The organism is Shewanella sp. SM23 (genome assembly GCF_025654295.1).
GTDB classification, from domain to species: domain Bacteria; phylum Pseudomonadota; class Gammaproteobacteria; order Enterobacterales; family Shewanellaceae; genus Shewanella; species Shewanella oncorhynchi.
The window spans coordinates 1-57,671 of record NZ_JAKKRM010000023.1 but is presented as its reverse complement, the minus strand read 5'-3'; the positions used below and the strand labels follow the sequence as shown (position 1 = coordinate 57,671).

Here is a 57,671-nt window from a genome sequence, read left to right as displayed (position 1 = left end):
AGCCTCATCCATAGCCGTGATTTGACGATACAAATAGCCTGAGGCAGCGTTGCTGGTCTGCTCAAGGTAGCCGTAATCGTTATAGCCATATTTAAGAGTCAAACCATTAGGGTATTCCAATGCCTTAGGACGACCATAAAAGCCATCGTACTGATGTTTAACTGTACGACTCACGCCATCAACGGCAATCGTGGTTTGCGCCAGTTGCAGTGCCGCCGTATAGCTATAGTTGCGGGTAACGCCATTTTCAGTTTCAGAGGTCAACATGCCTTGTTTGAGTGTATCCCACACAAAGGTAGCGGTGCCCGGGGCGCTGCCGTCTGTAGTGGTTTTGCTAGTGATACGACCCAGCACATCAAGCACATAAGTTTGCACCACACCGTTGGCATCGGTTTGCTTATCAAGCTCACCTAAGGTGTTATACCCAAAGACTGTGGTACCTTGGTTAGGGTCTATTACCTGCGTTTTATGTCCAAAACCGTTGTAGGTGGCGTTGATGTCCTTGCCTGTGACTGCATAGTTGGCATCTCGGATAACTAAAGGCCGACCCGCGCCATCATAAGCAAAACGGTTGGTACCATCTTGCGCATCCACCGTTTCATACAACCAACCTTGACTGCCATAGGTGCGCGACATAGTGCGACCTTCAACATTAATATTGGTTGTCAAGCCATTATAGGTATAAATCGACTCCAGCCCGCCAGAACGACCATTAGGAATCGTGCGTCTGATAGGTCTATCGAGCGCATCAAAGTCACTAAACTCGGTATAGTCGGCAGCGGTGCCATTACCGTAGAGCGTTGAATCTCGGGTCATGCGCCCTAACGCATCATAATGCTTGTCTTGGTATTGATAACCGCCATCAAAACCTTGCGTGGCGGTGCGCAGTAAGCGACCTTGTCCGTCAAAATACTGCTCAGTTTCAGGCATCCCCGCCCCACTCGTGCGGGTCATCACAACGGGAACGTGATCATTATCCTGTGGAGCGTTATTACCTTCATTCGCTAGTAAATAACGCAGATAACGTGTCGGACTGCCCGTCTGCTGCACTTGTACTGGACGACCGATACCGTCGTACTCGGTTTGGGTCACGATATTATTGGGCGCGACCACTTTAATGGGAAGTCCTAGCCCCATATCGTATTCGGTAGTGGTGATATGACCTTTAGCATTGGTGACTTTGTAAGGCAGATAGCCATCGTCAACTTGAGTTTTACCGTCTTTGGTGTAGGTAAAGTTGTTTTGTCTCGCCGTGATGGCAGTACACGCACTACTTTGCCCAGTGCTTTTAGTCCAGAGCGGTAAACCATAGCTGTTTAAGCCGGTTTGCTCGACGCGATTACAACTGGTGTTACTGGCAGTATAAGTCACTTGCGTGGGCAATTTATGCACATTGTCCCACGTATTCACCGTTTGGAGTTGCCATTGTGCTTTATCACTTGTGCCTACAGGATCATCTCCCCAAGCGCGCTGAACGGTATCGTGGCTGGTGCGTATCTCATTAAATTTGTTAAGCCACCAGTTGTTAGTATCAACGGCAAAACTGGTTTCAGTGGTATTGGTATAGGCGTTAGCTTGACCTTTAATGTAATCCGTAAGCTTTTGTGTGTGCTTCTTGATATTGCCCCACTCATCCACGTCGGCCGAGCCAGTTCCTACTGTCTGCTTTATCTCTGACATCAAGCCCCCATCCAGATCCCAGGACCTCTGCAGCGAGCTGGTCTGAATGTTATGGTACACCCCCTTACTGCGCACCAGGCTTGCCTTATGCTGTGGATTATCTACCCAAGTATTGTTGACTTGATTCACTGTGGTGGAACCCACTGTCACTGTCTGTGAGGTTAATAGCCCTACACGCGGAAACTTCTGCTCAAAAATGCTATGCACCGTCTTATCCCGCTGCATATCCTTTTCCCAGATTTGATTAAACCCGGTAAAGCCTCGCCCTTGCAGGTTATACATCGCGCCTTTATAAGCATACTGGGTTTCGTTGTCTCCATTCTGACCGTCGCTTTGCTTAAACGACTGCACCACATACATGCTGGAGGCGAAATGCACATAGCCGGAGCCGACTTCATTATGGTCTGTGGTATAGAGTTTATTTTGCCCGGCACTGCCTTCACCGGTTGACAGTGGGCGATAACGCCACTCACTTTTATTACCCAATCCATCCGTAACAGATTGTAGATAATCTACTGGTTGGTAATCGCTACCAGAAGCGCCTGAACCTGAGCCATAGTTACGATAGAAATACGCACCATAATCTTTGCCACTGAACGGTGTACCATTTGCAGCACCTGATGGATACCAATTATAAGTATTTTCTTTAGGGTTGCTATAACGGCTGCCATACATAAATAATAAGTCTTGCGTACCATTACCATGCACATCTACAACCGTAGCTTTGCGCGCGGAGGAAATAAAATCAGTATTCTCTTCGCTAATAACAATATCATCATTGTCTGTAAGTTTTAAATTTATCTTTTTTAAATAATATAAACTCTCATCTTTTATATCCCAAGGTATAGGAGATCGAACGTTGTAATCATAAGGATCAGACTTATAGGTTCCATAAATATCCCTACCACATAGAGTTTTAGGTGTCATAGTCTGATTAGGGTTACTTCCACCACCGTGCTTAAACTCCCATATTTTTGCACATGAAGCAACGGCTACTTTATCTGGCACTAAAAGATCTACAGAACCATCTGAATCTATATCATAAACTAACATAGCATCATTAAAATACAATTTATTCCCTTCAAGTAACTCATGACCATCAGGAGAATATTGCAACCACTCAACACTAGGCAGCTTAAAGCTTTTTTTTGGTTCAGAAAAAGAGCCACCTTTATTAACCCTAACAAATCCATTTGACAAATCTAATAAGTCAGGAAGCGAATCACCAGTAACATCAGCGAAAAATGAATAGCTGTGTTCATTATTTAATGAAGATACATTTAAGTTTGAAAACAAAACTGTCGACATTGACTGATTCAACTTTACAGAATCAACATATACTTCATCAATTTCTATAAATGAAGAATTCCCCTGTACAGTGCCGACCTCCAATTGATTCCAATGATTCATGACAGCGATATCAGGCAAGCCATTTCCATCTATATCACCTGGAAATTCTAATGTCGTAGTACCAATTTTACGGTTTCGCCCTCTGTTATCTTCAACTAAACACAGACCACAACCTAGATACACACCTGTGTCATCATAAGGTTGTTCAGGATTTTTATTGTGCAGATACAGATAGAAATTTCGTCTATTTAACTTATAATCAAATACCTTTGAGACAACTAAATCAATATAACCGTCACCGTTAAAATCGCCGGAATATCGAACAAAATCCACTTTATTTCCATAACTACCCTGAGTTGGATCACTTTGCTTTAATTTTATTTTTGTTCTGACAACCTTTCCATCCGCATAATTAACAACCAGTGTTTCATCATCAGCTACTGACAACCTATCAGTGCGTCCATCATTATCTATATCAGGGCTAACGCAATGAAACATTTGCAGACTAGTATCCAAAATACAAGAGTCAAGTCTATTGCTATTACCCTTAGTATATTCCCCTTCCGCATTTGTGTTGTACTCTGGAAAATCCAACGTACCATCACCATCAAAGTCACCACTAGGAATAATACTTTCAATAATTACTTTATCTTTATAAGTTCGTTGGAAATTACCATCTCTAGTAAAACCTGTTGGCTCAAGTTTAAATTTAGCTTTACCATCAAACCACCCAAAATGACTTCCACTTGAACAATTATCTTTGCGATCACAACTTTCAATAAACTCCAAGAAACTCCGATTACTATTATCGCTAACAATATAACGGACACCATAACTTACAACCAAATTCGAACTGTTATATGTTTTAATAAAAGCCAATCTATGTGAACTTGATATCTTTCCTCCGCCTAAATAAAGATGAGATTCATCTGGTCGCAGTTCGTATATAAATTCGACATTACGATCGCCTAGAATACCATTTCCACCCGTATAAAAAATCTGACTTAGAAGGTGCTCGCCTGCGACCGAGTCGTCATACTTATAATCTATTGTATTAGCACCATTTGAGTGCGACTCTTGGGTTACTTTCCAGCTTAATACAGTACTTAACCCACCCGGCACAAAGCGACTATTAGCATTTGCACCATAGGTTGCCGAATTTCCATCAGGTTTATAGACAGTAAAACTACTATTACTGTCATTGATATTGCCGTGCTGAACCACTTTAACGAAGGAGTCCATCTCAGTACGATATTCGGTATTACCTGTGCCATAGGTGCCTGTAATGGCAATCAAACGCTGACCATCGAGGCACAATCGATCAGTTGAGGCACTAAAGGTGACTGCACGAGTAAAACCATCTTGGGCAAAAGTTGCACCGCAGCGACTAATGCTTGACCCTGCATTGAGTGACCAACCCACACCTAAAATGCCATTACCCCCTTGGGAGTTATAGCTAAGCGATACAGATGGCTGAACGCCATTACGTCCTGGCGGTAAATCGATGGGAATTTGATAACTAGCTTGACCACCCGATACGCCAGCTTGCCCTTTAACCGATGCAGCATTGAGATCTACAGCATCAGAAGGTGCAGTGTCACTGCCGCCGGCATCTGCAACAGACACCCGAGATAAATTTTTCCAATCACTGCCAAGCAAGGGCAAAGTCACCTGCGTATTGCTCGATAACTTCCAAGCACTGCACGCTGTAGTGCAAGCACGCACTTGATACTGATAGGTGCCAGAAGTGAGCCCCGACAACGCATAATTTGTGGCCGTTCCTGAATACTTAGCGACCCAAGCGCCACCATTCACTCGTTGCTGTAACTCATAACGCGCAGCACCACTGACGCTCGACCAAGAAACACTAAAAGCCCCAGTTGCATTGGTTGCTGGTGCGGAGATCGAAGTTGGTATCGTTAGAGTTGTCGGCGCAGAAGGGCTGCCAACAAGAATAGAGGGGCTATAAGCGCTACACAATGAACCTTTACAAGCATTGATTCGGTAGTAATATCTAGAGAGAGTCTTGTTGGGCAACTGTAATATTCGTTTCCAAGACCAGCCACCAGAACAAACCGTGCCACCAACAGCAAACGATTTATAGGCTACAACACCATTATCAGCTTGGCCCAATCCACTGTATACATTCGTCCAAGCGCTGCCATCAAGTGACTCCTGGATATTAACGGCAGTGACGGAACAATCAATCCCCCAACGTAACTCTACAATTGACGTAAATCGACTGCCGGAAAGAGTCGGTGCATCCACAGGTAAAGGAATGTTTGGTAATACAGGGTCTATCTCAACCTTCGGTTTCGTCAACGCCGCATAACTCGGTGTTAGCCATACCAGTCCAAGCAATAACATAAAAGCGGCAAAAGATGATTTACGGCGCAGCGTCCACAGTGGCAACATGACATTCCCTTTAGTTCAAGATCCTTTTTTTGTCAAATCACAATACAAAAATAAACACCCCTTAGCAACAAAGTGAAAACACTTTATTTGGTTTTATTTTACTTTCAAAACAGTGCAGCTATGATGTTTTAATCATAATCACACTTGATAAGTTTATACTTCAATAGCTTCTGAAATCCGCAGTGCATCTTCAATTTCGACACCTAAATAGCGCACGGTGTTATCCAGCTTGACATGTCCAAGCAAGATTTGAATCGCCCGAATATCCTTGGTTCGACGATAAATTAATGTCGCCTTGGTTCTACGCAACGAGTGCGTGCCATACAATTCACTATTCTGCCCTAATTGACTCGCCCAGTTTTTTACCCTCGATCGGTAATAGCTATAACTCATCGGCTGATGAATACTCCTTGGGCTAGGAAATAGATAATCCTCAGCGGTTAATCCCTTTTCGAGCAACCAAGACGTCAGGCTGTGCTGAGTTTTTGGGGTAATTTCAAACTGAACGTCACGATGGGTTTTACGCTGTGTTAATCGCACTCGCGGATTGATGATGCCAGATGAGGTAATGTCTTGGACCTTCAAGTGTAATAAGTCACAGGCTCGCAATTTTGAATCAATCGCCAGATTAAGTAACGCTAACTCAGCAATATTATGTTCTAACTCCAAACGAGTACGAATGCGCCAAATCTCTTCCAATTTAAAAGGTCGTTTTTGTCCCATGGGATGACCTTTATTCCAAGCGTCCATATAAACCTCCTCAGGTTGTGATGAATAAACACTTAAATTTTAGGAAATGGTGCGCTTAATTGGACACATATGGATTATAAAATCTCATGTATAAATGAAATTAAAGCGGTGTCTAAACATGGAGTGCTAAATTGCTTTGGGGCATAAATTGCGTTTTGGACTTGCCAGTAGCTACATCCGTGTCAATTGGTATAAATGATGCTAAAGGAATTGGCTTTGTTGCGGTAGCAGTTTTTTATTCAGTTTGGTGGGTAACCCAAAGTTCATCCAAATTGGAACCGACCATATGGCGTCACTCTTGATTTTTATCCCAGATGGACCGGCGTGACAAGCTATGGTCAATGGCAATAGCTGCAGTAAGAGTATCCAGTTCATTGATATCATCATTGCACGGGGTTTGTATCTGTTTTGGGTTGTGCAGCGCGGTAAGCGTCCATGATTGGAGCCCAGGCCATGCCACTGGGTGTAGGGTACTGTTGATAGGCATCACGATATGCTTTATCAAAATCGTCGAACCACACTTTGTAGACTTTGGTGATGGGATTTTCCTTGTCTTGCGAGGTTTGCATTTCCTTAGCAATCCCCCTAGCCAGCAGGATATCAGGCTTCACTTTGGCATTGGTTAAAAACGCCTCGACATAACCTCCGGTCGCCATACCCAGCCCAATATTCCTACGACGCTCTTCACGCCACACATCCCTCACTTTGAAGCGATAAGGTTGCGCAATTATGCTTTCTAACTCTGCTGGCAACGTCAAACTTATGCGATAGCGCTTCTTGTCGTGAAATGAAATCCACTCTAGCTCCACCAGGTCCGGAATCGGCCGTGTGGTGTGACTTCCTTTAGAAATACTCCAGCGATAGTCTTTTTCTTTTAACCCTTCAGCCCCGAAAAATCCGGCAGAACCATTGGTTGAGGCATCCACCAACTTACCCTGACGATAAAAGAGTACCTCGGTTACCCAAAGTTCATCTGAGTTGGAACCCACCATATGGCGCCACTCTAGATTTTTTGGCTCAGTTGGAACAGTCTGACAAGCTGTGGTCAATGGCAACAGCAGCAATAATAGTATCCAGCGCATTAATAACCTCCCTTTTGGTTACCCGTCATCTTGCTAACCTCTTTTTCACCCATTCTATTGTGGATACTGACTAGCCCGGTATCCGCGCTGTAGCGCAAGTGTACTGAGATCACTAAATTAATACGCTTCGCCCCGTTTCATTTCATCTGCATCCTAGGGCCCTATATGCGGTGCGATTCTGCTATTTCTCTGCCCCATTTACGCACCTGTTCATAATCCGGCGCGGTGTCCGGATTTTCCCAATATACGAAAACCAAAACTCGATCTGGTAGATTTAAGTTGCCTGATTCGTACCACTCAATTTGAAGATTGTTAAATCCCCCATCGATCATGCCTCGTCGCATAGACTCAAAGTCATCTTCATTTAATGACTGAATAGAAGAGTCTCCTTCTCTCCATGTAACGATAATGTGGTACGTATTTCGATTCATATTTTCAGACACCTAACATTTAATTAGTGCAATGCTTCAGCCAGAGCGTTTCGACTTGTTAAGCGTTAGTGGTACGAGCCAGCCACTCGCTCATTGAATTTGATACCTTTTTAACATCACTACCATCATGATGGAATATCCATACTGAGAAGTTGTCTTCTGGGTCTAAGTACAATAGATCCCCGTTTTCTTCTGCAACAACAAACCCATTGGCTACTCTGTTTATAGGAAGCTTACCCTCTGATGAGTGAACAAACTCACTGTTCGAGAACTCTTGGTAGCATTTTAGATATAGTTCCAATTGTCGATGTGCTGGAGCATTGCCTACTCCTGACATTTTAATGTTTTCACAAAGTAACTCTTCGTCAAAAAATGCCCAGCACCTTCCCTTGAATTCAGGGTATTCATCTGGGTATTCGTTAAAACAGTAATCTTCGCCAGCGTCGATACCTGCGACAAACTCAAGATAATCGCTTGGCAGTTCTATGCCTCGTTCTATTTGTAATTCCAAGATTTTCACGATTCTTCCTTATTTGTTAGACGGCTGCGTATTGACCAGCTTCAAACTACAGACTGCAATGGTTAAGTAGCTTCTCAAAAGCTGCATATTCATAACCTACACGGCATGTTACAAGTTTATTGACTCTAGGCAAGTTCATGGAGGGAGGTTCTATCGATATTAGTTTTTGGAGCTTGAAGCAATTAGCTTCTTGTCCCAATTATAATGACACGCTGTGACTTTGCGTTTATTAATCTATGATTCAATGAACCAGACTTACTTCATCTGGTTCATGTGTTGAAATATCATTATTTGATATGGATGGCAGCTAATCTGCCACCTCTAATTTAGCTGTACTATATATTATTGAGCATTAAGCCATTCAGACGCTGGCAACGGCCTATCAACAATGCGGATCTCAGCAATATCACCTCGGAATAGGTCAGCGACTTCACCTTCCCAGCTAGAGGCTCCTACCATCCATTCACCTCCAGGGATACTCACTGTAATGGTATAGCGAGTCTGGCCACTCTATTAAAGCTAATATTAGATTATTGAGGGCAAATACAAATGGCTAAACCTCGATAGATATCCATTTCAAACACGCTTTGGGGCAATAGCTTTTTAGCTAATCGAACAGCGATAGGGTTAATTAAGATTGGCATTGTTGCAACTGTGACCGTTGGCGGCATGGATGCCGTCGTCGAGCCCTCAGGGACGAGTTTATGGCGAGTCACAGGGGAAACAATGACAATTTATGCTGCAAACTGACAACAAAGTTATCTTGCTTTGGGGCCATAGCTTTTTCGCAGAACGGGCAGCGAGAGGGTTGGTTAGGATTGGCATTATTACGGAAGTGACCGTAGGTGGCATGAATGCCACCGTTGAGCCCTCAGGGAAGCTTATTTTAAAAACAATAGGCGGCATGTCACTGGAGCAATATTGCCAATCGACACTGCACATGTTGTGAATCTTTTACGAAACTAACTTTGATGAATTAAATCTTCAACCTAATCCGGTTTAAACACGCCGATCACCGCGCCGGTGGCTTTTTCTGTCACCTTTTCATCGGTTTGCTGTTCACGGTAATCACACTCTGTGCATTCAACGGTTTCGATGCCGTTTTCCTTGTAGAGTAAAATGCTGTCTTTGGCGCTACATTTTGGGCACTTAGCACCGGCTACGAAACGCTTTTTGATTTTAGTGTTTGTCATAATAGATAAAGGACCAGATAGCAGGGCCAAGGGACTCGGCCGAAGAAATTGCCGCTATTTTGCCACACTGATGATTGAATGCCAGTGTTACCTGAAAGTATGAGGTCTTAGGTCGATGTGATGCGATTCGCTAAAGATCATCCTGAAAAGTCGAATAATTGTCCGAGTTATCGGGTCAGGCTGTGGTTTGAAACTGGGTTGTACGCTATTATCTGTGCCCTGACGAATTCACGTTCTAACCAAGTTGTAGTCAATGATCAGCATCAACCAAGCGCAATTAATCCGTGGCAGCAAAACCCTGCTAGATGAGACCTCTCTCACGATTTATCCCGGCCATAAGGTCGGTTTAGTCGGTGCTAACGGCACAGGCAAATCCTCACTGCTCGCATTAATTTTAGGTCACTTAAGCCTAGATAAAGGTGAATTTAGTCTGCCTTCTGGCTGGCAAATTGCCACTGTGGCCCAAGAAACCCCTGCGCTCGACGTCTCGGCACTGGAATATGTGATCGATGGCGATAGCGAATATCGTCAATTAGAAGCCTTATTACACAAGGCCCAAGAAGATAACGACGGCAATGCCATCGCACTCTTACACGGCAAAATCGACGCTATCGGTGGTTATGCGATTCATTCGCGCGCGGGTTCATTGTTAGCGGGTTTGGGCTTTAGTGAAGCCGAGCAAAGCAATCCAGTAAAAAGCTTTTCGGGTGGTTGGCGTATGCGCCTCAACTTAGCCCAAGCGCTGCTGTGCCGCTCTGACTTATTGCTCCTCGACGAACCAACCAACCACTTAGACTTAGATACCATGTACTGGCTCGAAGGTTGGATTAAGTCCTATCAAGGCACGCTGATTTTAATCAGCCATGATAGGGACTTTATCGATGAAATCGTTGATGAAATCGTCCACGTTGAAAATCAAAAACTCAATTTCTACAAAGGCAATTACAGTGCCTTTGAGCGCATTCGTGCCGAACGTATGTCGCAACAACAGGTTGCCTTCGAACGCCAACAAAAAGAACGTGCGCACATGCAGTCCTTCGTTGACCGTTTCCGTTACAAGGCAAGTAAAGCCAAACAAGCGCAGAGCCGCTTAAAGGCACTAGAGCGCATGACTGAGTTGTTGCCGTCTCAAGCCGATAGCCCCTTTTATATGGAGTTTCGTGCTCCAGAAGCCCTACCCAATCCGCTGATTAAGATGGAGCAAGTCGCTATCGGTTATAGCGATAAGCCAATCCTGAGCAAGGTGCATTTAAACTTAGTACCGGGTGCGCGCATTGGTTTACTCGGCCGTAACGGCGCGGGTAAATCGACATTAATTAAGCTGTTATCGGGTCAATTATCGCCAATGACAGGTTTGTATGAACCTAACCCTGGCGTCAATATCGGTTACTTTGCCCAGCATCAAATCGAATTTTTGCGCCTCGACGATACGCCGATGCAGCATTTAGTACGTCTGGCACCCAATGCCAGAGAGCAAGAGCTACGCAACTTCTTAGGCGGTTTTGGTTTTAACGGCGATATGGCGCTTTCACCTGTGCGCCCCTTTTCTGGCGGCGAGAAAGCCCGTTTAGTGTTAGCGCTATTAGTTTGGCAACGCCCTAACCTATTGCTGCTCGATGAACCCACCAACCATTTAGACTTAGAGATGCGCCACGCCCTGACAATGGCATTGCAAACCTTTGAAGGCGCTATGGTTGTCGTCTCGCATGATAGGCATTTACTGCGTTTAACCTGTAGTGATTATTATCTGGTCGATCAAGGTGAAGTACGTGCCTTCGACGGTGACTTAGACGATTATCACCAATGGTTGCTCGATGCGGCGAAAGCCAACTCGAATCAAAACAGCACCAGCGACGAGATCAAACCTGCCGCCGATAAAAAACAGCAAAAACGCCTCGAGGCCGAGATCCGCCAAAAGGTATCGCCGCTCAAGCGCAAACAAACTAAGTTAGAAACCGAGCAACAAAAGCTGAGCGAACGCCTCGCCGAGCTAGAGCACTTGCTGGCCGATAGCGAATTGTATGATCAAGATAACAAAGCCAAGCTAACCTCGGTATTAACCGAGCGAACGAGCTTGACGCAAACCTTAGAAGACAGTGAAATGCAATGGCTCGAGTTGCAAGAAGAGATAGATGCAATGGAGCAAGAGGTCATGGAGCAACAATAACTCCAGCGTTCTTTTACATAAAAGTCAGTAGCAGCGGCAATACAAGGAAATAGTATGGCGGTTTTAACCCAGTTCGACAGTCAACTCTGGCAATGGTGTGATATGAGCTATGCGCAAAACAAAGCGCTCTGTCTCGAATTGCAAAATAGCTGTCAGGTGAACGTCAATCTACTGCTACTGGCACAATATTTAGATATCACTATGGATGTGTCTGGGCCGCAGCAATACAGCACGGACCAATGGCAAGCACTGATGACTGCCGTAGGTGAATGGGATGAAAGGTTTCTCACGCCCTATCGCAAATTACGTAAACTCGCTAAATCCAGCCTGAATGAGCAAGAGTATCAGCAGATGCTCGCCGTTGAGCTGATGATGGAACGTAAAGCGCAGCGAACCATCTTAAATAAACTCAATGAACTCAGCCCAAACGGCCAAGCGACAAATCTAGTGAGCTACTTAAGCCTGTTTGGACTCAGTGACATTGACGCCAACGAAATCGGCCTCATTGCGCCCTGATCTAAGTTAATCAAGTTAAAACAAGCTCAACCATGTTAGCTCAAACTCAATCAAATTAACGCTATGATCATCTGAGCCGCTAACAGCTGCGGCCTTGCGGATAGCGTTCACAGTCATCCTCGATCACCAACCAGTTCAGCTGACTCTCAGTATAAATATGGTACTTAGGCTGAACTTGATTAGCATCGTCCAGACTCGCTATGCTCAAGGTCAAATAATCGGGATATTGAGTATGTCGGTAAGTTAACGATGTACCGCATTGGTCACAAAATCCACGGCGAATAAACTCAGACGATGCAAACTCAGTCACCTGACCTTTAAGCCAAATCACTTGGCTGAGTTTAAAATCCATCCAAGCCCCAAATGCAGAGCCCGTGCTTTTTTGGCACGAACGGCAGTGGCAATAATCCGCATCAAAGGGTTCACCTTCAATCTGATAACGAATCGCGCCGCATAAGCAACCACCTTCCCGTAATATGTTTTCAGACATTCACACCCCATCAAGCTTTATCAAGCTAAGCTGCATTTTGATAAGATAACATCAGGCTTTACCGTCAGTGAGCTTCTGTGCGAGTGCGGTGGCATTACGCGCCGTGATGCCATAAATCGACAGCTGCGGGTTAGCGCCAAGGCTGGTCGGGAAGATAGACCCATCCATTACAGATAAATTCTCTAAATAGTGCGACTGACCATAACTGTTGACCATAGAAAGCTTTTCATCTTCGCCGAAGGGACAACCGCCCATCACGTGCGCCGATGCGACGATAGTGCGCAGTGGCGCGAGTGACATCTGCGCAATGCTCTCTTTAGCGTCTTTCCACGAAGATAAGTAAGGCATACCATCGCTGATCGGCAACACTTTTAAGGCGCCCGCCGAGAATTGTAACTCCGCCATGCTGGCAAAAGCGCGTCTCGCGGCCCGCCAAAAGGCATCGGTCAGCGGATAATCTAAAGCAAAACCCTTATCCGTTAAGTGTACTTCACCGCCTTGACTGTCGGTATGATAGCCATCGCGAATCAAAGCGATAGTCACTTGTAACTGATTGAATTGTGACATTAATTCAGCATGGATCGTACCATAACCTAAAGTTTTAGAGGCAATTAAAATCGGGTGCACCGGCGGCACTTCGAGTTTATAACCCAGCTCACCATCGGCGCCATTGTTCCATACAAATTCATCGGAATAGATAGATTGCGGCGCACCGCTATGGCCATTGATCGAATCGGCAAATACGCCGCCAGATAACAAAGTAGGATGTAAAAAGGTGCGTTTACCCAAAAGTTGGTGGGGATCGGGCACTTGCGAACGCATCAAAATCGTCGGTGTATGGATAGCACCCGCACTCAAAATATAATGTTTAGCCTTAAATAACAGCTCAACGTCAGTGGGTCGTAAATTCACATCCAACGCCTGCGCCTTTAACGCAAACACTTGACCATTATGGTGCTCAATCTTAGTCACTTTAGCGCGACTGATCAGCTGCGCACCTTTCTCAAGTGCCGCGGGAATCGTGGTGACTAGCATAGATTGCTTCGCATTGACCGGACAACCCATGCCGCAATAGCCGGTATTCCAACAACCCGCCACATTGCGTTTAATCACTGTGTATTCCCAGCCAAGATTGATACAACCTTGCTTCAGGGCGGCATTATTGCGATTAGGCTCATAATTCCATTCATGAATGTTGAGCCGTTGTTCCATTTGCTCAAACCAAGGATCTAAACTCTCGCGATTAAGCCCAACAACCGATTTATGTTGCGCCCAAAAGGCTAACGCCTCGGTCGGAGTGCGAATAGAAGTGGTCCAGTTAACTGTGGTTGAGCCACCGACTGCGCGGCCTTGAAAAATGCCAATCGCCTTATCGGCGGTTTTCATCGCCGCAGCTTGTTGATACAAGTTGGGGTAAGCGACCCGCTCTTCCATATTAAAATCGCTGGAGGATTTTAGCGGTCCCGCCTCAATCATGATCACGCTCAGCCCTGCTTGGGTAAGGATTTCAGCCGCCACACCGCCGCCAGCACCTGTGCCGACAATAATCACATCGGCTTCAAACTGCTGGTTTTCTTGCAATTGGCTCGCATCAGTGTGCAACCAACCAGAGTTTAAACCATTCACTATAGGATCTATGATTGCCAACTTGAGTGCTCCACTGTCGCGGGTAAGATGCTTATTATTCGGCGTTTGATTAGGTTAAAAATGGACTCGCTATTTGAACAGTTCAGGCTTGGCATAATGCAGGCGGCTCCAGTGCTCAGGACAAGCGTAGTAACTTGCCATTACTAATTCCCGCAATCCAAGATAAGCCGTTTGTAACAAAGCAAAATAACTGTGGCGCCAGGTTTCTAACATATCAGTTAACTCGGCGGGAGAGCGCATCAATAGCGGCGTCATGCTCGAGGTGAGTACCAGTAAACCAAGACGATTTTCGAGCATATCGAGCAGTTCAAATAACTCGGTTTGCTGCTCCTCGGGTAGCACAGAAATGGACTGTTTGATGGCATCTAAAGTGCGATTTTGCGCCGCAAGCTTATGGGTTGCCACATCCGGCAAAGCACCGTCGAGCATCACAGGTAAAAGCACGCTAAACAACAAACGATAATCTTTGCCTTCGCTATCTTCGGGCAAACTAAACTCAGGAGAATAGAGATTGACCCCTAAGGCTAACGCCGCCGTACCGGCAAACGCGCCCATAAAAAAGGTTCGTCGCTTCATCTCTATCTCCTAAATATCAATCTAAATGTCGGCCTAAATATCAGCATAAAAAACAATTGTGCTACACTGCCCACGAGTTTATATCCAAGCGACCTCAAAATAAGAATTTCAGCATTTTGAAGTCGCTTGGATATAAATTAAACACACGTTTTAATTTTCAGCAATAGCCGATACCAAGATAAACACCCATGCCAAATTCCTTTATGCCGCCTTGGTGGGCCAAGAGTCCCCATGTACAAACGATTTTACCCGTATTCACTAAAGTGGCCAAACCAGCATTACAGCGGCAGCGCTTAGAGTTGCCCGATGGCGATTTTGTCGATTTAGATTGGCAGGATTTTCCGCAGTCTGGCAAACCGATCGTGGTGATCATCCACGGCTTAGAAGGAAGTGGTCAGTCCCATTATGCGCGGCGGATACTGCAAGCCTGTAAAGAACAGCAACTCGCAGCCGTCGTGCACCATCACAGAAGTTGCTCGGGTGAGGCCAATCGCCTTGCGCGCAGTTATCACAGTGGTGACACGGACGATTTACAGTTTAGTCTATCGACACTGAAAAGCGCGTATCCGCAATCGCCCTTATTAGCCGTAGGTTACAGCTTAGGCGGCAATGTACTGACTAAGTATCAGGGCGAATATCAGGATGACAGTTTATTAGCTCGCGCAGTGGTTGTCTCGGCGCCGCTGCAATTGTCCGCCTGCGCAAAACGTTTAGAAAATGGTTTTTCGAAAGTATATCAAAGCTATTTAATCAAACAGTTGCAGCAAAAAATCAGCCATAAGCTGAACGATCCCGACTTAGCCATCTCTATGCCGCTGAGCCAGTTGCAGGTCGACCGTTTAAATACCTTCTATGATTTTGACGATAAAGTCACAGCACCATTACACGGCTTTGACGGCGTCGACGATTACTATACGCGTGCCAGTGGCTTACCCTTTGTTAGCCGTATAACTAAACCGACGCTCATCATACATGCTAAGGACGATCCCTTTATGACCGATGAAGTGATCCCCCAGCCAAACCAATTATCGGGTTATGTAGAATACGAACTGCATCCCTATGGCGGTCATGTTGGCTTTATCGAAGGCGGTACACCTTGGAAACCGCGCTTCTACCTTGAGCGACGGATTTTACATTTTTTATTAGGCGATCAAAGTGTTGACTCACTTAGCGCAGACCCAATCAACGGCGACAATATCACCCAAGGAAACACCGATGCTCATTCCCTATGAAACCCTGTTACAACTCCCCAAGGAAACGCTCGCCAATGTGATCCGCGAATATCTCTTCGGTCAAGTGGAGGATGGCAGCTTTGCCAGTCTCGATGAGCAGGAGCTTGCTCAAGCTATAATCCAATGTCAACAAGCACTTAAGCAAGGCAAGCTGAAATTAGAGTACAGTGAAGACGATGAATCCTTCGCCATACGTTCAGCGGATCAAATAGCACAGCAGCAAGATTGACCAGTCCTACCTCTGTACCGTATAAATAGTACTCGCGTTTTTATCGCTTACCCATAAGCGGCTCTTTTGGTTCCTAGCTAGGTAGAAAAAATGTCAGCAAAACATCCCATTATTGCAGTTACAGGCTCATCAGGCGCGGGAACCACCACGACTACTACCGCCTTTAGCCATATTTTTCGCCAACTCGGGATCAACGCCGCCTTTGTCGAAGGCGACAGTTTTCATCATTTTACCCGCGCCGAAATGGAAGTCATGATCCGCAAATCCCAAGCTGAAAACCGCAATCTTAGCTATTTTGGCCCAGAGGCTAATAACTTTGCTCGTTTAGAACAATGCTTTCGCGATTACAGCACCACAGGCCAAGGTGAAACCCGCAGCTATTTACACACCTTCGATGAGGCAGTGCCTTTTAACCAGATGCCCGGCACTTTTACTCAATGGCGACCACTACCTGAAAATACCGATATGCTCTACTACGAAGGCTTACATGGCGGCGTAGTTACTGGTGATGCCAATGTCGCCCAGCATGTGGACTTGCTGATCGGCATGGTCCCCATAGTCAACTTAGAGTGGATCCAAAAAATTATCCGCGATACTTCGGAGCGTGGTCACAGCCGTGAAAAAGTCATGGGCTCGATTGTGCGCAGTATGGATGATTATATTAAGCACATGACGCCGCAGTTCTCCCGCACTCACATTAACTTTCAACGAGTACCGACGGTCGATACCTCTAACCCATTTAGTGCCAAAGATATTCCGAGCTTAGATGAGAGCTTTGTGGTGATCCGCTTCCGCGGTATCAATAATGTCGACTTCCCCTATTACCTCAATATGATCCAAGGTTCATTTATGTCACGGGTCAACACACTCGTCGTCCCCGGCGGCAAAATGTCGCTGGCGATGGAGCTGATCCTCACGCCTTTGATTAAAGATTTGATGGAAAAACGTCAACAACTTAATACCCCAGAGGCGAACTGAAACCTTGAGGATTTACGGGTAAGTTTGACTAAAGGCTAAGGAAATAAAGTCTTTTTTTGCAATGGATTAAGTTTTATTTAAGCCACTAGCGCTAATCTTGTCGGCATCGGGATTTCAGGCGAAAGAACGATAGTTGGCATACTCTTGGGAGTTAATTCCCCCATCTTGATCTGTTGATTTCCTTGAGTATGTCAGCAACCTTTTTAACGAAACTATAAGTTAATTCCACATCCATACTTGATTTGTCGATTTCCTTGAGTATGTCAGCAACCTTATATGAAGAATGAATTCCACATCTATGCTTGATCTCTTGATTCCCTTGAGTATGTCAGCAACCTTTTAACGTAACTTTAAGTCTTCAGAGTTAATTCCACATCCATACTTGATCTGTTGATTTCCTTGAGTATGTCAGCAACCTTTTATGAAGAATGAATTCCACATCTATGCTTGATCTGTTGATTCCCTCGAATATGTCAGCAACCTTATCTTAAACTCTAAATCTTCAAAGTTAATTCCACATCCATACTTGATCTGTCGATTTCCTTGAGTATGTCAGCAACCTTTTTAACGAAACTATATAAGTTAATTCCGCATTCATGCTTGATTTCCTTGAGTATGCCAGCAACCTCTCAGAAAATAGGTTCTAGGCTCTAGATTCTAGGAAAACAGAACGTTCGTAAACTCACTCACAGAACGCTGCGCTCACCGTAAGAGCAAAGCCTGTTGCATAAATCGTGAGTCAAAAAGTGACGTTCTGTAGCAGTTTGCTGCGTGCCGTTATCCGTAGCCGCAACGCGGCGTTCTAGCAGCAGCGTTTTTTACTGCGCCCTAACAGGCCAAAGACCGCCCTAGATTTTTATACATCACCATGCACTCTAAGGCTATTCCTCTGGGCGAACAGTAGATAGATTCCTCCTCTAAGCCTTCACCACCAAAACCACAGTGGCGATAGAAATCCACCGCATTTAAAGTTGATTCTAATCTGAGTTGGGCAATCCCCTGATTAAAAGCCATAGTTTCAATAAATTGCAGCAGCACTTTACCGACACCTAACCCCATAGCATCGGGGGAAACAAACAAGGCTTCTAACTGGGCATAGGGTTCATCCAACATGGCAGTGCCGACCACAGTCTTAAGCTGCGACTCGTCAGAGGACAACTCTGCCACATAAAAATGTGCATCGACGATACGGCTAAATTGCTCGGTCAGTTCGCCCTCGGTCCAAATCACCAGATCGCCCGCATCATAAAATCCAGCGCAGCCCTTATTGATAGCCGCATTGCGGATATCCCAGCAGGCCTGAGCATCCGCTTTCGTTGCTTTTCGTATAGTTATCATCATGTTTTCCAATTAAAAATGCTCAGCCATAACATGCCATGAAGCCGCTAAAACGCCAAGTAAACGAGTGTTCTAATCTTTCAACCAATAAAAAACCGCCCGTAGGCGGTTTTAATCAAAGCTACAGAATCTTAATGGATCTTAGCTAACATATCTGACTTAGTCTTAGCGCTAGGCTTAGCCTTTAACCAATTCACTAGCTAGGCTTAGCCTTTAATCAATTCACTAATAGTCAATACGCCGTGGGTCGTTGCACCCGCGCCCCACATGGCAGAAGCTGAATCTTCAAAAGCGCCCGCTAAATCAACGTGTAACCATTTAGCTTCGGGTGACACGAAACGCCATAAGAAACCAGCGGCATTAGAAGCACCACCTGCACCACCGCCTTTCATTGCGCGGCTGTTTGCGGTGTCAGCATAGGCAGATGGACACATTTCTTTGTGCCAAGGATCCAGCGGCAGCGGCCATACGCGCTCGGCAACGCTAGTGGCTTTTTGCTGGGCCAGTTGCAACACATCCGCCTGTGGCGAGAAAATCGCGTTGTAGTTAGAACCCACCGCCATCACAGCGGCGCCTGTAAGGGTCGCTGCATCGATAATAAAAGGTGCGCCTGTAGCAGAAGCGGCTTGTAGGCCATCGGCCAACACTAGACGCCCTTCCGCATCTGTGTTCACCACTTCAACTGTTACACCATTTTTGTAGGTCAGAATATCACCTAACTTATAGGCGCGACCGCTGATCAAGTTTTCAGCACAACATAAGAAGAGTTTAACGCGTTTGTTGAGGCCAGACTTGATCGCTAAACCAAGTGCTGCAGTCACAGTCGCCGCGCCGCCCATATCGCATTTCATGCCTAACATGCCTTCAGAAGCTTTGATACTGTAGCCGCCAGAATCAAAGGTAATCCCTTTACCCACAAGCGCCACAGACACAGGTGCATCGGCGGCTAATGGGTTGAAGTCTAACTCTAACATTGCCGGTGGACGCTCACTGCCGCGACCGACGGCATGGATACCAATCCACTGTTCTTCAAGCAGCGCTTCACCTTCGATAATCCGATAACTCACCTTGTCGCCACCAACGTCAGCCAACCATTTTGCGGCTTGCTGGGCGAGTTTCACTGGCGACAGGTTCTCAGGCGTATCGTTGATCAGTTGACGGGCAAAAGTCGCCACATCGAGTCGACGTTGCAATTCTGCTTGCACAGACTCATCACCACACCAATGGATTTGATAGCCTGGTTTTGCCGTCGCGAAACCTTGGGCAAATACCCATTGGCTATTGAGATCCCAAAACTGCCCAGCTAATTCCACACTGCTAATGCCTTGACTGCGCAGTTTACGGGCCGCCATTTGAATTTGACGTAGCTCATCGCCACCCGCTAAATGAATTTGCGCACCGTCGGCAGTATAAGTCACATCAGCCTTGCCCCAGTGCGCGGCGGGTGCTTCTTTGGTTAATTGCACTTTCATCAATTCAGTTACTTTTAGTTCACTCATTAGGGATCCTTATTTTTCGATTCGTTTTAGAACAATCAATCAGAACAATCAATCAGCAATCAGAACAAACTTTATGGCGGCAGTTTACTGCTAGCAGGCGATGACGCAAAGCGATTGGCTGAAGTTACTCAAGTAAAATCTGTAAACATTTGCGAAATTTGCTAGGCTTTGCGACCTAGAACAGCCGAGATAGGTCTACCTATGGAATTTACACCGCCGCTACAACAGGGCATTTTATTGCGCCGCTATAAGCGTTTTCTGGCAGATGTGCAGCTAAGCGATGGCAGTGAGATCACCCTACATTGCCCCAATACCGGCTCTATGCGTAATTGCCTGTATCCCGGTGAAACCGTGTGGTTTTCTACCTCTGATAACCCTAAACGTAAATATGCCTATACGTGGGAACTAATGACCACGCCAGATGCAGGCTTAATCGGTATCCACTCGGGTCAGGCGAATACCTTAGCCGAAGAAGCCATCAATAAAGGTATCATCAAGGAACTCACGGGTTATGATAGCCTAAGCCGTGAAGTCAAATACGGTGATGAAAATAGTCGCATCGATATCCTGCTACAGGGTGCTCAAAAACCCGCCTGTTATATAGAAGTCAAAAGTTGTACTTTGCTCGAAGATGGCCAAGGTTATTTTCCCGATGCTGTGAGCCTACGCGGTCAAAAACATTTACGTGAATTGATGCACATGGTGAGCCAAGGCCATAGAGCCGTATTGCTATTTGTGGTGCAGCACAGTGAAATATTCAGTGTTGCCCCCGCAGCACATATCGACCCTGAATATGCTAAGTTACTGAAAATGGCTGTGTTAGCCGGCGTTGAAGTGCTAGCCTATCGCTGTAAAATCTCCCCTACAGAGATTCACCTAGCCCAAGCCTGCGATGTACGAGTATGATGTTAAGGCTGAGTTAAATTTGATTTCATTTGAATTAGCGAACATAGTCAAAAAATTCAATCAAAGCAGAATGAAAAGTTTGCCTCGATGTGAAGATTCTGCTATAGATAGCGGCCGTTCTTAAGGACGCCCTACAAACGCAAATGATTACAGGAGATGCGTTATGCCTGAAGGCACCAAAAAACTTGGCGTACTCGCTATCGCAGGTGTAAATCCTTACCAGGAAAAGCCGGGTGAGGAGTATATGAACGCTAAGCAACTGGGTCACTTCAAGACAATTCTTGAAGCTTGGCGCAATCAGTTGCGTGAAGAGGTCGACCGTACTCTTAGCCACATGCAGGACGAAGCCGCAAACTTTCCCGATCCTGTTGACCGTGCAGCACAAGAAGAAGAGTTCAGCCTCGAACTTCGTGCTCGCGATAGAGAACGTAAGCTGATCAAAAAAATCGAAAAAACACTGCAAAAAATTGAAGAAGACGATTTCGGCTTCTGTGATTCTTGCGGTATCGAAATCGGCATCCGCCGTCTCGAAGCGCGTCCAACAGCAGATCAATGCATCGACTGTAAAACGCTTGCAGAGATCAAAGAGAAACAAATGGCTGGTTAATCAAGCATACTGGGCGGGGATTTCCCCGCCTATTTGTTTCTAGCAACTCGTAAACTCGACGAGCTAAAGCCGAGCTCACTCCAATTTACCCCGATTCGCTTTTCTCTTGGCATCCCTCTAAAATACATCCACTTTTACCGTCGCGACTTTAAAACGCCATCTAGTTGTTATGTCAAAGCCATTACATTCCGATTTATCCAGCCAGCCCTATGTCGGCCGCTTTGCGCCTTCGCCTTCGGGTGCCTTGCACTTTGGTTCGCTTATCGCCGCCCTTGGCAGTTATCTGCGCGCCCGCTCACAACAGGGTAAATGGCTAATTCGCATCGAAGATATAGACCCACCGCGGGAAGTCAAAGGCGCCGCCGATGATATCTTACGCACCTTAGAAGCCTATGGATTTGAGTGGGATGATGTGCCTCTGTATCAAAGCCAGCGCACAGCGGCTTATCAAGCGCAAATTGACTCGCTGCTCGCCCAAGATAAAGCCTATTTTTGCCAATGTAGTCGCAAGCAAATTCAAGCCATGGGCGGCGTCTACGATGGCCGCTGCCACCGATTGCCACAAACCCAGTCTGCAAATCTTGTTAGGTCGGGTGCGGTGCGAATCGTCAACACGGCGCAAGTGCAAGAATTTGATGACAATCTAATGGGCCATATTTGCGTTGATAGCCATTTTGCCGCAGAGGATTTCATCATCAAACGCAGTGATGATCTGTACGCCTATCAACTGGCCGTGGTACTCGACGATGCTTATCAAGGGATCACCGAAGTGGTTCGAGGCTGCGACTTAATCGAGGCCAGTTGTCGCCAACTGAGTTTGTATCAAAGCTTTGGTTTAGCCACACCGCAATGGCTGCACTTGCCACTCGCCTGCATAAGTAAAGGCTTTAAGCTCTCAAAACAGAATCATGCACAGGCAATTGATACACTTAATCCACAGGCGAGCCTCAATGCGGCACTGACATTTTTAGGCCAACCCCCCGTCGAAACCCGCGGCTCTGTGGCGCAAATGCTCGCTCAAGCCGTGGATCAGTTTCAATTATCCACTATACCGCAACAATCTGAGATACTGATCGAGCCCTGATATACTCATTAGGCCGCATTTGGTATATGATAGCCGCCAGATTTTTAATCAAATAACAGATCATATTTCGAGGTGTCCCATTTTTCGCCGTATCAGCCAATTCTGCAAACAGCTATTTGAAGACGCGCCTAAAACGACCGCTCCGACTCCAGCTCAGATTGAACCAACAACACCTGAACAAAGTTCCGGTGCTTTGAGTTTAGAGTTAGTACCAAGAGATGCCCATACCATCTCGCGCAAACAAATCAGCGAGAATGCCCTTAAGGTATTATACAGACTGAATAAATCTGGCTTTAAAGCCTATTTAGTCGGCGGCGGTGTACGCGATTTACTCTTAGGGATTGAACCGAAAGATTTCGACATAGTGACCAATGCAACACCGGAAGAAATCAAAAAACTATTCCGTAATTGCCGTGTTGTCGGTCGCCGTTTCCGCTTAGCGCACATTGTTTTCGGTCGCGATGTGATTGAAGTCGCCACCTTCCGCGGTCACCACGGCGAGAGTAATGAGAAAGTCTCTAAAGCCAATGCCGAAGGGCGTTTGCTGCGCGATAACGTCTATGGCGAAATCGATGAAGATGCCGAGCGCCGCGACTTTACCGTCAATGCCCTCTATTACGATATCAGCGATTACTCGATCCGCAGCTACGGCGGCGGTATGGCCGATCTCAAAGCGGGCACCCTAAGATTAATCGGCGATCCTGAAACCCGTTACCGCGAAGATCCCGTGCGTATGTTAAGGGCGGTGCGTTTCGCCACTAAGCTCAACATGGGTATCGAAACCGTCACAGCCGCACCGATTAAACAATTAGCGCCGCTGCTCAAAGATATTCCGGCAGCACGCATGTACGAAGAAGTGTTAAAACTCTTCTTTGCAGGCAAAGCCTTAGCCAACTTCGAATTAATGCAAGAATACAAGCTATTTGCACCGCTGTTTCCGCAAGTGGCCGCTCTGCTAAAAGATGATCCTAAAGGTACGACCATGAAAATGGTGCAAGCCATCATGAAGAGCACAGATCAAAGAGTTAACGAAGATAAGCCGGTCACACCTTCATTCTTCTATGCTGCGCTTCTCTGGTATCCACTGCGTCAACGCGCCGAAGATATTGCCGTTGAAAGTGGCCTGACGTTATATGATGCCTTCTTTGCCGCTATGGGCGATGTGATGGAGCAGCAATGCCAAACCATTAGTATTCCACGCCGTTTTAGTACGCCAGCAAAAGACATTTGGCAGTTACAGTTACGCTTTGATCGTAGCCAAGGCACCCGCGCCTTTAAACTAATGGAACACCCTAAGTTTAGAGCTGCATACGATTTACTCTTACTCAGGGGCGAAGTCGAAGCGGGTAATGTCGCTAAAAGTGCCGCTTGGTGGCAACAATTTGTCGAAGCCGATGAAACAGAACGTTTAGCTATAGCGCGTAGCGGCAGTAAATCGCCAAACCGCAACCGTAATGCCACCCAACGTCGTCGCCGTCCTCGTGCACCGAATGCCGATGGTTCAGCGCCGACGAGCGCACCTAAAGCGAGTGGCACACCTAAAGTTAAAACGGCTGAATAATGCCCCGCGTCTACGTCGCATTAGGCGCAAATCTTGAAGATCCCAAGGCGCAATTGGACAATGCCGTGACGGCATTGTCCACCTTAGCCTTAGGCAATAGTCTCGTCGTTTCTCCCTATTACCATTCGACGCCCATGGGCGATGTCGTGCAACCCGATTATATTAACGCGGTGGCGAGTTTCGATACTGCTCTCATGCCATTAGCCTTACTCGATGCACTGCAGCATATTGAAAACACCCAAGGACGAGTCCGTCTAGAGCGTTGGGGGCCGAGAACCTTAGATCTCGATTTACTCTTGTATGGTAATGATAACATTGACATTCCTAGACTCAAAGTGCCCCACTACGGCATGAAAACGCGCGGCTTTGTGCTCGTGCCTTTAGCCGCAATTGCACCGGATCTGATTCTGCCGTGCAACACTGCCATCGACAGTCTTATCGATACAAAAATGTTGGCCGAGTTACTACAACTGGGCATTGATCATTGAAGTCCGTCCTCAGTTAGCTTATAACACCACTTCTATTTGGTTTGAAGATCATCCATATGTCTAAAATTACTAGCTCAACCCTGTTGAAATACAAACAGGAAGGTAGAAAATTCACGGCACTGACAGCCTATGATGCCAGTTTTGCCAGCGCGTTCGATAGCGAAGGTGTCGATGTGCTGCTGGTCGGCGATTCTTTGGGAATGGTTCTCCAAGGCCATGACGATACCCTGCCCGTCACTACAGCAGAAATCGCTTACCATACTCGCTGTGTTCGTCGCGGTATTGAACGTGCCCTGCTGATCGCCGATATGCCCTTTATGAGTTACGCCACGCCAGAACAAGCTATGGTCAACGCCACTGAGTTAATGCAAGCTGGCGCGAACATGGTCAAAGTCGAAGGCGGACACTGGTTACTCGAAACCGTCACTAAGCTCACCGAACGCGGTATTCCTGTATGTGCCCACTTAGGCTTAACGCCTCAGTCGGTTCATGTGTTTGGTGGTTTTAAAGTGCAAGGCCGCGATGCCGAAAATGCCCAGCGCATCCTCGACGAAGCTAAGGCTTTAGAAGCCGCGGGAGCTCAACTACTCGTAGTGGAATGTATCCCTGCACCACTCGCTGCGGCGATCACTCAAGCCTTAACGATTCCAGTCATTGGAATTGGCGCAGGTGCATCGACTGATGGACAAATCTTGGTGATGCATGATGTGTTAGGTATTTCAAGTGGTTACATTCCACGTTTCTCGAAAAACTACCTAAAACAAACCGGTGAAATTCGTTCTGCGGTACGTGCTTATATCGACGAAGTTGCCCAAGGAACTTTTCCTGGCGAAGAACACACTTTTAACAAATAACAGATTTATGCAAGGTAAGGCTCAATGATCACTAGCGCCCATATTGATGATATTCGCACTCAAGTGCGTGCATGGCGTGCCAAGGGCGAAACTGTCGCCTTTGTGCCGACCATGGGCAATCTCCATCGGGGACACATCACCTTAGTGAAAGAAGCGGCTAAACGTTGTGATCATGTGGTGGTATCGATTTTCGTCAATCCAATGCAGTTTGGCCAGAACGAAGATCTCGATGCCTACCCACGCACACTCGCCGCCGACAGTGAAGCCCTCACCGCCGCTGGCGCTGAGTTGCTGTTTACCCCAACGCCAGCCGTGATGTATCCCAAGGGCTTAGCGCAACAAACCTATGTTGAAGTGCCAGGTATTTCAGATCTGCTCTGCGGCGCTAGCCGTCCGGGGCATTTTCGAGGCGTTGCGACTATCGTCTGTAAACTATTCAACATAGTACAGCCCGATGTGGCACTCTTTGGCAATAAAGACTATCAACAGCTATTAGTCATTGAAACTATGGTTGAAGACTTGTCATTACCAATTGAGATTATCGGTGTTGATACCATACGTGAGGACTCAGGTTTAGCCATGAGTTCGCGCAATGGTTATCTCACCGCCGCAGAAAAAGCCGCTGCACCAGCGTTAAAACAGGCAATAGATGCTATGGCTGCAGGGATCAAACAAGGTCAGAGTGTTTATGCTGTCACCGAGCAAGCGAAAATCAGTTTAGTGGCGGCGGGCTTTACGCCGGATTATCTGGAAATTCGTCATGCCCACACGCTTGAGAAAGCGCAGAGCCAAGACCAAACCTTAGTCATTTTGGCCGCCGCCTATATAGGTAAAGCGCGACTTATCGACAACTTAAGGTTCGATCGCTAATCTCTTAAGCGTTATCAATAAATAAAAAGGAGCAGTCGCTCCTTTTTATTTACCTAATGACCGACCAGAAGCTATTTTCTTCTTTAGAATCAATCCAAGCGCCAAAAATTTGAAGCGTCAAAAAACTGGTTTTATCTCTAAATTTACGCCATAGTATGATGCATATGTTAATTTAAGGTAAATGATTAGCGGCAGACATTGACGAGTGAATTTGACCTTATAATGATGTATGGCTAATCCTTTAATTTATTGGGCTTAACAGCCCGTCGACCTAACAATAAACGGTTAAAAAGGCATAATAATATAAACGTCATAATCACTATTTATCATGCTTAATCAAACAATTAAATCATAATAGCTATGCAAGTGTACAAAGGATTTGTGGCCTCATGGCAAGACTGATACTCACCCTAATTTGTGTTATTTTGCCCACTGCAATACAGGCAAATACCATTTATAAATGCCGTAAAGATGACAAAATTGTCTTTAGCCAAACCGCTTGCCCGCAGGAATTTAGCCAACATAAAATCGAATACCAGTTAGGGATAACGACTGAAGTAGACTCTGATAAAAGGGATATTCCTGTCGATCCCTTACACACTCTACTGAATAGCCGAACCATTTCTAAAGAAAAATTATTGCAGTTACTCGACGGCGAGATATATCGTCTTAAGCAGGAAAATAGCTATTTTGAAATCCTGCGCGCCAGTGAATTGCAGAAATTAGAACGTAAGCGTTATTGGCAAAATAAAGAGAAAACCGATCCTGAATACATTAACGAAATGGACGATATCAATACTCGCTTCAATGCGTTAACTGTGAGTAATAACAGCGCGATGCAACAACTGGAAGACCGTAAAAGCCAAATCAGTACCGAAGCATTCCATGAAGAGTTAAAAGAACCAGAAAAGCACTGATATCGTATAAAACAGTAGTATTAATCTTTTCTCTACCCCATTAAGAAATTCAATCATAATAATGGTTAATCTTTCGCTCACAGTAATGTCCCTTTGTTTAACCTAAGATTCATTACCGCAAGGGCAAGAAGCCTGTTGTTACAAACAGGGTAAATGACATAGGTTGCTACAATTAATTAAACCCCACAGCAGTTTCTCACTGGCACAAACGCGTGCTTTTTTATCAAGAAAATGCGAACGCGATAGTCGATGTATTTCCCTTCACTTGTTATTGCATTGTTTAAAAATTAAATACTCTCTTCACAACAAATACGACTTAACTACTAGGACAACTAGACTAGACCCCTTAAATAAAAACACGTCAATAAACATATAAAATCTATTTAATCAATACGATATTAATACAGCCATCATTTACCTTCCGTTAATCCTTTCTAGAATAAATACCCGTTTGGCCAATTGCGACATATTAACGGGACTCGTATCTTCAGGTCTGAATTTGGGATGCAAGTTGCTTTAAGCAGCCCAAGATATTTGATGCAAGGAGTCACCCGTGCCAAATACCTCTATACGCTTTTTGGTGCCGCTGATCTTGCTCTGTAGTTGTATGACTTCAGCACAAGAGCTGAATGTCAACGAGTTACCCGTAACCCTTCAGGCATTACTGGAACGTTCCGGTCGCGATAACCTTATCGAGCTGGTTCAACAAGGCACTGCCAACCAAGGATTACTGTTCCAGTCAGGCAGCGATAACAAGGCCGATGTAACACAAGTGGGCAATGATAACGATGCGCTAATCACACAGATTGGTTCAAACAATGAAGTCCAGCTACTGCAAGTCGGCGGTCAAAATACGGCTTCAGTGACACAAATTGGCAATGACAATCTCGTGCAACTGAACCAACTAGGAAGCGGCAACTTTTCGATTCAACAGATTGCGGACGGTGCTGCAATCTCAATAACTCAATATTAAACAGGGAGCGTCACATGAAATCACAAGCTAAAAAATCACTTATTGCTTTGGCCATTGCAACAGGTTTAAGCGGTCAAGCTTTTGCTGCCAGTACAGTGAGCGAAATTAGCGTAGTACAGTCAGGCCAAGCCCAAGACACTTTAGTCTCACAAACGGGTGGCCTTAACGCTGCTGCGGTTGTGCAAACAGGTACAGATCAAACCGCAACTGTCATCCAAGACGGTGTGTGGCATGAAGCGGCTATTAATTCAACGGGTGATGATAACAAGGTCCAAATAACGCAACAAGTTGACTGGCATGTGGCAAGTGCAAATGTTGTAGGTGACAACAACAATGTAAATGTGTCGCAAGATGGTTTCTTTAACCAAAGCAGTAGCGATGTTACTGGCAACGATAACACGGTATTCGTTAACCAATTAGGCGAAGTCAACGAAAGCCAAGTTGAAATCTCTGGCGCTGAAAACAGCGTGTTTGTTGAGCAAGAAGGCGACGCAAACTTTGCAGTTTTTCGCGTTGAAGGCAGCAACAACGACGGTAAAATCACACAAATCGGTGACAACAACCAAGCAGGTTTAATCGCTCTCGACTTAACCGCTAACGTGGGTAACAACAACGACGTTTCTGTTAATCAAGCGGGTAACAATAACTTTGGCGCAGCGAAAGGTATTGCAGGTAATGACAACACAGTAGACATGGTCCAAAAAGGTGATAACCATGTTGGCTTCGTTTACGCACTGGCCGGCAGCGACAACGATATTTCAATGGATCAAAAAGGTAACGGCAACACGGCTTATCTTGCGATGACTACGGGTGATGACAACAGTGTCGATATTACCCAAAATGGCAGCGGCAACACTATCGGTGATACTTTAGTGGCAGATATCCAAGGTGATGATAACGATATTACTATCACTCAAAAAGGCGATGTCAACGGTGCGGAGTTCCAAGTATGGGGCGATAGCAACGATGTTGACTTGAAACAAAAAGGCGATGCGAACTTCGCGACCTTTGGTGCATACGGCACAGATAACGACTTCGATTTATCTTCTAAAGGCGATAACAATGAAATCATTGCCTTCGCTGATGGTGAAGATAACAGTATTGAAGTTAGCCAAGAAGGCGATGAGAACTTTGCTTATGTAGATGCCGTGGGTAGCGATAACGAAGTTGATGTTGAGCAAGATGGCGCTGAGAACGAAACATTGATTTCTGTTGCTGGCAACAACAATGCCGATGTCAGCGCACTTCAAAGTGGCGATCTTAACGTTATTGACCTGATTATTGAAGGTGATGAAAACACCGCGCAAATTACTCAATCAGGTAACGGTAACTGGGTAGGCGGCGATAGCGACACTTCATTTGCTTCAAATTCATTTGGCGTTAGCGGTGACAATAACAGCCTGTCAATCACTCAAACGGGTAATGACAACTTAGTGTTAGGTTCTCAAGCGGGCACTAACAACAGCATCAACGTGAACCAATCAGGCAATATGAACGTTGCCACTGTAGTGCAATACTAGTCAATACTGTTAAACCACCACAGCTAAACTCTTTGGTGGTTTATAAAAAGGGTGTTAAACAAAAAGCGGGAATGTTTAAATAAACATTCCCGCTTTTCTATGTTGATATGCAAGTAATCATTAACATTAACCACTCAAAGCGAAAAGCTAACGACCAATATCTTTAACTGACTAACTGCACAGCTCAAAGTGAGTTTGATAGGTTTGCGCCCAACGTAAAAGCTCAACCCGATTACGAGACTGTGTCTTGCGGAAAATAGAAGAAATATGTGCCTTCACTGTATGTTCGCTGATACATAACCTATGAGCGATTTCTTTATTTCTCGCACCACTCGATACGAATTGAATGATAGTGCGTTCACGGGATGTCAGCATCTGCAGCATAGCCACAGTATCAGAGGGCATTTCATTATTACCTTCTAACTTTTGTACGACACGGCGGAACATTTTGCTTAGCAAAGTTCTATCGTACCAAAGTTCCTCTGCCACCATTTTACGTAAACCCGTTAACATCAGATCCATACGTTGATCGGCAAATAAAATACCTCGAATGCCGAGTAACATTGCAGATTCTTGGTCTAAGGAGTCTCGCTCAACTTGATACAGCGCCACAGGAAAATGTGACACTAATCGCGAAGCTAACAGAGGTATCCCTTTGTTATCTAATGCTGAACCTTTTTGGGTGATCAGATAAAAACTACGGCGACTCTTGTCTAAATCCAGTTCAGCCGCATGCTTTACTATACGCGTTTTCAAACCTATGGATTCAGCGAGTAACGCTAAATGACATGGCGCGGCCATTTGGTGTAAAAAAACCAATTCATTAATTGTGCTCAATGACTCTCCTCCCTGAAAAGTATTCTCTATTGCAAAATGGTATGTTTGACTCGTCTTTTTAGTTAGATTTTTCAACATTCCATTAACCTAGTTAATTCTGACTAGTTAACGATTGAAAAACATCACCCAAATGTACTATTCCCTGTTTAATGCTAGTAGGTTCGACTAACTCACCACAATAAAATGGAATAACAGTCAAAAATACCGTTTTACTTGGCCAACGCCCAGCACCTAATACTTTCCAACTATGACGTTATCAACCCAAAGTTGCAACACAAAGAAAACACAATAACAACACTAAAGTATGACAACTCAATGTCATCACACTCACACCATACATTTCAGGGAAGAAAGTCTTACAACTCAAACAGAGAGCATCACCCACTTTTAGCCGCTAAATCCTCTGCTTGAGTCTCGCGATTTGTTTATCTTGAAAACGAGACAGTAAAGCTAACGCGACAATTGCGCCAATGAGGGCAAGAAACATGTCGGATTGGGTATCCCATACATAGCCTTGAGTACCTAAAAAGGCTTCAGCCCCTTCGCCAGTCGCCACGGCAACCCACCATTCGATCAGTTCATAAAACGCCGAAAAAGCGAGCACAAAACAAGTGGCAAGAAACGCACACCAAGCCCCAGGTTTGACAGCTTGATTACGCAACATAATTTCACGGGCGAGCATGGCTGGGATAAAACCTTGCGCAAAATGACCCACTTTATCGTAATTATTACGTTCTGAACCCATCCAATCGGCAATCGTGTCGAATAACGGCACTTCAGCGTAAGTATAATGAGCACCTACAAACAACACACAGCAGTGTATTAAGACGAGAAAATACACTAGAGGTGTTAGTGGAAAACGTTTGCGAGTAAGGAATAAAATCGGTACAGCAATCAATGCAGGTAAGGCTTCGAGCCACCATGTGAAAGGATCTGCGGGTTTTATCGCCGACCACACCAAAACTGAGAGGTAAATACCGCACCATGCGATTTTGTTATTCAATGTTTCTTCCTCTTATGCGATATTGTTCTAAATTTAGAATATTAACTTTAGCCATCTAGCCCTCCACACTGAGCAAAAAAAGTGCTACTTTGGTGGGTGAAGGTTGTGAGCATATCATAAGAAACATTTCTATTAATTAGAGGGTACCCATATCATGGCGAAACATTCGCTGGACAAGGATAAGATCAAGATCCTGCTGTTGGAAGGCGTCCACCAATCTGCGGTCGATGTATTTGAACGTGCGGGATACACCAATATCGAATACCACAAAGCTTCCTTAAGCGATGAAGCCTTACTTGAGTCCATTAAAGATGCGCATTTTGTGGGACTTCGTTCGCGTACCCAATTAACTGCTGAGGTGCTGAAACGTGCCGAGAAGTTAATCGCGATTGGATGTTTCTGTATTGGAACCAACCAAGTTGACCTTGCCACCGCCGAATCCCTTGGTATCCCAGTATTTAACGCACCCTTCTCAAACACGCGCAGTGTTGCAGAACTCGTGATTGGCGAAATCATTATGTTGATGCGGGGTATCCCTGAACGCAACGCTATCGCTCACCGTGGCGGCTGGATGAAAACCGCAGCGGGCAGCTATGAAGTGCGTGGTAAAACCTTAGGTGTGATTGGTTACGGCCATATTGGTACTCAGCTTGGCATTCTGGCGGAAACCTTAGGTATGCGCGTCGTGTTCTTCGATATCGAAGACAAACTGCCACTAGGTAACGCACAACAAGTCCATTCGTTGGAACTCCTATTAGCACAAGCTGATGTAGTAAGCTTACATGTCCCTGAAACTCCACAAACAAAAGACATGATAGGCGCTGCCGAGTTTGCAGCAATGAAAAAGGGCAGCATCTTTATCAACGCATCACGCGGTACTGTAGTCGATATTGAAGCTTTAACCGTTGCGTTAAAAGAACGTCACCTCGCAGGTGCCGCAATCGATGTATTCCCCGTTGAACCACAATCGAATGACGATGAATTTATCAGTCCTCTACGCGGTTTAGACAATGTTCTCCTCACGCCGCACGTCGGCGGTAGCACGGCCGAAGCCCAAGAAAACATTGGTATTGAAGTCGCGGGTAAGCTCGCTAAATACTCAGACAACGGCTCAACCGTTTCTGCGGTTAACTTCCCTGAAGTGTCATTACCAACGCATAAAGGCACCTCGCGCTTGCTGCATATTCACCAAAACCGTCCGGGCGTGTTGATCAAGATCAACCAAGCCTTCTCGGAAAAAGGCATCAACATCGCCGCCCAATATTTGCAGACCACCGCAGAAATTGGTTATGTCGTGATGGAAGTCGACACAACTCAAGCGGAAGAAGCCTTAGTTGAACTCAAAGCCATTGAAGGTACATTGCGTACCCGCGTGCTGTTTTAAACTTTAAACTCCACTCGCTTTAAGCCTATCGACTAAAGCACACATAATAAGGCGCACAGATCATTCACAGATATGTGCGCCTTATGCTTTTGAGCCAACTGGAATTCCGTTACAATCTAGCCTCTCACATCGTCTTCATTTTCAGGATCTCGCTATGACTATTTCAGTTTCTACGCCCCATTGGGATCTGGACGCTACCTTGCCTCCACTTATGCTTGCCAACTTATCTCATTTGGGCCTCATCAAAGTCGTTGGAGAACAAGGCCGCAGTTTTATCCATGGCCAAGTGACCACAGACATCAGCTCATTGGCCACGGATCAATGGCGCTGGGGCGCCCATTGCGATCCTAAAGGTAAAATGCTGGCCAGTTTCAGAACCTTTGCCATTCAAGATGCACTCTTTATGTTGATGCCAAAGGATGCCATCGAAGTCGATTTACCCCAGTTACAAAAATATGCCGTGTTTAGTAAAGCCACCTTAAGCAATGCATCCACTGAATGGACTCTGCTCGGGGTTGCCGGTGAACAGGCAAGCCAATTCGTGAACAAACATTTTGGTGACATTCAGCAAGAGCTCACACTCATTGAAAATGGTGCGATTTTAAAAGACGCTGAACGTTTTATTTTAGTATTAACACCAGATGCCGCAGCAGCTTTAGTTGCGCAATCGGAACTGAGTGTATTTGACGCCAGTGCATGGCAAGCGTTAGAGATTGCAGCAGGTTACCCCAACCTTGCCGCCAGCCATGCCAGTCAGTACGTACCGCAGATGTGTAATCTACAAGCGGTTAACGGTATCAGCTTCAATAAGGGCTGTTACATGGGACAAGAAACCATAGCGCGAATGAAATATCGCGGTGGTAATAAACGCGCCCTGTATATTTTGCGCGGTCACACTAGTCTTCAAATCACCCTAGCATCAGGCCTCGAAATCGCGATGGAAGACAGTTTTCGCCGTGGCGGTCAAATCATTGAGTTTGTGCAGCGTGGCAATCAAGTCTTGTTAACCGCCGTACTTCCTAATGACACGACTAATGATACTCAGCTACGTTTTGCCGACGATGAACAATCACATTTAACGCTCCAAGCCCTGCCCTACTCATTAGATGAAGCGTAATGCTTTGATTTAATATGATTAGTATAAAATATTGAAGCAGAATAAAGGCGCCAATGGCGCCTTTACCTTAGTCAATGCACTTCGAGTATCAATTTTCTAAATAAGTATCTCTAATGGCAATTGCTTCTGGCAGGATTTGCTTGAACTCCTCCACCAGCTTAGGATCGAAATGTTTTCCCGCTTGATTTTCAAATAGCTCCATAGTTGCTTCAATCGTCCAAGCCTGCTTGTAAGGCCGTTGCGAAGTCAGCGCATCGAACACATCCGCAATCGCGGTGATACGCCCTTCAAGGGGAATTTCTTCGCCAACCAAGCCATTGGGGTAACCTGAACCATCCCACTTCTCATGGTGAGTTAAGGCGATACGACGGGCCATTTGCAATAACGGATCGCTATGTTCACCAATAATCTCTGCACCTATGGCAGCGTGCTGCTGCATAATTTCCCATTCCTGCGCATCAAGTTTCCCTGGCTTTTTCAGCACTGCATCGGGCGTACCGATTTTACCAATATCGTGCATAGGCGCCGCATTAAAAATCAAGTCACAAAAGGTCGTCGGTAAGCCGAGCTTTATCGCTAATATGCGGGCGTAATGGCTCATACGCACAACATGTAGACCCGTCTCGTTGTCCTTGTATTCAGCAGCACGGCCAAGACGACGGATAATCTCGAAACGGGTTTCTTCTAATTCGTGGGTACGAACTTTAACTTGTTGTTCGAGTAGACGTTTTTGATCATAGAGCGCAAGATGCGTTTTAACCCGCGCTTTAACGACAGGCGCACTGACAGGCTTAGTAATGTAATCCACCGCGCCCAATGCAAAACCTTGGGCTTCATCAGCAATTTCAGATAAGGCGGTCACGAAGATCACCGGAATATGGCTGGTCAGCGGCTCTTGCTTTAGCACCTTGCAGACTTCATAGCCATTCATACCTGGCATCATGACATCGAGCAGAATCAAGTCAGGCCGCGATTTTGTCACTAACGCTAACGCCCTCGGGCCATCGATCGCCACTTTGACTTTGTAATCATCACCTAAAATACCAATCAAAATATCGATATTCTCAGGTGTGTCATCGACGACTAATATTGTTGCTTTTTCCATTAACAACTCCACTCAATGTCACGCATTATAAATTCGCGCTACCGCTTTCTATCCTAACTGTGTAATCACATCGTCAATTAAGTCGATTGCCTCATCAAACTGATACTGGTTAATCATAGATAAAGCGGGGCTTAATGTTTGCCACATCGCACTACTCACCTTCGGCTTTAACGCATCAATTTTTGCCACTGCGCTGGCATCGGCTTCATCTAGATTCTGACGTAAGACCCGTAATGCGGCTCTCAAGTCCTCATCTGATAGCAAGTCCACCGCTTGAGGCTCGGCTTGATTCACTATCACAGGCTTAGCCTGTTCAATCGCATCGCAGATAGAGGCCACTAGCGGTTGAATTTGAACTAACTCATCTTCATAGGGCGCTTTCTCTGTTAAATGCAACTCAAGCAAACGCGCTAATTCCACCAATTTTGCCGAACTTAAATTACCCGCTAAGCCTTTAAGGGTGTGGGCGATACGCACCGCATCTTCGACTTGATTCGCCGCGATGGCTTTGCGAACCTGCTCCACGACATTACGTTGACTGCTCACAAAACGATCAAAGATTCGTTGATAAAGACGCGTCGAATGCTGCACCAGTTGCAAACCTCTATCGATATCCAGCTCAGGGTGTTCTGGCCATTTGAGCAATACCGTTTGATCAGCGCCATTGCTGACTTCACCCTGTGCGCTGGACGAAGTTAACCGAGTTGAGGCTTCCGCCCTTATCGCAGCAGAAATTCCAGAAGAAGATCCGAGGTATTTCAATAGGGTTTGATAGAGCACATTCACTTCTATGGGCTTGGCAATATGGTCATTCATCCCAGCCCGAAGACACATATCTCTATCACCAGCCATCGCATTCGCAGTCATAGCGACGACAGGTAAATTTGCCAACTCAGGCCTTTTCCTTATCGCTTTAGTGGCTTGATAACCATCCATCACCGGCATTTGACAGTCCATTAACACTAGATCGAAATGCTGTTGGGATAGCTTATCTAAGGCAATTTGGCCATTGGTCGCTATGGATAAAATAATCCCCACTTGCTCTAAAAACTCGCTGGCGACTTCGAGATTCATCTCGTTATCTTCCACTAATAAGATACGCTTCCCTTGAAGTGGTAATAATAACTGCGGCGCCAGGTCTTCGGTACGGCGTCTGACTGGCAATATGCCTTCACGGCCAATCGCATTCATTATGCCATCGAGCATGCGTGAGGCGCTGATGGGTTTACTGATGTACCCCGCCAGTGCTAATTGCTCAATTTGAGTGATAAATTCATGATTCGCATGGGCGGATACCATCAAGATCTTAGGCTGAGACTTAGCCTGTAGTTGGATCTGACGGGCGGTTTCTAACCCGTCCATACTGGGCATTTTCCAATCGATTAATGCCACTTCATAGGTCTGCAGTAAACAGCGGCTTATTGCTTCTTCACCTGAACGAACCGTATCGACTCTAAAGCCCATACTTTCGAGCGTTGTACGCATTATGTCCCTAGCGGTCGCGTTATCATCTACCACCAGCACAGACATGCCCTCAAGCTCTTGCTCAAGCACTAATTTTTGGCCCTCGGAAATTTGTAACTTCACAGTGAAATAGAAGGTGCTGCCATGACCAAATTGACTTTCGACACCAATATTGCCCCCCATGAGTTCAACGAGTTGCTTACAAATAGCCAAACCTAAGCCTGTACCACCGTATTTACGGGTGGTTGAAGTATCCGCTTGGGTAAAGGATTTAAATAATTTTGCTTGCTGCTGCTCAGTTAAGCCTATGCCGCTGTCACGCACACTAAAACGCAGCACGACATCATCATCTTGCTGTTCAACAAGATTTAACGACAGTAATACTTCACCCCGCTCGGTGAACTTAATGGCGTTATTCATCAAGTTAATCAACACTTGACCTAAGCGTAGCGAATCACCATATAAATAACGCGGCACGTTAGGGGCGACTGCAAATAACAATTCAATCTGCTTGTGGGCGGCTTTCTCAGAGAACATATCGCTGAGATCTTCTAGCATAGTATCGAGCTGAAATGGCACTGAATCTATGTCGAGCTTACCCGCTTCGATCTTAGAGAAATCCAGAATGTCATTGATAATAGACAGTAAAGACTGCGATGCCCGCTCAATCTTCTCCACATAGTTTTTCTGTTTTTTATCTAATTCGGTCTGTAAGCACAGCTGGGACATGCCGATAATGGCATTCATTGGGGTGCGTATTTCGTGGGACATATTCGCCAAGAAGTCACCCTTGGCTTTACTGGCGGCATCGGCTTGCTCTTTGGCAAGTAACAGTTCATCGGAAAGCAATTTAAGCTCTGTCATATCGACCATGCTGATCACAGCCGATTCAAATTGTCCTTGGGCATCTAACAATGCCGACACATTGACCGTCATCCATAAAGGCGCACCGGAAGGACGAATAAAACTTCTCTCGCCACGATAATGGTCAATTTTGCCACCGACCAATTCCTTAAATTGCGCCTTGGCGATATGCTTATCTTGTGCGCTAAGGACCTCAAAAATTGCGGTATTGCGTAAACTCTCCCGAGACCGCGCCATATCAGCACAGAATTGGTCATTACAATCTAAGATAACGCCTTTAACATCCACATTGACGATACCAATGGTCGCACCATCGAACAGTGCCTTAAAGTGCGCTTCACTGAGGGCTAACTCTTGTTCTATGCTCTTGCGTTGGGTGATGTCCATTACATACCCATTCCAAGTAATGGCGCCATCCTCTTCAACATGGCCGCTCGCACCCGCCTCCATCCAACGTATGCTGCCATTGGGATGGCGATAACGAAACTCGCGGATCCATTGAAACCTATCTTCACTCTTACCCGAAAGTGCCCGCACGACGTCCGGCCTTTCTTCATCAAAAATTCGCTCCGCTATGATGTCAAAATTACTAATAAGATCATCACGATGTAGCCCCAGCATTTTCATTGCCGCACCAGAGAGAAAGGTAAATCTGCGATCAGTAGGCGAGTGCCACAACAATTGGTACACGGTACAAGGAATAGACTCTGTAATATTGGTCAATTGCAGGCGCGAAGCCTCTAGCTGTCCTATAGCAAGCTTACTCTCTGTGATGTCATCAATACTGCCGTCGAACCAAAGTGGAACGCCCTCTTCGGTATAACTTGCCTTACCTTTCTCATGCACCCAGCGCACACTGCCATCGCGATGGCGGATACGATATTCCACTTCAAAGGTTTCTTGCTGCGCGAGTGCTCTATCAATATGCAAATGACATGTAGGCCGATCCTCTTCTAAAATCAGCGAAGCAAAAGTACGTTGGCGATTTTCAATAAACTGACTCGCTGCATAACCCGTAATCTCAGCAATATTGTCACTGATATATTCCATGAACCATACATCCCCGATACGAGTCCGATAAACGGCGCCGGGAATATTAGTCACTAAGCCACGAAAACGCTGTTCGCTATCACGGATCTTCTGCTCAACGGCCAATTTTTGTGTCATATCGCGTATTGAAGCCGCCACTTGCCTTTGTCCATCAAAGGCAGAGGGAAGAATACTCAGCGCTATTTCCGCAATAAATTCATTACCATCAGCTTTTAACGCCCGTACATGACGGGCATTTGCCATGCCTCTATCGCGGCCTTCGCGCAGGAATGTTTGCCGCTCAAGTACATGCCCGTTTCCTAACTCTTGCGGCAATAACGCCTCAACCTGCAAACCCAGCATAGCGCCCGTTTCGTATCCAAAGAGCTGCTGACAGCGACTGTTAGTAAAGACGATTTTCCCAAGTTCGTCGACAATGAGCATGGCCTCGGGAGCGGCTTCTAGTACGGCATTTGACCAAACTGCTGCTGAAAACTGCTCAGTAACATCGGTAAATAACATCTCCACCGACATTAACTCACCCGTATCTGATAATAACGGCTGCATAAATACATCGAGCCTTCTTAAATGCCCTTTTTCATCCAGCATTTCCACTTGATGCGAAGGGACATTTTGGCCCTTTAAGGCCAAATCGGTATATTCCCAGTTTTTCTCATTAAGGGGATTAGCCGAGAAGAGCCTTTGATATTTGCGCTTGAGCAAATCAGGTGAGATCCCCAACACCTTAGTTACCCCCTCACTGACTTGGGCGAGTTGACCATTAGGTTCTAGGGAACAATAGAAAGATTTATCGCTCATACCATCAATTAGGCGCGCAAAGCGGTTGCCACGGGAATCAAGAATGGCTTGTTCACGTTCTGCGAGTAATTCCGCCATTTGATTGAAGGTAGTACTCAGCGTCACTATTTCACTCACGGCACCTTTAGGTACAATGAGCTGCTGAGTTTTACCCTGTCCAAAGGACAAGATACCCGACTCGAGTAGCTCTAACGGCCGAGTTAATCGTTTCGCCGCCAGATAACAAGTCAGCAATAATAAGAGGGTTAATAAACTTAAATTGAGGATAATAGATGCTAGATCATCAAGTAGGGAGTTGAATAAATCTTGTTCTGGCGCGAATACAATCACACGCCACTTTAATTGAGGGACAGTCGCAATACTCGCAAGATAAACAACATCTTGGTTATCAACAAACCTTGCTTGACCATCAAGCCTTTTATCCTGTAGCGTCCAAAAATCGGCATTTTTATCTTTATTCTTATCGAGCCACTGGGCTGAAGTCGTTGCCAGCACTTTTTCTTTATCTATATGATAAATAAGCCGCCCTTGGTCGTCTAAAACCACCAGACGATTTGGTGCAATCCCCAATTGTTTTGGCAATCCATCTAAGGCTAAATCAACCGTCGCAACCCCAAAATAATTACCTACCGCACCAAAAGGAGCCGAATAGGTCAACATCAGAATATTCCCCGCCCCCTCATCAAAGTATGCCTTTGACCAATAACCGTTCGCTTGATTGATAGCCTTGCTCCACCAATCCCAAGTGCCATCGGTATAGTCGTAGCCTTCAGCGCCAATATCGAGGTAGTGTAAATCGTTACCACCACTTGTATCGCGGTAAACATAGGGAGAAAAGAGCTTTCGATTGGGGAAGGTATTAGGTTTAAACGCGACTGCGGAGCCAAAAAAGTCAGGATGACGTTTGACTCGATTCATCAAGACACTTTTAACACTCTCAGTGTCATTCATGTCTTCTTTACTTGACAAAAAACCAATAAAATCAGCAAGACCTTGGGTGTTGGCCTGCGCATGTTCGAGCAGAAACTGCAGACGAGAAGCCGAATGACTCGCCTCTTGTGTCAGGCTATGGTAAAGCCGATTCTCTGTGGAGATATAACTAAACCAAGCGTTTACACCATAGACACTCGCCATAATTAAAATGAGAGGCAAGGCTATGTGGGATAAAATCCTACTGCGAAAAGTACGAAGTTTACTTTTTTCCATGGCGTCGCCCTAAAGCCCTCGATTTTATAAGCACTGCATTTAAAAATAGCACTTATAAAGTAAACGAAGAATTTAGTGGCGACAATGTCAAAGTTAAAATAATGTGAAGTAATTTATTGTTTTAAAAACACTAATAAGCCGTCTCTAAGGTTTGATTAGGTAAGATACGAGCAAAATAGCTTTGGGTTTCGGCGATAATGATATGCCTCAAGCCCACAATGGCGATCAAGTTAGGGATAGCCATCAAACCATTAACCGTATCGGCCAACAACCAAATCACATCCAGTTTGATAAAAGCACCACCCGCAATCAGCACCAAAAACACCACTTGATACATGCGTAACCCGCGCTCACCAACTAAGTAATACCAACAGCGTTCACCATAATAATGCCAGCCCAAAATCGTTGTAAACGCAAAACACACTAGCGCAATCGTCACCAAATACTGACCCACAAGCGCTGAGCCTCCCAGAGCAAAAGCTGCACTCGTCATCGCGGCACCCGCCGTCTCACCACTCCATACCCCAGTGATGATCAGCACTAAGCCCGTCATAGTGCAAATGATAATAGTATCGAAGAAGGTACCCGTCATGCTAACGAGACCTTGCTCAACGGGTTCATTGGTTTTAGCGGCAGCGGCGGCAATGGGTGCACTACCTAATCCAGATTCGTTCGAGAACACACCTCGGGCAATACCGATTTGAATCGCCTGCGCGACTGTCGCCCCTAAAAAGCCCCCCGCAGCTGAGAGTGGCGTAAAGGCAGATTCAATCACTAAAGCTAAGGCGGGTAAAATCTGCTCGGAGAAACCGACTAAGATCCACACGCAGGCCAGCACATAACCAATCGACATCGCAGGCACAAGTTTTTGCGCCACATTTGAAATGCGCTTTACGCCACCCAAAGTGACTGCGGCAACTAACACAGTCAACACAGTTGCAGTCAACCAAGTCGGCACCTCAAAGGCAATCGTCAGTGCATCGCTGATGGCGTTAACCTGTGCAAAAGTACCGATACCGAAAAAGGCCACACCAACCCCAAAGAGAGCGAACAATTTCGCCATCCAAGGCAGACCAAGGCCGCGCTCGATATAATACATAGGGCCACCCGCAATCTGCCCACGAGCATCGGTGGTACGGTACTTTACCGCCAACATACATTCAGCATATTTAGTCGCCATGCCGAAAAATGCCGCCAGCCACATCCAAAATAACGCCCCAGGGCCACCCATTTTTATTGCCGTCGCCACGCCAACAATATTACCGGTACCGATAGTGGCGGACAGCGCAGTACAAAGCGCAGCAAAGGAAGATAAATCCCCATGACCTTTGGCGGGTTTAAACAACAATCCCATCGCCATCGGCAGACGAAATACTTGGATAAGCTTGAGACGCACAGTGAGGTAAACCCCTGTACCCACCAGCAAACAAAGGGTAATTGGGCCCCAGACGATGCCATTAATACTGGCAAGTAAAGCTTGAAAACTCATGATATTCCTCGAATATTAAACAACAAAATTAATAAACGGAGGAGGAAAAGAAATGGCTGTGACGCGCCGCAGTCGGACGCTATAGCGAACTATTTTGACCTAATCTCGGCCGAGAATCGCCTAAGCTGAACGCTAAAAGCGTAGCAAGCGAGAGCTCTACACAAGTGCTTTCAATAAGAGCAAAAGTGCTCCATCTCAAGCAAAAGAGTAAAAATAGCCCACGACGACAAACGACAGGGACTGTGCAGTCATCCTCTCCTCTGTCCTTTTGCCTGAGCGTTTCGCGTCGCAGGTTATACAATAACACCACGACACTTTCGCCTTCGGCGCCACCTGATTGCACAATGAGTGCAACTGGTAGTCTCTCCAGAGGCTCGTCCAGTAACAGTCCACGCCTATCGGCACCTGAAAGAGTGCTTTGTTTTTATAAGAAGACTCGCTTCTGTAAAACCAAAGTTGCCTCGTCGGTGTGGGGTCAATTCCCCACTCTCCTGCTACCTTCATCCGAACGGATTGCTAGATTGAGATTTACTCCCAAGCTAACAGGACGCACAGAATGCAACAAATGCGGCGTCAGCTCAAGCCGTTTACTCACAGTTCGCGGAGGATTTAATCCAGTTGACTATTTTTACACCAAATGACGATTTATGTTTTGTTACTCAGTAGATGATCCTATTACAAGAAAAATCAGTATCTATCTGAATAGAAAATGCTTTATCTTGAACATAGAATGGCAATGCTAAATTGCGGCCACTAAGTAAGTTGCCGCCGCAATTTGAAACACTGCTTACCACACCCGCCGCCAATGGATATAAAGGAGTTGCTCAATGGCCGACGTCGCTAAGCTTAACCAAGTCACCAAAGGCTTTCGCGATGGTGAGCAATATCATCAAGTACTGCAAGCGGTTAATCTACAGATCCACAGAGGTGAAACCGTGGCGCTTACAGGTCCCAGCGGCAGCGGCAAAAGCACCTTACTCAACCTGATCGCCGGCTTTGAAACGCCAGACTCGGGTGAAATCTTGCTAGAACAAGCGTCCACCTCAACTTGGCAAGACAAAGATTGGAGCCGTTTCAGACGTAATTCCTTAGGTGTCGTGTTTCAGCAATTTAACTTACTCACGCCACTCAACGTGAAAGACAATATCGCCTTCTCCTTAAGTTTAACCGCGCAGCCATGGTCGCCTTGGTGTGACTATCTGGTTGAAAAACTTGGGCTGATGCCACTACTTCATCGGCAAGTTGAAGCCCTGTCAGGCGGTCAACAACAGCGTGTCGCCATCGCCCGCGCCTTAGCCCATAAACCGACCTTGCTACTGGCCGACGAACCCACAGGTAACTTAGATGATGTATCGGGTAAGCAAGTCATGGCATTACTGTGTGAACTGGCACGGGAAAGCCAAACCAGTATCTTAATGGTCACTCACAGCGAAGAGTGCGCCGCCTTTATGCAAAAACGTTGGCACTTATCCCAAGGTGCAGTCGCTATCTATGAACAATAAACCGCTCACTAAGGCGACTCCCACAGCGCTTAAGCAAACAGAACTTAAACAGACTGGACTTAAGCAAACAAGGCTAAAGTTAACTTGGCTGAGGCTGACGTGGCTCAGCCTAAAGGTTTTTATCGCCCATTATCGCCATGCGCCTATACAAGCAGGTGCCATTCTGCTCGGTATCGCCTTAGCTGTGACTCTGCTGATTGGGGTTAAAGCAACCAACGACAATGCAGTGCGCAGTTATAGCGATGCGACTGAGTTACTGAGTCAACGCGCCGATGTGCTACTCACTCCGCCCCTTGGACAAAACACCTTAGATGAATCTGTCTATTTCGCCTTGAGACGGGCCGGATTAAGTCAGAGTCTCGCCGTCGTAAGTGGCAAAATCTCCGGTAAAAACGGTCAGTTCTGGCAACTGGAAGGCAGCGATTTGGTCGCCGCATTAACACTACAAAAATCGAGAAGTAACGCCTCGACCAACACACAATCAGCCACCTCGCCACAGATGAATGACTTACCGCTTGCCGATCTCCTCAGCGGCGCAGCCACAGTAATCATGAGCCGCAGCCTAGCAGCCAAAGTGGCACCAGAAGGTAAACTTGTTTTAGAAAATAGCACCTTAGATGTCATTGCAATTGATGACAGTTTTAGTCTCGGCAGCGCCATCTTGGCCGATATGTCCCTCGCCCAGCGATTACTAAACATGCAAGGCAGATTGAGCTATATCGCCATGTTCAGTGAGCGAGAAAACCTACCTAAACTAAAATCCCAACTCGACACTCTTGGCATTACGCCGCAAAAGGCCAGCTTTAGCCAGCAGGATCAAGGCCAAGCCTTGATTGCGCTGACCCGCAGTTTTCACCTTAATCTTAATGCCATGAGCATGTTAGCCTTCGTTGTCGGCCTCTTTATCGCCTATAACGGTGTGCGCTACAGCCTAATGAAACGGCAAAAACTGTTAGTGCAGTTATTGCAACAGGGAATAGAGCGCAGCGCCTTGATGACGGCACTGATGTTCGAATTAATTTTGTTAGTTGTCATAGGTTCAAGTCTGGGCTTTATCAGTGGTTTGCAACTCAGCCACTGGCTGCAACCTATGGTCGCCATGACCTTAGAGCAAATGTATGGCGCCCACTTGCTCCCCGGTATTTGGCAATGGACTTGGCTTTTTGAGGCAATTGTCCTCACCTTAATTGCCGCGCTCGCCGCTTGCTTGCCCTTGTATTTAGATCTTACCCGCCAAGCACTTGCACAAGGGGCGAATCGTTATCAGCAAATGCAGGCACACCGCAAAACCCATAGTATTCAATTTGCCTTAGCCTGTGGCTTATTGACCTTAGCGGCTCTGCTGTTTCCCTTCAGCCAAAGCTATAACATCAGCTTAGTGTTGCTCGGTATCGTCGCAATCGCTATCCCCTTATTGTTGCCGCAATTATTACATTGGGGCGTCAGTGCATTAATGCCCTTGGCACGTCCTGGATTATGGCAATATCTGCTCGCCGAAACCCGTGAGCTTATTGCACCGCTTTCCTTGGCTATGATGGCAATCTTACTGGCGCTCAGTGCCAATATATCGATGAACACCCTCGTTGGAAGCTTCGAGCAAACCCTGCGAACTTGGCTAGAAACTCGCCTGCATGCCGATCTCTATATCCGCCCACCGAGCCAGCGTATCGACACGATTCAAACCCAATTGATGCACGATCCTAGAGTCAGCGGTCTTTATCAGCAGTGGCAAATTGAAGCCCTGCTTTCACTGCCAGTTTCGACGGATAATCCGAGCGAGCAGACGATTCCGGTGAGCCTACTCAGCCGCGATGAATTTTCGACTCGGCACACCAGTGCGCTTAAAGAAAGCCTGCCCACATTGTGGCAATCCTACTTTAATGCACCCGTTATATTGGTGAGCGAACCCCTTGCCATCAAATACCAATTACAGCTTGGTGATACTGTGTCATTAGATGTGCTCGAGAAAACAGGTAACAGCAAAGCCATTATTGGCGGCATTTATTATGACCACGGCAATACCCGAAACGAGGTCATTATCAGCCAGCCACTTTGGCAACGGGCCCAGTTACCTGTACTGCCAGTCAGTTTAGCGGCAAGTTTTCACGGTAAAGAGCAAGGCAGTAGGATAAGTGAAGCGCAGCTTGATCAACTACAAGTCCAACTGGCGACTGAGTTAGGTTTATCCCAAGCACAAATCTACAGCCAAACTAAGATTAAAACCCAAGCTATCGCTATGTTTAAACGCACTTTTTCCATTACCTTAGTGCTGAATAGTTTAACCTTGATTGTCGCTGCGATCGGCCTCTTTAGTGCCTGCTTAATGTTGACTCAGGCAAGGCAAGCGCCACTGGCACGGCTGTATTCCCTCGGCGTCAGTCGTAATGCTCTGCGCGGTATGGTGTTTATGCAAATGCTGATAGTGGTGCTGATCACTTGCCTGCTCGCTATGCCAACGGGAGCGCTGCTAGGTTACCTGCTTATTAATAAGATCACCTTGCAAGCCTTTGGCTGGACGATAAAAATGATTTGGGATTGGCAAGCTTACGGCCATGCAATACTGATTGCCTTAACCACCTGCACCTTAGCCGTACTCTTACCGCTGTATTGGCAAACCCGCAAGCCACTGGTCGCCAGTCTGCAACAGGAGACACTGTGATGAAAACACTCAATCTAAACAGTATTGCATGGGCAGTGGTTGGGTTAATGCTGATCGGCGGCTGCGATAAAACGCCATCAACGCAAAACACTCAGTCCAAATCCATGGCCAATGTGGTGGGGAAAACCTCTACTAATCAAGATGATTTAGCTTTTACGCCTGTTGTTCCCGGCTATAGATTTGAATTTCCGCGGGATCACTTGGCACATAACAGTTTTCGCCAAGAATGGTGGTATCTAACCGCGAATTTAACGACAGAAACAGGTGAGCAACTCGGCGCCCAGTGGACGCAGTTTAGAGTCGCCCTGAAACCCACAACTCTGCAAACAATCGCTCCACAAACAACAGTTCCGCAAGGAACAGATGTGATAGCTAAAAGTGAATCCACTTGGGCGACTCAGCAACTTTACTTAGCCCACAGTGCATTAACCTCGAATAATGCTCACCTCGCCCACGAAAAGTGGTCACGCCGTCATAGCGAGTTTGCCGAGGTGAAATTAGATCCCTATCAAATACGCCTCGACAACTGGCAATGGCAGAGCGAAACCAATGCACTCTTTCCCGCCACCTTAACGGTGGAGAATCCTGATTTCAGCTACCGACTTAAGCTGAATAGCCAAGCGCCACTGCAATACCAAGGCGTTAACGGCTATAGCCTTAAAAGCCGCGACGGCCAAGTAGCCTCTTACTACTACAGCCAACCCTTTATTGAAATTTCAGGTGAAATCAACCGCAATGGCAAAGTGGAGCAAGTCACAGGCCAAGGTTGGCTCGACAGGGAATGGAGCTCGCAATTTCTCACTAAAACGCAACAGGGCTGGGATTGGTTCGCGCTGAGGTTAAATGATGGCTCGACGCTAATGTTGTTTCAGCTACGGGATCAGTCTCCGGCAGAGTCCGCAAAGAATGCACCTATCTCAGCATTTTATAGCGCCAGAAGAATGTTTGCCGATGGCACTGGGCGCAACATCAATTCCACTGACAATCCCAATGACATTCAGATAACGCCTCTTAAATGGCAACACACAGTCAATGGCGACTATCCCGTTAGCTGGCAAGCCAAAATCCCCAGCGAAAATATCGATCTCACTATCACCCCGCTCAATCCCAATAGCGCTATGCCATTATCAACGCCCTACTGGGAAGGCCCAGTGCAACTCTCTGGCAGCCATACAGGTACGGGTTATATGGAGCTGACGGGATATTAACGTCTATGCATACTAAACAATGTGAATATAACTAATTGTTTCTAAATATGTTCTATCGCAGGATTTCGCAAGCATGCACGTCAGCTATTGCTCTTACCCAGAAATTTTATATACACCTGTAATTGGTAAAAAAGTATTGGATTCCCATCTACACACTTGTGCTTCCGTTAATGTTCACGGGTTCCAGATATGCACAATAGTATTCTCCATAAATGTACTCCTCACTATGTCCTAGTGAGGACAGTGCTAACCGCTTAAATATCAAACTGGGAGTTAGATCACTCGCAAAACTTTGATCCGGATCGACTATCGCTTTCAATACCTCTTGTGAGGTATACCCACATTTTTTATCAGGTCTAGACTCGCCAGTATCAGCACTCGGTTACCCTCCTTTTTAATCTTAAGTAACCGAGTTTACGCTACTACAGGTCATCCAATATGAGTCAGGAATACCACGTCACCAGCCTTGTGGTGCATGCCACGCCTAAAACCTTACAGCAGGTTGAAGCCAATATCCGCGCATTAGTGGGTACTGATATTTATGCAATTACACCCGAAGGAAAATTGGTCGTTACCCTAGAAGGGAGTAGCCAAAGAGCGATTCTTGACAATATTGAAGCCATCAATGCCCTGTCCGGCGTGTTATCTGCCAGCTTGATTTACCACCAAGTAGAACCCTTAGTACAAGAGAGTGAGGAAATATTATGAGCATAAGCCGCCGCGAGTTTCTCAAGGCCAACGCAGCGGTTGCCGCTGCGACGGCCGTTGGCGTCACACTTCCCATTAAGATGGTCGAAGCCGCCGAACAAGCTGACAGTATCAAGTGGGATAAAGCTCCCTGCCGTTTCTGCGGTGTGGGGTGTAGCGTATTAGTGGGCACCCAAGCGGGCAAAGTGGTCGCCACTAAGGGCGATCCTGAAAGTCCAGTCAACCGTGGCCTTAACTGTATTAAAGGTTATTTCCTATCAAAAATCATGTACGGCAAGGACAGATTAACCACGCCATTGCTGCGGATGAAAGACGGCAAATACCATAAAGAAGGTGAGTTCACCCCAGTCAGCTGGGATGTGGCCTTCGATACTATGGCCGCGAAATGGAAACACAGTCTCGCCACCAAAGGCCCGACGTCGGTAGGTATGTTTGGCTCTGGTCAATGGACTATTTGGGAAGGTTATGCCGCCTCTAAACTTCATAAAGCAGGCTTCCTTACCAACAATATAGATCCTAATGCGCGCCACTGCATGGCCTCAGCCGTAGGCGGCTTTATGCGCACCTTCGGTATCGATGAGCCCATGGGTTGTTATGACGATTTAGAAGCCGCCGATCAGTTTGTGCTCTGGGGCGCAAACATGGCTGAGATGCACCCAATTCTGTGGGCAAGAATATCCGATAGACGTTTAAGCAGTCCAACGTGCCGAGTGCATGTGCTGTCAACCTTTGAGAATCGCAGCTTCGATTTGGCCGATAACCCTATGGTGTTCCGCCCACAGTCGGACTTAGTGATCCTCAACTATATCGCCAATTACATTATTGAAAATAAAGCAGTTAATACCGACTTTGTTACCAAACACACTAAGTTTGCCCTTGGGGTAGATGATATCGGCTATGGCCTGCGTCCAGACCATCCATTAGAGAAAAAAGCTAAAAATCCAGGCAATGGTAAATCAACGCCCATTAGCTTTGACGAGTATGCCAAGTTTGTCAGCACTTATACGCTGGAATATGCCGCCAAGATGAGTGGCGTCGAGCCAGAGAAGCTGGAGATTTTAGCCAAAGCCTATGCCGACCCTAAGGTTAAAGTCATGAGTCTGTGGACCATGGGCATTAACCAACACGTTCGCGGCGTGTGGGCGAACAACATGCTTTACAACATCCATTTGCTCACGGGCAAAATTGCCACACCGGGTAACAGTCCTTTCTCATTAACAGGTCAACCTTCGGCTTGCGGTACTGCACGTGAAGTCGGTACTTTCGCCCACCGTTTACCCGCCGATATGGAGGTCACTAACGACAAACACCGCGCCATTACCGAAAAACTATGGCAGGTGCCTGAAGGGACCATTCCCGCCAAACCTGGCTACCATGCCGTACTCCAGAGCCGTATGCTAAAAGATGGCAAGCTCAACTGTTACTGGACCATGTGTACCAACAATATGCAGGCAGGCCCTAACATCAACGATGAGATTTACCCTGGCTTTCGTAACCCAGAAAACTTTATCGTGGTTTCAGATCCTTATCCAACCATCACAGCCATGGCGGCAGATTTAATTTTGCCAACGGCAATGTGGGTCGAGAAAGAAGGAGCTTACGGCAACGCCGAGCGCCGTACTCATATGTGGCATCAGCAAGTAAAAGCCCCAGAAGGCGCAACCTCAGATCTGTGGCAACTAGTCGAATTTTCGAAACGATTCAAAGTCTCCGAAGTCTGGCCAGCCGAACTGATAGCCAAACAACCGGAATACGCGGATAAAACCTTATATGAAGTGCTATTTGCCAATGGCGTGATCGACAAGTTCCCAATTTCCGATTGCAAAGCCGAATTAAACGATGAGAGCGAACACTTCGGTTTCTACCTGCAAAAAGGTATTTTCGAAGAATATGCAGCTTTCGGTCGTGGCCATGGCCATGATTTAGCCGACTTTGACCGTTACCATGAAACCCGCGGCCTACGCTGGCCAGTCGTTAATGGCAAAGAAACGCTGCGTCGTTTCGTTGAGGGGAGCGATCCTTATGTCAAAGCGGGTGAAGGCTTTAAATTCTATGGCAAGCCAGATGGCAAAGCGGTGATTTTCGCCCTGCCCTATGAGCCCGCCGCCGAAGAGCCGAATGAAGAATACGATTTATGGATGTCGACTGGCCGCGTGCTGGAGCATTGGCACACAGGCTCGATGACAGCCCGCGTACCAGAGCTTTACCGTGCCTACCCCGACGCGCAGATTTTTATGCATCCAGAAGATGCGAAAGCTCGCGGCGTACAACGTGGTGACGAAGTCATAGTGGCCTCACCGCGCGGTGAAGTGAAAACCCGAGTTGAAACCAAAGGCCGTAACAAACCGCCACGCGGCGTAGTATTTATGCCTTTCTTCGATGCGCGCCAGTTAGTCAACAAACTGATATTGGATGCGACCGATCCCCTGTCAAAAGAAACTGACTTTAAAAAATGCCCAGTGAAAGTCTTCAAGGCGGAGAATAACCAATGAGAAAAATACTCACCTTAACTGCGTTACTCGTCGCCATTACCGGCTGTTCAGGTCAGCAAACCGACACCAACGTAGCACCAGTTAATATTCAATCCCTCGCAGGAAACATGGCGATCACCGACATTCGCCCAGCCGATGCCATGGCGATTTATCCTAGTCGCGGCACCGCCATTGAGCGCAGTTTTAGCGAGCAACCCCCGCTCATCCCACATAAGGACGATTACAAGATCACCTTAGATAAAAATGGCTGTTTAAGCTGCCATAGTTGGGACAAGGCAAAACGCATGAAAGCCACGCCAGTAGCTAAGTCCCACGTGATTGATGATAAAGGCACAGTTAACGGACATAACTATGCCTGTACTCAATGCCATGTCGCTCAGGCCGAAAACAAGCAACCACTCGTCGAGAATCAATTCTCCGTCCAGTAAACCACACTCCCCTGCAGAGCAAAGCCACCCGAGTTTATGAGGATGGCTTTTTTGCTATTTAAGCATCCAATCCTAATGAGTTAGCTTAGAGCCAGTAATGAGTATTCAAGTAAATATAAGACTAAACGTCTATCGCTGGTTCAGCGTCCGTTGCTGAACAGTACTTTCACCAAGGAAGGGATTGAGCAGAAGTTAAAAAGGCAAAGTGAGAATCGAGGGAAATAAAAATAAGAGCAGAATCTAAAACACAGAAAAGTAAAAACCCAGCCTAGGCTGGGTTTACTTGTTGTTTTGCTTTATGCAAATTACCCGCTGGAGCCGTTTTAGTTACTTGCGCCGCTTTAGCGTTTTGCACATCTTTTGCCACAGGCATAGCCGCCTGCCACAAAGCACCTACCCACAGACTTGAACTTGATTTCATCGGTATTCCCCTGTTTTGTTAACAAGGTCAAAGTAATACTTAGGCTATCATTAGTAAAATGAATAAATTCCATAATATGGATTCCATTTGAGCATGAACATCCCAATCAAGACCTTACAGTGTTTTCTAACCTTAGTGGAAACTGAAAACTTTACCCGCGCCGCGCAGAAATGTTTTATCACCCAGCCGACACTAAGCAAAATAATACAGAGACTTGAAGAAAGCCTTGGTGAAACCTTGCTGATCCGAAATAACCAAAAGGTTGAGTTAACTCAAGCTGGTCAGCTCTTTGAGCACAGTGCACGGGAAATCCTCGGCCAATGGCATAGACTGCAGGAGGACATGAGTAACCTTAGCGGTCTTAAATCGGGGCGGTTGCGACTGGGTGTATGTCCTATGATGAGCAGTCTTATTATTGGTTTGCTCACTAGCTATCGTAAGCGTTATCCGGGAGTTGAACTACACATGTATGAGTACGGTGGATTCGGCTGCGAACAAGCATTGCTCAATAACAGTCTCGATATCGCCTTTACTGCGCTACCCACGACCCATGAGACAGAACTCGTCAACCAACCCCTGACTAAGTACCCTTTACTCGCATGCCTGCCTGAAGGACATCCCTTAGCCGAGAAAGACCACTTAAAATGGCAGGACTTCCAACCCTATCCTTTTATCCTCTACAACGAAGACTTCTCCCTTGCTAAACTGATTAATCGCCTCAGTCGCAAAGCAGGTGTTCAACTCAATATTGCCTTTCGCAGCGGTCAGTGGGATTTCCTTGCCGCCATGGTCGAAGCCGATATGGGCGTCGCTATTTTACCTGAGCCTATCTGCAATCGATTAAGCACCAGTAAACTGGTCTTTAAACCTATGCAGCCCGCAATGACATGGGATCTGGCGCTTATTTGGCGCCAAAGTTTACCTTTAACACCAGCAGCCAAGGCCTTGCTCGAATTGAGTAAACAAAAAACTGAAGGCTGAGAAAATAAAGCGAGAACTAATATTATTTTAAACAACGAGATACGAAACTTCGTCAGCCGTAGCGGGTGATTACAGTTGGATCTCTCCCATAAAAAAACCGCTGCGAGCCTAGAGGCCGACAGCGGTTTTTAAGGTAAGTTAAGAATTACTTCTTAGCTTCAGCAGCCTTACGTTCTTTAACTTGAGCAACAACTTTCTCAGCTACGCTAGCTGGACATTGGCTGTAGTGTGAGAACTCCATAGAGAACTGACCACGACCAGAAGTCATTGTACGTAAAGTACCGATATAACCGAACATTTCTGATAACGGTACGTCAGCTTTAACGCGAACACCTGTTACACCAGCAACTTGGTCTTTGATCATGCCGCGACGACGGTTTAAGTCACCGATCACATCACCCACGTTGTCATCAGGGCTGAACACGTCAACTTTCATGATTGGCTCAAGAAGTTGTGGTTTAGCTTTAGCGATAGACTGACGGAAAGCGCCTTTAGCAGCGATTTCGAACGCGATTGCTGATGAGTCAACTGCGTGGAATGCACCGTCAGTTAATTCGAACTCAACGTCTAACACTGGGAAGCCAGCGATAGTACCTGTGTTCATCATGCTCGCGAAACCTTTCTCAACTGCTGGCCAGAATTCCTTCGGAACGCTACCACCAACAACTGAAGATTTGAACACGAAACCAGTGTTTGGCTCACCTGGGCGGATGATATATTCGATCTTACCGAATTGACCAGAACCACCTGATTGTTTCTTGTGAGTGTATTGATCTTCAACCATTTGAGTAATGGTTTCACGGTAAGCAACTTGTGGCTCACCTACGATCAATTCAACACCATAAGTACGCTTCAGAATGTCTACTTTGATATCTAAGTGAAGTTCGCCCATACCTTTAAGGATGGTTTCACCTGAATCTTCGTCAGTTTCTACGCGGAATGATGGATCTTCAGCGATCATCTTACCGATTGCGATACCCATTTTCTCAGAACCGCCTTTATCTTTTGGCGCTACTGCGATAGAGATAACTGGCTCTGGGAACACCATAGCTTCTAAGGTAACTGGGTGTTTCACGTCACATAAAGTGTGACCAGTTTGAACGTTCTTCATACCCACGATAGCGATAATGTCGCCAGCTTGAGCAGATTCAATTTCAATACGGTCATCAGCTAGCATTTCACACATACGGCCGATACGTTCAGTCTTGCCAGTCGCGCTGTTCAGGATGGTATCACCCTTCTTCAGACGGCCTGAGTAGATACGTACGAAAGTCAGGGCACCGAAACGGTCATCCATGATTTTGAACGCTAACGCTTTTAATGGCTCATCAGCAGAAACGATAGCGAATTCGCCAGTTTCGTTGCCTTCTTCGTCAGTTAATGGCTGTGGTTCAACTTCGTCTGGTGCTGGTAAATAATCAACAACAGCATCAAGAACCAGTTGCATACCTTTGTTCTTGAACGCAGAACCACAGTATGTTGGGAAGAAAGCCATAGTACGAGTACCTTTGCGGATACAACGCTTGATATCTTCGATAGATGGCTCTTCGCCTTCCATGTACGCTTCCATCACAGCATCGTCTTGCTCAACGGCAGTTTCGATCAGCATTTCACGGTATTCTTCAACCATGTCAACCATGTCAGCAGGTACATCTTGGATATTAAAGTTTTCTGGTAAACCAGACTCATCCCACACGTATGCTTTACGAGATAACAGATCAACAACACCAGTGAATTCGTCTTCAACACCGATTGGCAGAACCATAACCAGTGGAGTAGCAGCTAATACGTCTTTAGTTTGCTTAACTACGCGTAAGAAGTCAGCACCCATACGGTCTAACTTGTTTACGAAGATAATACGCGCAACTTCAGATTCGTTCGCATAGCGCCAGTTAGTTTCTGATTGAGGCTCAACACCGCCTGAACCACAGAATACACCGATACCGCCATCAAGCACTTTCAGAGAACGATAAACTTCAACGGTGAAGTCAACGTGTCCTGGAGTGTCGATAACGTTGAAACGGTGATCTCTCCAGAAGCAACTTACAGCAGCAGACTGAATAGTAATACCGCGCTCAGCTTCCTGTACCATGAAGTCAGTGGTAGATTCGCCATCGTGAGTCTCACCGGCTTTATGGATTCTTCCTGTTAACTTAAGGATACGCTCGGTGGTCGTGGTTTTACCCGCGTCAACGTGAGCGAAGATACCAATGTTTCTGTATTTGGATAATTCGGTCATGATTCAACTTTAATGAGTAGTTTAAGAAGTAGACGGAGTATGCGACAAATACCGACACACCGCACATCAGATTATTTTAGGCGCATATTGTAAATTGGAACCCAGCTACACGCAAATGGATAGCGCACTTTTTCACGATAAAGTCGCGTAATAATTTAAGGAAATCGCCATAAATACGAACTAAAACAGATAAGTAAAACACTTTAGCTTATTTTTCACTCAATCAATAAAAAACCTTAAATAAACCTCATTTTAATGGGATAAAGCGATTTTCAAGGGATTTCTATCATATCGTCAGTACAAACATCATACATTAACCTGCAAGCATGGATGCTAGAACAATCATGTTATACCTATCTCCAAAATAGAGATGACATCCGCGACTCACTTCAATCGCAGTCTTTTAGCCAAATAACCACAAATCAGTCTTGAGTAAACCCTTACGTGTCGATGCACATTTGATTACGCCCTTGTGCTTTAGCACGATAAAGGGCTCGATCTGCCCGCTCAAAACACAATTGTATAGGTTCGTTTTCTGCGAGCTTAGCGACACCAAAACTACAAGTTAAGTGAACATTGTCAGTAAATTGATAATTGTTAATCCTCTGCGCAATCCGCACACACAAGCTTTCAACTAATGGCAATGATGACTGTTGGCAGAGGATAACAAATTCTTCGCCACCCCAACGTGCAACCACATCAGAATCACGCACACAGTGCTGTAATACCTGTGACACTTGCTCAAGAATGCGATCGCCGACGTTATGCCCTAGCGTGTCATTAATCTCTTTAAAGTAGTCGATATCAATCATTACAAGGCACATGCCTGCCCCAGCAGATTTATCATGCTGCTCGTTATTAATAAAAAAGCGATTAAAGTAATGTCGGTTATACAATTTAGTTAAGGGGTCGTGGGTAGATAAAAATTCGAGTTCGGCATTTGACGCTTCAAGCTGTTCGCGTAAAGTTTCCAACTGTTTATTCTTATCGGTTAATCTTCGATTATATTGACTCATAAAGTAAGTTCTCGCCCCCAACATTAGGAGCAACAGACACGTAGCGCAGATAATTTGATACACAAGCGAATAGTTAGTCTCATCTATCACAGTCACATTATTCCACTTCTGATAAATCGTGATCCGCTCTTGCTCACTCACAGTGTTTAAGGCTTTATTTATCACAGGTAACAAGGACTCTTGACCATAAGCGACCCCCATCCGTAACTCATCTTCCGGCCCGCCCCAACCCGCAATTTTTAAATGTTCAAATCCCATTTGTTGAATGTAAGCGTTAACCGAAAACATTGACCCAACAAACAGATCTGCACGTTTATCCAGAACCGACTGCAATCCCGCAGGTTCACTGGCAACAGTAAGCATCTCTATCTGAGGATAATAATGCTGAATATACTCAGCTAAACGATAACCTTTGGGCACGGCTAAAATACGCGTATTGATATTCTCCAATCCTTGCAGAAAAGGCTGTTCTTTAAGTGAAACAAGCACATTGGGTGAGCGGAAATAGACATCACTGAAGTGCAGATAAGTCTCGCGTATTAGCGTTTTATTCAACATAGGGGTTAAATCGCACTGACCACTTTGCAAAAAAGATAAAGTTTCGGTCCAAGAAGATGTCGGCACTAGCTGAAACTTAAGGGAAGAATGTGACTCAACATGACGAATATAGTCCGATGAAATCCCCAGATGCTTACCTTCTCGTATTCCTTCATAGGGCAGCCAATCAGGATCAACGCAATAACGGACTATCACAGCAGACTTGACGCTAACATCTTGATCCGCAAGTTTAGTACTAGACACCAGGAAACGATCCGCATTCACCAGTAATGGCATACACAGCAATAGCGACACTAACCTCAATAAGCCACGCAATTCCATTGAAATTTCAACCTAAAAGCTGATGCTAGATGGGGAATGTAAAAAAGTGTATACGTGAAAACCACACAATACCAATTCCCATCATTGCTTATACGAAACGCTCGTTTGTCCATTGTGTCTTAACGCCTTCGTACATCAGCAAAACTTATCTTCATAAGGTGATCAGTTGATGGGAAAGAACGTTGCTAAGTTCACTCAGTCCTAAATTCACTCAATCTGAGTTTGGTATCACATTTAAAAAAGCCAATATTTATCGCTTGCTTCATCAGCAGGACTATCCTAAATAACCCCCCTTACTCGCCATCCAAAGCCATCACAGCGCCTTTTGCAAACCGCGATTATATGCAGCTGCACCTCGCCTTAACTTCTACAGCTACGTTCTTTGGCCGCTATACCGCGATCATGATGGACTGTGCGGGGGCATCAAATAAAGATGGCAGAAGATTTTATAATCTGAGATAAAACTGCAGCCTTATTCTCCGGAACTGAATCTGATAGAACAGTTGTCGCGGATATTAATAGAATTGATATAAAGCCAAATGGTGCAAATTATTCGTATCGTGGAAGGTAAAAAAGGGATTATCGAGAGAAAAATAGGAGGAAAACTGACTAATTGAATAGACACTAGGCTGGATTTCACAAATTACAGACGCAAAAAAGCCAGCTTATTCAGCTGGCTTCGTTACATCTCAATGAGATAATTAGGCGCTTGGCGATGACCTACTCTCACATGGGGAGACCCCACACTACCATCGGCGCGTTTGCGTTTCACTTCTGAGTTCGGGATGGGATCAGGTGGTTCCACAAGGCTATTGTCACCAAGCAAATTCTTACTGGTTAATTGTCCGTCTGACGGCATTGTTTCCTCGCTACTGTGCTCATGTACTAACGTACACTCCGCGCCTCGCTCGTCACGGCTTTGTCAGCCTAACAATTTCCTGCGTAATT

At 46.0% G+C, this 57,671-nt stretch carries 44 protein-coding genes, 1 rRNA gene and 1 riboswitch (1 of these 46 running past the window's edge); of the genes, 24 read left to right on the top strand and 21 right to left on the bottom strand.

Annotation, left to right across the window (positions count from 1 at the left end):
* The 7 genes from L5L98_RS20115 to L5L98_RS20085 form a co-directional block, all read right to left on the bottom strand.
* On the bottom strand, positions 1 to 5,445 hold the 5' portion of the coding sequence (locus L5L98_RS20115; RefSeq protein ID WP_263143095.1) for a SpvB/TcaC N-terminal domain-containing protein. The gene continues 1,896 nt to the left of window position 1, outside the view; only the first 5,445 of its 7,341 coding nucleotides appear in the window; it begins with the start codon at positions 5,443 to 5,445; the stop codon falls past the left edge of the window.
* 153 nt (positions 5,446 to 5,598) lie between these two features.
* Positions 5,599 to 6,195: a tyrosine-type recombinase/integrase gene (locus L5L98_RS20110; protein ID WP_263143092.1), complete on the bottom strand. Its 597-nt coding sequence runs from the start codon at positions 6,193 to 6,195 to the stop codon at positions 5,599 to 5,601.
* A 201-nt stretch (positions 6,196 to 6,396) separates the two neighbouring features.
* Positions 6,397 to 6,570 (bottom strand): hypothetical protein, encoded by a 174-nt coding sequence (locus tag L5L98_RS20105; RefSeq protein ID WP_156471675.1) that lies wholly within the window; start codon positions 6,568 to 6,570, stop codon positions 6,397 to 6,399.
* Positions 6,571 to 6,578: 8 nt separating this feature from the next.
* The gene (locus L5L98_RS20100) at positions 6,579 to 7,277 is read right to left on the bottom strand and encodes a DUF2931 family protein (protein ID WP_011919828.1); all 699 of its coding nucleotides are present in this window, start codon (positions 7,275 to 7,277) and stop codon (positions 6,579 to 6,581) included.
* Between the two features lie 489 nt (positions 7,278 to 7,766).
* On the bottom strand, positions 7,767 to 8,228 hold the full coding sequence (locus tag L5L98_RS20095; RefSeq protein WP_025008846.1) for an SMI1/KNR4 family protein: 462 nt from the start codon (positions 8,226 to 8,228) through the stop codon (positions 7,767 to 7,769).
* Positions 8,229 to 8,758: 530 nt separating this feature from the next.
* Positions 8,759 to 8,944: a hypothetical protein gene (locus tag L5L98_RS20090; RefSeq protein ID WP_131526099.1), complete on the bottom strand. Its 186-nt coding sequence runs from the start codon at positions 8,942 to 8,944 to the stop codon at positions 8,759 to 8,761.
* 273 nt (positions 8,945 to 9,217) lie between these two features.
* Positions 9,218 to 9,421, bottom strand: coding sequence for a YheV family putative zinc ribbon protein (locus L5L98_RS20085; protein WP_012088350.1), 204 nt, complete (start codon positions 9,419 to 9,421; stop codon positions 9,218 to 9,220).
* A 253-nt stretch (positions 9,422 to 9,674) separates the two neighbouring features.
* Here L5L98_RS20085 and L5L98_RS20080 point away from each other — a divergent pair, with 253 nt between their 5' ends.
* Together L5L98_RS20080 and L5L98_RS20075 are read left to right on the top strand one after the other, a co-directional pair.
* Positions 9,675 to 11,588: an ABC transporter ATP-binding protein gene (locus tag L5L98_RS20080; protein WP_263143086.1), complete on the top strand. Its 1,914-nt coding sequence runs from the start codon at positions 9,675 to 9,677 to the stop codon at positions 11,586 to 11,588.
* Between the two features lie 54 nt (positions 11,589 to 11,642).
* Complete coding sequence (locus L5L98_RS20075) at positions 11,643 to 12,104, top strand: TIGR02444 family protein (protein WP_212600455.1); 462 nt, start codon at positions 11,643 to 11,645, stop codon at positions 12,102 to 12,104.
* Positions 12,105 to 12,183: 79 nt separating this feature from the next.
* Here L5L98_RS20075 and L5L98_RS20070 read toward each other — a convergent pair whose 3' ends face one another.
* The 3 genes from L5L98_RS20070 to L5L98_RS20060 all read right to left on the bottom strand — a co-directional run bounded on the left by L5L98_RS20070 (position 12,184) and on the right by L5L98_RS20060 (position 14,817).
* Positions 12,184 to 12,594, bottom strand: coding sequence for a GFA family protein (locus L5L98_RS20070; protein ID WP_263143085.1), 411 nt, complete (start codon positions 12,592 to 12,594; stop codon positions 12,184 to 12,186).
* 51 nt (positions 12,595 to 12,645) lie between these two features.
* The gene (locus L5L98_RS20065) at positions 12,646 to 14,241 is read right to left on the bottom strand and encodes a GMC family oxidoreductase (RefSeq protein WP_263143083.1); all 1,596 of its coding nucleotides are present in this window, start codon (positions 14,239 to 14,241) and stop codon (positions 12,646 to 12,648) included.
* Positions 14,242 to 14,310: 69 nt separating this feature from the next.
* Complete coding sequence (locus tag L5L98_RS20060; protein ID WP_263143082.1) at positions 14,311 to 14,817, bottom strand: TAT leader-containing periplasmic protein; 507 nt, start codon at positions 14,815 to 14,817, stop codon at positions 14,311 to 14,313.
* Positions 14,818 to 15,005: 188 nt separating this feature from the next.
* Here L5L98_RS20060 and L5L98_RS20055 point away from each other — a divergent pair, with 188 nt between their 5' ends.
* The 3 genes from L5L98_RS20055 to L5L98_RS20045 all read left to right on the top strand — a co-directional run bounded on the left by L5L98_RS20055 (position 15,006) and on the right by L5L98_RS20045 (position 17,256).
* Entirely contained in the window at positions 15,006 to 16,049 is a 1,044-nt protein-coding gene (locus tag L5L98_RS20055) for a hydrolase (RefSeq protein ID WP_263143080.1), read from the top strand.
* Positions 16,033 to 16,278: a YheU family protein gene (locus L5L98_RS20050; protein ID WP_173497284.1), complete on the top strand. Its 246-nt coding sequence runs from the start codon at positions 16,033 to 16,035 to the stop codon at positions 16,276 to 16,278. The genes L5L98_RS20055 and L5L98_RS20050 overlap by 17 nt, the downstream gene beginning before the upstream one ends.
* Before the next feature lie 90 nt (positions 16,279 to 16,368).
* Entirely contained in the window at positions 16,369 to 17,256 is an 888-nt protein-coding gene (locus tag L5L98_RS20045) for a phosphoribulokinase (RefSeq protein ID WP_011847692.1), read from the top strand.
* A gap of 828 nt (positions 17,257 to 18,084) precedes the next feature.
* Here L5L98_RS20045 and L5L98_RS20040 read toward each other — a convergent pair.
* Both L5L98_RS20040 and pepB read right to left on the bottom strand, forming a co-directional pair.
* Positions 18,085 to 18,594 (bottom strand): GNAT family N-acetyltransferase, encoded by a 510-nt coding sequence (locus tag L5L98_RS20040; protein ID WP_263143102.1) that lies wholly within the window; start codon positions 18,592 to 18,594, stop codon positions 18,085 to 18,087.
* A 206-nt stretch (positions 18,595 to 18,800) separates the two neighbouring features.
* The gene (pepB, locus tag L5L98_RS20035) at positions 18,801 to 20,093 is read right to left on the bottom strand and encodes an aminopeptidase PepB (protein ID WP_198572876.1); all 1,293 of its coding nucleotides are present in this window, start codon (positions 20,091 to 20,093) and stop codon (positions 18,801 to 18,803) included.
* A gap of 201 nt (positions 20,094 to 20,294) precedes the next feature.
* Here pepB and sfsA point away from each other — a divergent pair, with 201 nt between their 5' ends.
* The 10 genes from sfsA to L5L98_RS19985 all read left to right on the top strand — a co-directional run bounded on the left by sfsA (position 20,295) and on the right by L5L98_RS19985 (position 29,873).
* Complete coding sequence (sfsA, locus tag L5L98_RS20030; protein WP_263143079.1) at positions 20,295 to 20,999, top strand: DNA/RNA nuclease SfsA; 705 nt, start codon at positions 20,295 to 20,297, stop codon at positions 20,997 to 20,999.
* Positions 21,000 to 21,162: 163 nt separating this feature from the next.
* Positions 21,163 to 21,606, top strand: coding sequence for an RNA polymerase-binding protein DksA (gene dksA / locus L5L98_RS20025; protein ID WP_006082967.1), 444 nt, complete (start codon positions 21,163 to 21,165; stop codon positions 21,604 to 21,606).
* Positions 21,607 to 21,775: 169 nt separating this feature from the next.
* Positions 21,776 to 22,690 carry a tRNA glutamyl-Q(34) synthetase GluQRS gene (gene gluQRS / locus L5L98_RS20020; protein ID WP_263143077.1) on the top strand — a complete coding sequence of 305 codons (915 nt, stop codon included), beginning with the start codon at positions 21,776 to 21,778 and terminating at the stop codon, positions 22,688 to 22,690.
* A gap of 19 nt (positions 22,691 to 22,709) precedes the next feature.
* Positions 22,710 to 24,251 (top strand): polynucleotide adenylyltransferase PcnB, encoded by a 1,542-nt coding sequence (locus L5L98_RS20015; protein ID WP_173497280.1) that lies wholly within the window; start codon positions 22,710 to 22,712, stop codon positions 24,249 to 24,251.
* Positions 24,251 to 24,739, top strand: coding sequence for a 2-amino-4-hydroxy-6-hydroxymethyldihydropteridine diphosphokinase (gene folK / locus L5L98_RS20010; protein ID WP_263143074.1), 489 nt, complete (start codon positions 24,251 to 24,253; stop codon positions 24,737 to 24,739). Before L5L98_RS20015 ends, folK begins: the two co-directional genes overlap by 1 nt.
* A gap of 56 nt (positions 24,740 to 24,795) precedes the next feature.
* Positions 24,796 to 25,593, top strand: a complete 798-nt coding sequence (panB, locus tag L5L98_RS20005; protein ID WP_028761774.1) for a 3-methyl-2-oxobutanoate hydroxymethyltransferase — start codon at positions 24,796 to 24,798, stop codon at positions 25,591 to 25,593.
* Between the two features lie 24 nt (positions 25,594 to 25,617).
* Positions 25,618 to 26,463, top strand: a complete 846-nt coding sequence (gene panC, locus L5L98_RS20000; RefSeq protein ID WP_263143072.1) for a pantoate--beta-alanine ligase — start codon at positions 25,618 to 25,620, stop codon at positions 26,461 to 26,463.
* Positions 26,464 to 26,852: 389 nt separating this feature from the next.
* Complete coding sequence (locus tag L5L98_RS19995; protein ID WP_131525367.1) at positions 26,853 to 27,380, top strand: DUF4124 domain-containing protein; 528 nt, start codon at positions 26,853 to 26,855, stop codon at positions 27,378 to 27,380.
* 553 nt (positions 27,381 to 27,933) lie between these two features.
* On the top strand, positions 27,934 to 28,353 hold the full coding sequence (locus tag L5L98_RS19990; RefSeq protein WP_131525368.1) for a curlin: 420 nt from the start codon (positions 27,934 to 27,936) through the stop codon (positions 28,351 to 28,353).
* A 14-nt stretch (positions 28,354 to 28,367) separates the two neighbouring features.
* Positions 28,368 to 29,873, top strand: a complete 1,506-nt coding sequence (locus tag L5L98_RS19985; protein WP_173497276.1) for a curlin — start codon at positions 28,368 to 28,370, stop codon at positions 29,871 to 29,873.
* 171 nt (positions 29,874 to 30,044) lie between these two features.
* On the opposite strand, the gene L5L98_RS19980 is transcribed toward L5L98_RS19985, so the two are convergent.
* Both L5L98_RS19980 and L5L98_RS19975 read right to left on the bottom strand, forming a co-directional pair.
* Positions 30,045 to 30,710 carry a helix-turn-helix transcriptional regulator gene (locus tag L5L98_RS19980; protein WP_014611267.1) on the bottom strand — a complete coding sequence of 222 codons (666 nt, stop codon included), beginning with the start codon at positions 30,708 to 30,710 and terminating at the stop codon, positions 30,045 to 30,047.
* 394 nt (positions 30,711 to 31,104) lie between these two features.
* Positions 31,105 to 31,713, bottom strand: a complete 609-nt coding sequence (locus L5L98_RS19975; RefSeq protein WP_173497275.1) for a DUF2238 domain-containing protein — start codon at positions 31,711 to 31,713, stop codon at positions 31,105 to 31,107.
* 154 nt (positions 31,714 to 31,867) lie between these two features.
* On the opposite strand from L5L98_RS19975, the gene serA reads away from it, so the two are divergent.
* On the top strand, positions 31,868 to 33,097 hold the full coding sequence (gene serA / locus L5L98_RS19970; protein ID WP_105251515.1) for a phosphoglycerate dehydrogenase: 1,230 nt from the start codon (positions 31,868 to 31,870) through the stop codon (positions 33,095 to 33,097).
* A 154-nt stretch (positions 33,098 to 33,251) separates the two neighbouring features.
* The gene (gene ygfZ, locus L5L98_RS19965) at positions 33,252 to 34,214 is read left to right on the top strand and encodes a tRNA-modifying protein YgfZ (protein WP_263143071.1); all 963 of its coding nucleotides are present in this window, start codon (positions 33,252 to 33,254) and stop codon (positions 34,212 to 34,214) included.
* Positions 34,215 to 34,302: 88 nt separating this feature from the next.
* Here ygfZ and L5L98_RS19960 read toward each other — a convergent pair whose 3' ends face one another.
* The 3 genes from L5L98_RS19960 to L5L98_RS19950 all read right to left on the bottom strand — a co-directional run bounded on the left by L5L98_RS19960 (position 34,303) and on the right by L5L98_RS19950 (position 42,190).
* Complete coding sequence (locus L5L98_RS19960) at positions 34,303 to 35,319, bottom strand: two-component system response regulator (RefSeq protein WP_263143070.1); 1,017 nt, start codon at positions 35,317 to 35,319, stop codon at positions 34,303 to 34,305.
* A gap of 48 nt (positions 35,320 to 35,367) precedes the next feature.
* Positions 35,368 to 40,701 carry a PAS domain S-box protein gene (locus tag L5L98_RS19955; RefSeq protein ID WP_263143069.1) on the bottom strand — a complete coding sequence of 1,778 codons (5,334 nt, stop codon included), beginning with the start codon at positions 40,699 to 40,701 and terminating at the stop codon, positions 35,368 to 35,370.
* Positions 40,702 to 40,831: 130 nt separating this feature from the next.
* Positions 40,832 to 42,190 (bottom strand): alanine/glycine:cation symporter family protein, encoded by a 1,359-nt coding sequence (locus tag L5L98_RS19950; protein ID WP_105251512.1) that lies wholly within the window; start codon positions 42,188 to 42,190, stop codon positions 40,832 to 40,834.
* 250 nt (positions 42,191 to 42,440) lie between these two features.
* Positions 42,441 to 42,570, bottom strand: a riboswitch (glycine riboswitch).
* Positions 42,571 to 43,017: 447 nt separating this feature from the next.
* Here L5L98_RS19950 and L5L98_RS19945 point away from each other — a divergent pair.
* The 6 genes from L5L98_RS19945 to L5L98_RS19920 all read left to right on the top strand — a co-directional run bounded on the left by L5L98_RS19945 (position 43,018) and on the right by L5L98_RS19920 (position 51,187).
* A complete protein-coding gene (locus tag L5L98_RS19945; RefSeq protein ID WP_173246740.1) occupies positions 43,018 to 43,692 on the top strand; it encodes an ABC transporter ATP-binding protein in 675 nt (224 codons plus the stop codon).
* The gene (locus L5L98_RS19940) at positions 43,682 to 46,351 is read left to right on the top strand and encodes an ABC transporter permease (RefSeq protein ID WP_263143065.1); all 2,670 of its coding nucleotides are present in this window, start codon (positions 43,682 to 43,684) and stop codon (positions 46,349 to 46,351) included. Before L5L98_RS19945 ends, L5L98_RS19940 begins: the two co-directional genes overlap by 11 nt.
* Entirely contained in the window at positions 46,351 to 47,559 is a 1,209-nt protein-coding gene (locus tag L5L98_RS19935) for a lipocalin-like domain-containing protein (protein ID WP_263143064.1), read from the top strand. The genes L5L98_RS19940 and L5L98_RS19935 overlap by 1 nt, the downstream gene beginning before the upstream one ends.
* 438 nt (positions 47,560 to 47,997) lie before the next feature.
* Positions 47,998 to 48,267, top strand: a complete 270-nt coding sequence (locus L5L98_RS19930) for a chaperone NapD (RefSeq protein ID WP_263143063.1) — start codon at positions 47,998 to 48,000, stop codon at positions 48,265 to 48,267.
* Entirely contained in the window at positions 48,264 to 50,759 is a 2,496-nt protein-coding gene (gene napA / locus L5L98_RS19925; RefSeq protein WP_263143061.1) for a nitrate reductase catalytic subunit NapA, read from the top strand. Before L5L98_RS19930 ends, napA begins: the two co-directional genes overlap by 4 nt.
* Positions 50,756 to 51,187, top strand: coding sequence for a nitrate reductase cytochrome c-type subunit (locus L5L98_RS19920; protein WP_028761791.1), 432 nt, complete (start codon positions 50,756 to 50,758; stop codon positions 51,185 to 51,187). Before napA ends, L5L98_RS19920 begins: the two co-directional genes overlap by 4 nt.
* Positions 51,188 to 51,455: 268 nt before the next feature.
* Here the strand turns inward: L5L98_RS19920 and L5L98_RS19915 are convergent, their stop codons facing one another.
* Complete coding sequence (locus tag L5L98_RS19915; protein WP_263143059.1) at positions 51,456 to 51,608, bottom strand: hypothetical protein; 153 nt, start codon at positions 51,606 to 51,608, stop codon at positions 51,456 to 51,458.
* A 93-nt stretch (positions 51,609 to 51,701) separates the two neighbouring features.
* On the opposite strand from L5L98_RS19915, the gene L5L98_RS19910 reads away from it, so the two are divergent.
* Entirely contained in the window at positions 51,702 to 52,589 is an 888-nt protein-coding gene (locus L5L98_RS19910; protein WP_168822466.1) for a LysR family transcriptional regulator, read from the top strand.
* Between the two features lie 145 nt (positions 52,590 to 52,734).
* Here the strand turns inward: L5L98_RS19910 and fusA are convergent, their stop codons facing one another.
* The 3 genes from fusA to rrf all read right to left on the bottom strand — a co-directional run bounded on the left by fusA (position 52,735) and on the right by rrf (position 57,546).
* Positions 52,735 to 54,828, bottom strand: coding sequence for an elongation factor G (gene fusA / locus L5L98_RS19905; RefSeq protein WP_107402610.1), 2,094 nt, complete (start codon positions 54,826 to 54,828; stop codon positions 52,735 to 52,737).
* 440 nt (positions 54,829 to 55,268) lie between these two features.
* Complete coding sequence (locus tag L5L98_RS19900) at positions 55,269 to 56,723, bottom strand: diguanylate cyclase (RefSeq protein ID WP_173246758.1); 1,455 nt, start codon at positions 56,721 to 56,723, stop codon at positions 55,269 to 55,271.
* A gap of 707 nt (positions 56,724 to 57,430) precedes the next feature.
* Positions 57,431 to 57,546: ribosomal RNA gene (gene rrf, locus L5L98_RS19895) — 5S ribosomal RNA — on the bottom strand.
* Positions 57,547 to 57,671: the final 125 nt, after the last annotated feature.

Excerpts from the sequence above, each read along its gene's own strand:
- L5L98_RS20080 (WP_263143086.1), top strand. The coding sequence starts at position 9,675 with ATGATCAGCATCAACCAAGCGCAATTAATCCGTGGCAGCAAAACCCTG.
- pepB (WP_198572876.1), bottom strand. The coding sequence starts at position 20,093 with ATGAGTGAACTAAAAGTAACTGAATTGATGAAAGTGCAATTAACCAAA.
- L5L98_RS19950 (WP_105251512.1), bottom strand. The coding sequence starts at position 42,190 with ATGAGTTTTCAAGCTTTACTTGCCAGTATTAATGGCATCGTCTGGGGC.
- L5L98_RS20040 (WP_263143102.1), bottom strand. The coding sequence starts at position 18,594 with ATGATAACTATACGAAAAGCAACGAAAGCGGATGCTCAGGCCTGCTGG.
- L5L98_RS20075 (WP_212600455.1), top strand. The coding sequence starts at position 11,643 with ATGGCGGTTTTAACCCAGTTCGACAGTCAACTCTGGCAATGGTGTGAT.
- L5L98_RS19910 (WP_168822466.1), top strand. The coding sequence starts at position 51,702 with ATGAACATCCCAATCAAGACCTTACAGTGTTTTCTAACCTTAGTGGAA.
- L5L98_RS20045 (WP_011847692.1), top strand. The coding sequence starts at position 16,369 with ATGTCAGCAAAACATCCCATTATTGCAGTTACAGGCTCATCAGGCGCG.
- dksA (WP_006082967.1), top strand. The coding sequence starts at position 21,163 with ATGCCTGAAGGCACCAAAAAACTTGGCGTACTCGCTATCGCAGGTGTA.
- L5L98_RS19945 (WP_173246740.1), top strand. The coding sequence starts at position 43,018 with ATGGCCGACGTCGCTAAGCTTAACCAAGTCACCAAAGGCTTTCGCGAT.
- L5L98_RS20055 (WP_263143080.1), top strand. The coding sequence starts at position 15,006 with ATGCCAAATTCCTTTATGCCGCCTTGGTGGGCCAAGAGTCCCCATGTA.
- panC (WP_263143072.1), top strand. The coding sequence starts at position 25,618 with ATGATCACTAGCGCCCATATTGATGATATTCGCACTCAAGTGCGTGCA.
- napA (WP_263143061.1), top strand. The coding sequence starts at position 48,264 with ATGAGCATAAGCCGCCGCGAGTTTCTCAAGGCCAACGCAGCGGTTGCC.
- L5L98_RS19955 (WP_263143069.1), bottom strand. The coding sequence starts at position 40,701 with ATGGAAAAAAGTAAACTTCGTACTTTTCGCAGTAGGATTTTATCCCAC.
- L5L98_RS19920 (WP_028761791.1), top strand. The coding sequence starts at position 50,756 with ATGAGAAAAATACTCACCTTAACTGCGTTACTCGTCGCCATTACCGGC.
- L5L98_RS19995 (WP_131525367.1), top strand. The coding sequence starts at position 26,853 with ATGGCAAGACTGATACTCACCCTAATTTGTGTTATTTTGCCCACTGCA.
- L5L98_RS19985 (WP_173497276.1), top strand. The coding sequence starts at position 28,368 with ATGAAATCACAAGCTAAAAAATCACTTATTGCTTTGGCCATTGCAACA.
- fusA (WP_107402610.1), bottom strand. The coding sequence starts at position 54,828 with ATGACCGAATTATCCAAATACAGAAACATTGGTATCTTCGCTCACGTT.
- L5L98_RS20100 (WP_011919828.1), bottom strand. The coding sequence starts at position 7,277 with ATGCGCTGGATACTATTATTGCTGCTGTTGCCATTGACCACAGCTTGT.
- ygfZ (WP_263143071.1), top strand. The coding sequence starts at position 33,252 with ATGACTATTTCAGTTTCTACGCCCCATTGGGATCTGGACGCTACCTTG.
- serA (WP_105251515.1), top strand. The coding sequence starts at position 31,868 with ATGGCGAAACATTCGCTGGACAAGGATAAGATCAAGATCCTGCTGTTG.
- L5L98_RS20110 (WP_263143092.1), bottom strand. The coding sequence starts at position 6,195 with ATGGACGCTTGGAATAAAGGTCATCCCATGGGACAAAAACGACCTTTT.
- L5L98_RS19960 (WP_263143070.1), bottom strand. The coding sequence starts at position 35,319 with ATGGAAAAAGCAACAATATTAGTCGTCGATGACACACCTGAGAATATC.
- L5L98_RS19935 (WP_263143064.1), top strand. The coding sequence starts at position 46,351 with ATGAAAACACTCAATCTAAACAGTATTGCATGGGCAGTGGTTGGGTTA.
- gluQRS (WP_263143077.1), top strand. The coding sequence starts at position 21,776 with ATGTCAAAGCCATTACATTCCGATTTATCCAGCCAGCCCTATGTCGGC.
- L5L98_RS19940 (WP_263143065.1), top strand. The coding sequence starts at position 43,682 with ATGAACAATAAACCGCTCACTAAGGCGACTCCCACAGCGCTTAAGCAA.
- L5L98_RS20070 (WP_263143085.1), bottom strand. The coding sequence starts at position 12,594 with ATGTCTGAAAACATATTACGGGAAGGTGGTTGCTTATGCGGCGCGATT.
- L5L98_RS20060 (WP_263143082.1), bottom strand. The coding sequence starts at position 14,817 with ATGAAGCGACGAACCTTTTTTATGGGCGCGTTTGCCGGTACGGCGGCG.
- L5L98_RS19900 (WP_173246758.1), bottom strand. The coding sequence starts at position 56,723 with ATGGAATTGCGTGGCTTATTGAGGTTAGTGTCGCTATTGCTGTGTATG.
- L5L98_RS19930 (WP_263143063.1), top strand. The coding sequence starts at position 47,998 with ATGAGTCAGGAATACCACGTCACCAGCCTTGTGGTGCATGCCACGCCT.
- L5L98_RS20050 (WP_173497284.1), top strand. The coding sequence starts at position 16,033 with ATGCTCATTCCCTATGAAACCCTGTTACAACTCCCCAAGGAAACGCTC.
- panB (WP_028761774.1), top strand. The coding sequence starts at position 24,796 with ATGTCTAAAATTACTAGCTCAACCCTGTTGAAATACAAACAGGAAGGT.
- L5L98_RS20085 (WP_012088350.1), bottom strand. The coding sequence starts at position 9,421 with ATGACAAACACTAAAATCAAAAAGCGTTTCGTAGCCGGTGCTAAGTGC.
- folK (WP_263143074.1), top strand. The coding sequence starts at position 24,251 with ATGCCCCGCGTCTACGTCGCATTAGGCGCAAATCTTGAAGATCCCAAG.
- L5L98_RS19915 (WP_263143059.1), bottom strand. The coding sequence starts at position 51,608 with ATGAAATCAAGTTCAAGTCTGTGGGTAGGTGCTTTGTGGCAGGCGGCT.
- L5L98_RS20105 (WP_156471675.1), bottom strand. The coding sequence starts at position 6,570 with ATGAACTGGATACTCTTACTGCAGCTATTGCCATTGACCATAGCTTGT.
- sfsA (WP_263143079.1), top strand. The coding sequence starts at position 20,295 with ATGGAATTTACACCGCCGCTACAACAGGGCATTTTATTGCGCCGCTAT.